Source organism: Pseudomonas sp. MF08817 (assembly GCF_059862705.1).
The window spans coordinates 1-57285 of record NZ_JCBCUY010000005.1 but is presented as its reverse complement, the minus strand read 5'-3'; the positions used below and the strand labels follow the sequence as shown (position 1 = coordinate 57285).

Sequence of the window (57285 nt, the reverse complement as noted above, 5' to 3'; positions counted from 1 at the left end):
GGCCAGGGCCACGGTCTCGGCGGTTTCGGGAATGCCCGGCAAGCCGAGGAAGCTCGCGGTCGGGCCTTCGTGGGCCAGGCCGCCGGCAGCGAGGTCGTGGTCCTGGGAGTGGAAGATCACCGTCAGGTCGAACGTGGCGGCGTATTCCAGGGCACGGCACAGGGTGCGGGTGTTGCGGAAGTTGTCCAGGCCATTGCTGAAGGCCACGCAACCGGCGTCGCGCAGGGCGATGAGCTCGGCCAATTGCTCGCCTTCCAGGCCTTTGCTCAGGGCGCCGATGGGGAACACCTTGCAATTGCCGGCCTCGCGGGCGCGGTCGAGGATCAGTTCGGCCACGGCGGAGGTGTCGAGCACCGGTTTGGTGCGCGGCGGGCAGCACAGGCTGGTGACGCCGCCGGCGGCGGCGGCGCGGGTTTCGCTGGCGATGGTGCCTTTGCGGCTGTAGCCCGGCTCGCGCAGGGCAACGCTCAGGTCCACCAGCCCCGGCGCGGCCACCAGGCCCTGGGCGTCGAGGGTTTGGCTGGGGCTGAAGTCCGCCGGGGCGGCGCCCATGGCGATGATCTTGCCGGCGTGCAGGTGCAGGTCGGTGGTTTGGTCCAGGCCACTGCTGGGGTCGATGACGCGTGCGCCGAGGATGCTGAGCTTCACTGGGCGGTCTCCTGCTCGAATTGACGCTGGGCGGTTTGCCCACTCATGGCCATCGACAGCACGGCCATGCGGATGGCAATGCCGTAGGTGACCTGGTTGAGGATCACCGAGTGGGGGCCGTCGGCCACCGCCGATTCGATCTCCACGCCACGGTTGATCGGGCCCGGGTGCATGACGATGGCATCGGGCTTGGCGCCGGCCAGGCGTGCGGTGGTCAGGCCGAACAGGCGATAGAACTCGCCTTCGCTGGGTAGCAGGCCGCCGGTCATGCGCTCGCGTTGCAGGCGCAGCATGATGACCACGTCCACGTCCTTGAGGCCTTCGGCCAGGTCGGTGTAGACCTTCACGCCGTACTGCTCGACGCCGATGGGCAGCAGGGTTTTCGGCGCGATGACGCGGATGTCCGGGCAGCCCAGGGTTTTGAGGGCGAGCATGTTCGAGCGCGCCACCCGCGAGTGCAGGATGTCGCCGACGATGGCCACCGAGAGGTTCTCGAAACCGCCCTTGTGGCGGCGGATGGTGAGCATGTCGAGCATGCCCTGGGTCGGGTGCGCGTGGCGGCCGTCGCCGCCGTTGATGATCGCCACCTGCGGGCACACGTGCTCGGCGATGAAGTGCGCGGCGCCGGAGTCGCCGTGGCGCACCACAAACATGTCGGCGGCCATGGCTTCGAGGTTGCGCAGGGTGTCGAGCAGGGTTTCGCCCTTGCTCGCCGATGAGGTGGAGACGTTCAGGGTGATGACGTCTGCCGACAGCCGTTGGGCCGCCAGCTCGAAGGTGGTGCGGGTGCGGGTGGAGTTCTCAAAGAACACGTTGCACACGGTCTTGCCGCGCAGCAACGGGACTTTTTTCACCGCCCGGGCGCCGACTTCCAGGAAGGAGTCGGCGGTGTCGAGGATTTCGGTCAACAGTTCGCGGCGCAAACCGTCGAGCGAGAGGAAGTGCTGCAACTGTCCCTGGTGGTTGAGTTGCAGCGGGCGCTGGGTGTCGAGAGGCGTCATCGCGATGGACTCTTAAAGGGCAAGATCTTGGAGTTCGAGTTGCAGCGGCGCCGGGCCGCAGAGCTTGACCCGCTCATGGGCGGCCAGGCTCAGGGTGGCGCCGACCACGTTGGGGCGGATCGGCAACTCGCCGGCGTCCAGGTCCAGCAGGCTGACCAGGGTCACGCTGGCCGGGCGGCCGTAGTCGAAGAGTTCGTTGAGGGCGGCGCGGATGGTGCGCCCGCTCATCAGCACGTCGTCGATCAGCACCAGGTGCTGGCCCTCGATCTCGAAGGGCAACTCGGAGGGCCGCACTTGCGGGTGCAGGCCGTTCTGGCTGAAGTCGTCGCGGTAGAAGGACACGTCCAGGGTGCCCAGGGGCGAATCGCTGCCCAGCTCTTGCAGCAGCGCCTGGGCCACCCACACGCCGCCGGTGCGGATGCCGATGTAGCGCGGTTCGCTGATGGCGCGGCGGGCCAGGTGGGCCTTGAGATCGACGGCCATCTGGCGGATCAGTTCGGCGGGGTTGGGCAGGCTCATGGTGGCTCCTTCAAGGGCGCGGCTCGGCCAATGATGGCAGGGTCCGGGCTGAAACGAAGAGAGGCGCGGCCCTTGGCCGCACCCCGTCAGGATTCGAACAAAGCAGTGTTTTCGTCGAGCCAGCCTTGCAGCAGCAGGGCGGCGGCGATGGCGTCGACCGGGTTATCGCGGTAACTGCCTTTTTGCCCGCCACGGGCCAGGCGTTCGCCCTTGGCCTCGAACGTGGTCAGGCGTTCGTCGTGGGTATAGAAGGGCAGGTTGAAGCGGCCGTTGAGGCGTCGGGCGAATTTCTCCGCGCGCAGGCACATGTCGCTGGGGGTGCCGTCCATGTTCAACGGCAGGCCGACGACCACGGCGTCGGGTTTCCATTCTTTTATCAGGGCCTCGACCTGGTTCCAGTCGGGGATACCGTTCTGCGCCTTGAGGGTGCACAGCGCACGGGCCTGGCCGGTAATTACTTGGCCCACGGCGACGCCGATCTGCTTGGTGCCGTAGTCAAAACCCAGGATCAGCCGCAGCGCCATCAGGCGTGCCCCGCCTGGCTGGTGAGCAGGTTGAGGTTGACCCCCAGTTGTCGGGCGGCGGCTTCCAGGCGCTGCTCGCTGCTGGTGTTGAACAGGATGTCGGCGTCGAACGGGCAGGTCAGCCAGGCGTTGGCGGCCAGCTCGGCCTCCAATTGCCCCGGCTCCCAACCGGCATAGCCCAGGGCGATCAGGCTCTTGGACGGGCCCCTGCCGTCGGCGATGGCGAACAGCACGTCCTGGGAGCTGGACAGTGCCACGCCGCCCAGTTCGATGGTGGCCTGGAAGGTTTGGCCGCTGGGGTGCAGGACGAAACCGCGGTCCTTGCTCACCGGGCCGCCGAGGAAGATCGGCACGTGCTGGCACAGGGCTGGCGGTTCGATCTCGGGGCGCAATTGTTCGAGGATGTCCGCCAGCGTGATGTCTTGCGGACGGTTGACCACCAGCCCCATGGCCCCATTGGCAGTGTGCTCGACGATGTAGGTCAAGGTATGCGCAAAGTTCGGGTCCACCATGTGGGGCATGGCGATCAGGAAGTGATGCGAGAGGTAGCTGGGGCTGACGTTTTTCATGGGCGCTAGTGTGGCGTCGGTGTGGCGAACTGACAAGCTGGGGATGTGCGGGAAAACTCTGGCGTTGTGCCATGAATCGGCCTGGGCGGCCCCGTCAATTGCTGGACAAGCGATCCCCACGCGCGAACTTCCAGGTGCGGATGATTTCCAGGCGATCGATATCTGCCAAGTCGCCGCTGAACGGGGCGAAGGGCGCGCTCAGGCGCACGATGCGTTGTGCGGCTTGATCCAGCAGGGGCTGGCCCGAGGACTCCAGCACCAGCACTTCATGCAACGAGCCATCGCGGTTGATGGCCACCATCAGCCGCAGGCTGCCGTAGATCTGCTGGCGCCGGGCTTCGTCCGGGTAGTTGAGGTTGCCGATGCGCTCGATCTTCTTGCGCCATTCGTCTTTGTACCAGGCGCCCTTGTCGCGCATGGTCGAGGCCGCGTTGATGCGGTGGATACGCGGGCGCTTGGCGTACAACTGGCGTTCGTTAGCCAGTTCGGCCTCCAGGCTGGCGATGTCGCTGGACAGTTGGGCGCTGTCGAAGCTCGGCGGCGCCTTGGGCGCTTCGGCGGTTTTCACTGCTTCGCGGGGGGTGGTGGTTTTTTTCGGCTTGGGAGCGGTGGTGGCGACGGCTGCCTTGGTGGTGGTCTGCTCGACTTCGTTTTTCTTCGAGGGTGGTGGCACCACTTTTTTCACCTCGGTGCTCTGCATCGGCGCCACTTCGGTGGTGGTGGGGATGGCTTTCTTGTCCAGCGTACCGCTGCCCTGCTGGTTGTCCTGCGCGATGAAGTCGGCCTTCTTCGGCGCGGCCTGGCTTTTGAACATCGACAGGGTGATTTCCAGCGTTTGGCTGACTTGTTTGGGCTCGACGAAGGTAAAGCCCACGCCCAGAAGCAGCGCCAGGTGAACCAGCGCGGCGACCAGCAGGGTAAATCCGAGGCGATCGGCCGGGCGCACACCGCGGTGGGTGAGTTCGGGAGGCAGCTCGGAAGGGAGGGTCATGGCAAAAAACCAACATCGCGTGTATCGAGGCTCGGCATGATAGCGCGATGTGGGTTTTTAGCTGCAAGCTTCCAGCGCCAAGCTGCAAGCTTTGGGGCGTGGGCCTTAGGCTTGTGGCTTGGCGCTGGCGGCTTGCAGCTTGCCAGCAATGGCCGCCATCAGCAGTTCGCCGATGTTGGTGCCGAAGGCATTGTCGATTTCGCGGATGCAGGTGGGGCTGGTGACGTTGATTTCGGTCAGGTGCTCGCCGATCACGTCCAGGCCCACGAACAGCAGGCCCTTTTCCCGCAGGGTCGGGCCGACCTGGGCGGCGATCCAGCGATCCTTATCGGTCAGCGGCCGTGCTTCGCCACGCCCGCCGGCCGCCAGGTTGCCGCGGGTTTCGCCGGCTGCCGGGATGCGCGCCAGGCAGTAGGGCACCGGTTCGCCGTCGATCATCAGGATGCGCTTGTCGCCATCCTTGATCGCCGGCAAATAGCCCTGGGCCATGATTTGCTGGGTGCCGTTGGCGGTCAGGGTTTCGAGAATCACCGACAGGTTCGGGTCGCCTACGCGGTGGCGGAAGATCGAGGTGCCGCCCATGCCGTCCAGCGGTTTGAGGATGACGTCGCCATGCAGTGCGGCAAATTCGCGCAGCACATCGGCGCGGCGGCTCACCACCGTGGGCGGCGTGCACTGCGGGAACTGGGTGGCGAACAGTTTTTCATTGCAGTCGCGCAGGCTTTGCGGCTTGTTGACCACCAGCACCCCGGCGCGCTCGGCCTGCTCCAGCAGGTAAGTGCTGTAGACGAATTCCATGTCGAAGGGCGGGTCCTTGCGCATCAGGATCACGTCCAGGTCGCTCAGCGGCGCGTCCGTCTCGGCCTGCAACTCGAACCAGTGCTCGGGGTTGGCGAACACCTGCAATGGCCGCATCCGCGCCCGGGCCACGCCAGCGTTCTGGTAAAGATCCTGCTGTTCCATATAGAACAGCGTCCAGCCGCGGGCCTGGGCGGCGAGCAGCATGGCCAGCGAGCTGTCCTTCTTATAGGAAATGCTGGCGATGGGGTCCATGACAATGCCGACGCGAACGCTCATGGGGGGTTTCCTCTAGCAGATTGGGGCGCACAAAAGTGGCGTCAGAGTGGCGCCCGGGGTGTTCCCGGTCAAGGAAAAACCACCCGGCGGGCGAGCCGATAGATTGACGCTGGCGACTGTGCTAAAAAGGCTCCCATGCCGTTTCGAGCCCTTGGCCATCAAGGCTTTTGAGTGACGGTGCCCGTATACGGACACAACCGATTCGCTGTGGCGATGGTACAAGCAGATATGGAACAGCACTCCAGCGCCTTGAAAGTCATGGTCATCGACGACTCCAAGACGATTCGGCGCACCGCTGAAACACTGTTGAAGAACGTGGGCTGTGAAGTCATCACCGCGGTCGATGGCTTTGATGCGCTGGCCAAGATCGTCGATCACCACCCCGGCATTATCTTCGTCGACATCATGATGCCGCGCCTGGACGGCTATCAGACCTGCGCCCTGATTAAGAACAACAGCGCCTTCAAGGCCACGCCCGTGATTATGCTGTCCTCCAAGGACGGCCTGTTCGACAAGGCCAAGGGGCGGATCGTCGGTTCCGATCAGTTTTTGACCAAGCCTTTCAGCAAGGAAGAATTGCTCAGCGCAATCAAGGCCCATGTGCCGGGGTTCGCCGCAGTAGAACAAGCACATTGACGGGCGGCCATTGGGCCGCTCGGCTTTTGGAAATGGGGAAGACCATGGCACGTATTCTGATCGTCGATGACTCGCCGACTGAAATGTACAAACTGACCGGCATGCTGGAAAAGCACGGCCACCAGGTATTGAAAGCGGAAAACGGCGCCGATGGCGTCGCCCTGGCCCGCCAGGAAAAACCCGACGCGGTGCTGATGGACATCGTCATGCCCGGCCTCAACGGCTTCCAGGCCACGCGCCAGTTGACCAAGGACGCCGACACCAGCCACATCCCGGTCATCATCATCACCACCAAGGACCAGGAAACCGACAAGGTCTGGGGCACGCGCCAGGGCGCGCGGGACTACCTGACCAAACCGGTGGACGAAGACACCCTGATAAAGACCCTGAACAAAGTCCTGGCCGGCTGACCCGCGGCCATGACCGATTCCCTCACCGCGTTTGAGCTGCTACTGGATATCGACCAACGCTGCCGCCTGCTGGCCGCCGACCTGCCGTCCCAGGAAACCCGCCAGCAGAGTTGGAGCGGGATCGGCTTTCGCATCGGCGCGCACTGGTACGTGGCGCCCATGGGCGAAGTCAGCGAGGTTTTGCACGAGCCGCGGTACACCCTGTTGCCCGGGGTCAAGACGTGGGTCAAGGGAGTGGCTAATCTGCGGGGGCGGCTGTTGCCGGTAATGGACCTGTGCGGCTTTTTCGGCCACGAACTGTCGGCCCGGCGCAAGCAGCGGCGGGTGCTGGTGGTCGAGCACCGCGATGTGTTCGCGGGGCTGATGGTCGATGAAGTTTGCGGTTTGCAGCACTTTGCCCAGGACAGCCTGGAGCCGTTGCTGATGGACGACCTGGATGGCGCCATGAGCGCGTTCGTCAAGGGGCGGTTCCCCGGGGAGCAGTCCTGGCAGGTGTTCAGCCCGTTCGCCCTGGCGCAGTCGCAAGGTTTCATGAATGTAGCCCTGTGAAGGCGGGGTTCGCTTAGGTGGGCCCGGCTCCATGGTTTAACCGATTCACTTCAAGAGCGCCTTGCGCTCACTCGCGGACAAGCCCGCTGGCCACGGTGCCTGTGGCGACAGGTGGGGACCTGATCGATGACAAAAGCAAAAACCGCCAAGCCCATGGAAGCGTCGCGCAGCCGTTCGCAGATCATCGTGCTGTTCATGGCCCTGATCGTGTTCATCGTGTTGTTGTTCGCCAACTTCGCCTACCTCAATACCCAGTCGAACTACGACAAGCAGTACATCGGCCACGCCGGTGAGCTGCGGGTGCTGTCCCAGCGCATCGCGAAGAACGCCACCGAGGCCGCCGCCGGCAAGGCTGCGGCGTTCAAGCTGCTCAGCGACGCGCGCAACGATTTTGCCCAGCGCTGGGGTTACCTGAAAAAAGGCGACCCGGCCACCGGCCTGCCCGGTGCGCCGTCGGCGGTGCGCCCGCAAATGCGCGCGGTGCAGCTCGACTGGGAGCGCCTGCTGAAAAACGCCGACGCCATCCTGTCCAGCGAACAGACCGTACTGTCGCTGCATCAGGTCGCCGCCACCCTGGCCGAAACCGTGCCGCAATTGCAGGTCGAATACGAAAAAGTCGTGGAGATCCTCCTGCAACGCGGCGCCCCGGCCGGGCAAGTGGCCATGGCCCAGCGCCAATCGTTGCTGGCCGAGCGCATACTGGGTGCAGTGAACACCGTGCTGGCGGGGGACGAAAACGCGGTGCAGGCCGCCGATGCCTTTGGCCGCGACGCCGCGCGCTTCGGCCAGGTGCTCAACGGCATGCTCCAGGGCAACACGCTGCTCAAGGTCAGCCAGGTCGAGGACCGCGACGCCCGCGCGCGGTTGGCGGAAATCGCCGAGTTGTTCCAGTTCGTCTCCGGCTCCGTGGACGAAATCCTCGAAACCTCGCCCGAGCTGTTCAAGGTCCGCGAGTCGGCGGGCAACATTTTCAACCTGTCCCAGACCCTGCTCGACGAAGCCTCGTTGCTGGCCAGCGGTTTCGAGAACCTGGCCGAGGGGCGCACCGTCAACGCGGTGGGCGGCTACGTGCTGGGCCTGCTGGCCTTGGCCTCGATCATCCTGATCGGCCTGGTGATGGTGCGCGAGACGAACCGCCAGTTGCGCGAAACGGCGCAGAAAAACGAACGCAACCAGAACGCGATCATGCGCCTGCTGGACGAAATCGCCGACCTCGCCGACGGCGACCTGACCGTGACCGCGTCGGTCACCGAGGACTTCACCGGCACCATCGCCGACTCGATCAACTATTCGGTGGACCAACTGCGCGACCTGGTGGCCACCATCAACCTCACCGCCGGCCTCGTCGCCGCCGCCGTGCAGGAAACCCAGGCCAACGCCATGCACCTGGCGCAGGCCTCGGAACACCAGGCCCAGCAGATCAGCGAGGCCTCGACCTCCATCAATGACATGGCCCGCTCCATCGACCAGGTCTCGGCCAATGCCGCCGAGTCCTCCGCAGTGGCCGAGCGCTCGGTGGAAATCGCTAACAAGGGCAACGAGGTGGTGCACAACACCATCTACGGCATGGACAACATCCGCGAACAGATCCAGGACACCGCTAAACGGATCAAGCGCTTGGGCGAGTCTTCCCAGGAAATCGGCGATATTGTCAGCTTGATCGACGATATTGCCGACCAAACCAACATACTCGCCCTCAACGCGGCGATCCAGGCCTCCATGGCCGGTGACGCCGGCCGCGGCTTTGCCGTGGTGGCCGACGAAGTGCAGCGCCTGGCCGAGCGTTCCTCGGCGGCGACCCGGCAGATCGAAACCCTGGTGCGGGCGATCCAGACCGACACCAACGAAGCGGTGATTTCCATGGAGCAGACCACCACCGAAGTGGTGCGTGGCGCCCGCTTGGCCCAGGACGCAGGCGTGGCCCTGGAAGAAATCGAAGGCGTGTCCAAGACCCTCGCGGCGCTGATCCAGAGCATTTCCAACGCGGCGCAGCAGCAAACCCTGTCGGCGGGGCAGATTTCCCTGACCATGAACGTGATCCAGCAGATCACCTCGCAAACCTCCTCCGGCTCCACCGCCACCGCCGAAAGCATTGGCAACCTGGCGAAAATGGCCAGCCAACTGCGCCGCTCGGTGTCGGGCTTTACCTTGCCCGCCGCCCCCGAGCCGGGCGTCGAGCACGCGTGAGGCCATGGTGATGGTCGACCGGCACGACTATGTGGGCCTGGAATGGGTCAAGGGTGAAATCGCCGAAACCCTCAAGCAAGCCCTGGCCGCCCTCGACAGCCTGGGCACCGAGGCCGGCGAGCACGATGCCGAGGCCCTCGAACGGTGCCTGGCAAGCGTTCATCAGGTTCACGGTTGCCTGCAGATGGTCGAGTTCTACGGCGCGGCGCTGCTGGCCGAAGAGATGGAACAACTGGCCCTGGCCGTGCAACAGGGCCGCGCCGGCCACCGCGACGAAGCCATCGGCCTGCTACGCCAGGCCCTGGTGCAGTTGCCGATCTACCTGGAGCGCGTGCAAAGCGCACGGCGCGACCTGCCCCTGGTGGTGCTGCCCCTGCTCAACGATTTGCGCAGCGCCCGGGGTGAAAGCCTGCTGTCGGAAACCAGCCTGTTCAGCCCGCAACTGCCGGTGATCCCCGCCCTGGACGCCTATGCCCTGGCCCTGCTGGAGCCGCCCGACTTGCCCGTGGTACTGCGCAAATTGCGCCAGGGGCTGCAAACCGCGTTGGCGGGGTTGCTGCGCGAGCAGGACGACGACGCCAACCTGGCGCGCTTGGCCACCGTGTTTGGCCGGCTCCAGGCCTTGTGCCGCAATGCGCCGCTGGAGCCCTTGTGGCAAGTGGCGGCAGCGCTGGTGGACGGCATGCGCACAGGCAGTATCGGCAACAGCCCGGCCCTGCGCAGCCTGTTCAAGGACGCTGACCAAGAACTCAAGCGCTTGCTCGACCAGGGTATGGCCGGGGTCAACCAGCCTGCGCCGCCGCACTTGCTCACCAGCCTGTTGTTTTATATCGCCAAAGCCGAACATCCCAGCGGACAGATGCAGACCATGAAAGAAGCCTACGGACTCGACGACGCCTTGCCTGACAGCGCCGTGGTCGATGAAGAACGCGCGCGCCTGGCCGGGCCGGACCGCGACGCCATGCGCTCGGTGCTCGCCGCCCTGTGCGAGGAGTTGGTGCGGGTCAAGGAACGCCTGGACCTGTTCGTGCGCAGCGACCGCCAGCACACCTCGGACCTGGACAGCCTCCTGGCGCCGTTGCGGCAGATCGCCGACACCCTGGCGGTGCTGGGTTTCGGCCAGCCGCGCAAAGTGATAATCGACCAATTGGCGGTGGTGCAGAGCCTGGCCCAAGGCCAGCGCGAGCCCAACGACGCAGTGTTGATGGACGTCGCCGGGGCGCTGCTGTACGTCGAAGCCACACTGGCCGGGATGGTCGGCACCGTCGAGGCGCAGCGCCGCGAGGAAAGCCACCTGCCCACCACCGACCTGACCCAGATCCACCAATTGGTCATCAAGGAAGCCCAGGCCTGCCTGCAACAGGCCAAGGACATGATCGTCGACTACATCGACGGCGAATGGGACCGCAGCCAGGTCCAGGACCTGCCCGAGCTGCTGACCCAGGTGCGCGGCGCGTTGGCGATGATCCCCCTGAGCCGGGGCGCGGGCCTGCTGGAGGCCTGCAACGGCTTTGTCCGCGAGCATCTGCTGGGCAGCCCTACGCCGCCCGATTGGGAGCAACTGGAACACCTGGCCGACGCCCTGAGCAGCATCGAGTATTACCTTGAACGCCTCGGCCAGGACCCGTTGGCCCCCGGCGAAACCGTGCTGGACGCGGCTGAAGAAAGCCTGGCGGCCCTCGGTTACCTGCCGGCCGAGCCCCATGTGCCGGTGCTGAGCCAACCCCTGAGCCCCAACGAAGCGCTGGTGATGCACGACTTGCAGGAGCTGGACGACGCCGAGGTCGCCCAGTCCCTGGCCGATGTGCTGGCCGGGCCGGTGTCGAGCCTCAACCCGCCCGCGCGGCACACCCCCGGCAGCCTGCTGCCGCCGCCCACGGGCGAAGCGCCGGTGGACGAGGAGTTGCATGAGGTGTTCCTCGAAGAAACCGATGAAGTCCTCGAAGTGCTCCATGAATTTCTCCCGCAATGGCACGCCGACCCCACCGACGCTTCGGCCCTGAGCGAGCTGCGCCGCGCCTTCCACACCCTCAAGGGCAGCGGGCGCATGGTCCGTGCCCTGGTGCTGGGCGAACTGGCCTGGGCCGTGGAAAACCTGCTCAACCGCGTGCTGGAACACAGCGTCGAACCTTCGCCGGCGCTGCATCAGTTGCTCGACGAAGTGGTCAGCCTGCTGCCGCGCCTGATCGCCGATTTCGCCGCCCAGGCCCAGCGCCAGCGCGATGAGGTCGATCAACTGGCGGCCCGCGCCCATGCCCTGGCCCGGGGCGACCAAACCACGGTCGCCGCCCCGGCGGCGCTGGACCCGCAACTGCTGGAGATTTTCCGCACCGAGGCCCAGGCCCACCTCGACAGCCTCAACCGCTTTCTCGACCAGGCCGCCGAGCACCTGCCGTTGCAGGCCAGCGACGAACTGCAACGGGCCCTGCACACCCTCAAGGGCAGCGCCTCCATGGCCGGCGTACTGCCGATGGCCGAGTTGGCCGCGCCCCTGGACCACTTGGCCCGCGAGTACAAGGCGCACCAGTTGCCCCTGGACCTGGACGAAGTGGAACTGCTGCTCGAAGCCGAAGGCCTGCTGCGCCGTGGTTTGAAGCACCTGCACCTGGACCCGTTGGCGCGCATCGAGGGGGCCGCGGCGTTGATCGAACGCACGCAAAAGCTTCTTGCCGAACGCCTGCAAGCCATCCTCAACGCCCCCAGCGGCGGCCTGCGGGTCAAGCGCGACCCGCAGCTCATCAGCAACTTCCTGGCCCAGGGCATGGACATCCTGCTCGACGCCGAAACCCTGTTGCAGCGTTGGCAGCAGCACCCCGGCGAGCGCCAGGAACTGAGCGCCCTGCTGGACGAACTGACCACCCTGGGCGAAGGCGCGCACCTGGCCGAGCTGCACCCGATGGATGAACTGTGCGAGGCCTTGCTCGACCTCTACGGCGCGGTCGAAGAAAGCAGCCTGGCGGTCAGCGAAGCGTTTTTTCGCGAGGCCGACAGCGCCCACGAAGCCCTTATCAGCATGCTCGACCAATTGGCCGCCGGGCAGGAAATCAGCCCGCAACCGGCGCGGGTCAAGGCCCTGCGCGAGTTGCTCGGGCAAAGCCTGGACCCGTCCGCCACCGGGCTGATCCGCAGCGATGCCAACCGCACCCTGAGCATCAGCGACCTGGGCACCGCCACTGCCGAACTGGCGCACACCGCGCCGGTGGACGACGAGATCGTGGCGATCTTCCTCGACGAAGCGACGGACATCCTCGAAAGCGCCGGCCAGGCCCTGCAACGCTGGCTCGACGAACCGGACAACAGCGCGCCCTTGCAATCGCTGCAACGGGACCTGCATACCCTCAAGGGCGGTGCGCGCATGGCCAACGTGGCGCCGGTGGGCGACCTGGCCCATGAACTGCAAAGCCTCTACGAAGACCTGGTGGACCGGCGCTACGCCTACAGCCAGGAGCTGGCGCTGCTGTTGCAACACAGCCATGACCTGCTGGCGTTGCTGCTGGAAGACTTGCAGCAGCACCATCCCTTGGAAGACCCAGGGTTTTTGATCGACGCCATCCGCGATTTCCGCCAGCAGGCCGCCAGCCCTGCGGCGAGTGAGACCGTGGCCGAACCGGTGGCGGACAGCGCCGGGGCCGACCCGGAACTGCTGGAAATCTTCCTCGAAGAAGGCTTTGACATCATCGACAGCTCCGGCGCCGCGTTGCTGCGTTGGCAGGCCGAGCCGCATGGCCGCCAGGAACTGGAAACCCTGCTGCGTGACCTGCACACCCTCAAGGGCGGTGCGCGGATGGTCGAAATCGGCCCGATCGGCGACCTGGCCCATGAACTGGAATTTCTCTACGAAGGCCTCTCGGCCGGGCAATTGCTGCCCTCCCAGGAACTCTTCACCCTGTTGCAAAGCTGCCACGACCGCCTCGCCCAGATGCTCGAAGCGGCCCGCGCTGCCCGCCCGGTGCTGGCCGCCGACAGCCTGATCGAAGCCATCCGCAGCTTCGCCCAATGCCCCGTGGCGCCACCCGCCGCCGAACCCGCGCCCGCCGCCGTCGAGGTTGCACCGCCCGCTCCCCAGGAAACAAGCAGCGCCGACATGGTCAAGGTTTCGGCGCAACTGCTCGACGACCTCGTCAACCTGGCCGGCGAAACCTCGATCTTCCGTGGCCGCATCGAACAGCAGGTCAACGACGCCCGCACTGCCCTGGGCGAGATGGAAACCACCCTCGAACGCATGCGCGATCAACTGCGGCGCCTGGAAACCGAAACCCAGGCGCGCACCCTCGGCCAGCAGCAAATGGAGGCCGAGCACCAGGGCTACGAAGAGTTCGACCCACTGGAAATGGACCGCCACTCCCTCTTGCAGCAACTGTCGCGGGCCTTGTCCGAGTCCGCCTCGGACCTGCTCGACCTCAAGGAAACCCTCGGCCGGCGTACCTACGACGCACAAAACCTGTTGCAGCAGCAGGGCCGGGTCAACACCGAGCTGCAAGAAGGCCTGATGGGCACGCGCATGGTGCCGTTCGAGCGCATGCTGCCGCGCCTCAAGCGCATCGTGCGCCAGGTGGCCGGCGAGTTGGGCAAGGACGTGGCCTTCGTGGTCGGCAACGCCCAGGGCGAGATGGACCGCAACGTGCTCGAACGCATGGTCGCCCCCCTGGAACACATGCTGCGCAACTCCGTCGACCATGGCCTGGAGGCCGCTGCGGTGCGCCTGGCCGCCGGCAAACCGGCCCAGGGGCGCATCACCCTGGACCTGTCCCACGAGGGCGGCGACATCGTCTTCGACATCCGCGACGACGGCGCCGGGGTGCCGCTCGAAGCGGTGCGGCGCAAGGCGATCAACCGCGGCCTGCTGGACCCCACCGCCCAAATCAGCGACCGCGAAGTGCTGCAATTCATCCTGCAACCGGGGTTTTCCACTGCCGAAAAAATCACCCAGATTTCCGGGCGTGGCGTGGGCATGGACGTGGTCCACGAAGAAGTGCGGCAACTGGGCGGCAGCATGAGCATCGACTCCACCCCGGGCCTGGGCGTGCACTTTCGCATTCGTCTGCCGTTCACCCTGTCGGTCAACCAGGCCCTGATGGTGCAGTGCGTGGAGGAGCAATACGCGATCCCGCTCAACACCATCGAAGGCATCGTGCGGGTGCTGCCCAACGAGCTGGAGGCCTGCTACCAACTCGATGCGCCGCACTATGAATACGCCGGGCAGCGCTACGAGTTGTGCTACTTGGGCGAACTGCTCGGCACCGTCGCCCGGCCGCGCTCGCTAGGGGAAAACCAGGCGCTACCGGTGCTGTTGGTGCACGTTGACGAGCGGCGCATCGCGGTGCAGGTGGACGCCATGGCCGGCAGCCGCGAAATCGTGGTCAAGAGCCTGGGGCCGCAGTTCGCCGCCGTGCAGGGGCTGTCCGGGGCGACCATCCTGGGCGATGGCCGGGTGGTGCTGATCCTCGACCTGCTGGCCCATATGCGCGCCCTACACACACGCCTGCCGCAACAGCGCAGCGGCGACGGCGCGGCGGGCGACAGCCAGGTACGCCGGCCCATGCTGGTGCTGGTGGTGGACGACTCGGTCACCGTGCGCAAAGTCACCAGCCGCTTGCTGGAACGCCACGGCATGAACGTCCTCACCGCCAAAGACGGCGTGGACGCCATGGCTCTGCTGGAAGAGCACACCCCCGACCTGATGCTGCTGGACATCGAAATGCCGCGCATGGATGGCTTTGAAGTGGCCATCGCCGTGCGCAACCATCCGCGCCTGCAACAGCTGCCGATCATCATGATTACCTCGCGCACCGGCCAGAAACACCGCGACCGCGCCATGGCCATCGGCGTCAACGACTACCTGGGCAAGCCGTACCAGGAGTCGGTCTTGCTTGAAAGCATCGGCCTGTGGAGCAAACCCCATGCGTGACCACCGCGTCAGCAGCCTTACCGGGCTGCTCCTGCCCTTGGGCGACCGCCACCTGATCCTGCCCAACGTGGCCATCGCCGAACTGATCGACTACCAGCCCGGCACCTTCGACCTCGACACCCCGCCCTGGTACTTGGGCCGCGTGACCTGGCGGGACCGGCACATCCCGCTGCTGAGTTTTGAATCGGCCTGCGGGCAGAAAACCGTCATCGGCGAACGCGCCCGCATCGTCGTCCTCAACGCCCTGGGCGGCCATGCGGGCCTTAAATTTATTGGCCTGTTGGTGCAGGGCATCCCGCGCTCCTGCAAGCTCGACAGCCAACTGAGCTACGTGGACGTGCCCCTCTGCCCCCTGGAAAAAGCCGCCGTGCAAATCGCCGACCAAGTGGCCAAAGTCCCGGACTTGCCGGGGCTTGAGGCCTTGCTGGTGGAGGCGGGGTTGGTGGGGTAGGGGCTTTGCCGGTTGATAAGTCCCAAAAAGGGACTTATCGTTCCCTTTTTGGGACTTATCGAGCATGGTCATGGAAAGTGCTTCACTCAGTGATGCCCTGTTTACTTCAACCCAGCAGAAAGTCCTGGGATTGCTCTTCACCAGCCCCGAGCGCAGCTTCTACGCCAACGAAATCGCACGTTCGGCGCAGGTGGGTAGGGGCAGTCTGATGCGCGAACTGGAGCGGTTACTGGCGGCAGGTGTGCTGACCATGACCCGCCAGGGCAATCAGACCCACTATCAGGCCAACCCTGACTGCCCCATTTATGCCGAACTGCTGGGCATTGCCCGCAAGACCTTCGGCATCGCCCAACCTTTGCGCGCAGCCCTGGCGCCATTTGCCAAGCAACTGACGTGGGCGTTCATTTACGGCTCTGTTGCCAAGAACCAGGCCAACTCATCCAGTGACATAGACCTGATGCTGATCGGCGAAGGGCTGCACTACAGTGACGTGATGGAACAGTTGATGCCACTCGAAGAGCAACTGGGCCGCCCGCTCAACCCTACGCTCTACACACCTCAAGACTGGGCCGCCAAATGGGCGGCGGGTAACAGCTTCGTAGAGCGGGTTGCACAGCAGGAGAAAATAAACCTGATAGGCAGTAACCCTTTGGAGGCCGAGGATGGGAAACCTCGAGAATCTTGAGAATCTGGTTCGCAGTGGCGGCTTGAAGGCTGAGCCGCCGGATCGTAAGGAATGTGAAGGGCTGATGCGTTCGGCCACGGATCGCTTGCGCGATGCACAGGTCAGCCAGCTCTCGTTTGCCAGCCGTTTTGACCTGGCCTACAACGCCGCGCACGCCATCGCGCTGACCGCGTTGCGCTTGTGCGGGTACCGTTCTGACAAGCGCTACCTGGTTTTCCAATGCCTGGCTCACACGATGGACGCGAGCAAGATTGCGGTGCGCCTGTTTGCGTTGTGCCATGAGCGGCGCAACCTTGCGGAGTACGAGGGGTATATGGATGAAGACCCCGCCCTGTTGGCGGAATTGTTGAGCCATGCCGAGCATTTGCGCAGGCAGGTACAGCAAGTGCTGGACCAGCTCTGATTTAAGCGTTTCCAAAGCGAGGCAGCGATGTATCACGGGGAAAGATTCAACGCCTGGAGCCATTTGCTCGGGGCGGTGGCGGCGTGTGTGGGGGCGGTGTGGTTGCTGGTGATCGCCAGCCTGGACGGCAGCCCCTGGAAGATTGTCAGCGTGGCGATCTACGGGTTCACGCTGTTGGTGCTGTACAGCGCCTCGACCGTGTACCACAGCGTGCGCGGGCGCAAGAAGGCGATCATGCAGAAGGTCGACCATTTTTCGATCTACCTGCTGATCGCCGGCAGCTACACCCCATTTTGCCTGGTGACCCTGCGCGGGCCGTGGGGTTGGACGTTGTTCGGGGTTGTCTGGGGGCTGGCGGTGATCGGCATTTTGCAGGAGATCAAGCCCCGCTCCGAGGCGCGGATTTTATCCATCGTGATTTACGCGGTGATGGGCTGGATCGTGCTGGTGGCGGTCAAACCGTTGCTGGCGGCCCTGGGCCCCAGCGGTTTCGCCTGGTTGGCCTCGGGTGGGGTGCTGTACACCGTGGGCATCATCTTCTTCGCCCTCGACAGCCGTTTGCGCCACGCCCACGGCATTTGGCATCTGTTCGTCATGGGCGGCAGCTTGCTGCATTTCGTGGCGATTCTGTTTTACGTGCTCTAACCGCCGTCCTGTTTGCCACGCACTGCCCGCGTGCTACAGGCGTGCCAGGGCTTGGCGGGCGTTGTTGCTGACGATGTGCAGCAGGCTGCCCAGGGTGTGGGCCGGGGCTTCGTGGGCGCGGGTGACGGCGTAGAGGGTGATGGGCAGCGCCGGGGCGAGGGGGCGGATGCGGGTGGTGGCGGTGGAGGCGCCGAGGGCGGTGAAGGGGTCGATCACCGCCAGCCCCGCACCCGATTCGACCATGGCCCGGGCCAGGGAATAGGTCTGCACGGCAATGCGGATACGCGGCGCCGGTTCTACCGCTTCCAGGTAGCTGTCGAGCCGTGCCGCTAACGGGTCGGCGCTGGACAAACCAATCAACGGCGCATCTGCCAGGTCCATCAATGCCAGGGGCCGGCCCGCCGTGTCGGCCGGCCAGTAGTTGGCCGGGGCCAGTACCACCAGCACGCCCTCGGCCAGGGCCTGGGCCGTGAGCCCCGGGTGATCGGGGCTTTGCAGGGTCAGGGCAACATCGATTTCACGCATCAGCAGGTTTTGCGTCAGTTCGCGGCTGTGGGCGCTGGACAATTCGCAGGCGATGTCGGGGTAATGCTGCGTCCACTGGTGGATGGCCGGCGGCAGGATCGACAGGGCCAGCGCCGGCGTAGCGCCGATACGCAGGCTGTGGCCCGGTTCGCGGCGCAGGCTTTGGGCCAGGCGCCGCACCCCTTGCAGGCTTTCGCTGACCTTGCTGACCTCGCGCTCCAACTCCAGCGCTTCGGGGGTGGCGTGAAGCTTGCCGCGCACCCGCAAAAACAGCGGGAAGCCCAGCTGCAACTCGGCGTGTTGCAGCACTTTGGTCACCGCCGGTTGAGACACGTGCAGCAACTGCGCGGCGCCGCTGACCGAGCCGGTCTGGCGGATGGCCTGGAAAATCTCGATATGTCGCAAGCGCATGGCAAGTCCATAACCTTTGTTTATGGGTTGCCCATCTTTATTCATTGTCCCGCGCCTGTCACCCGGGCCTACCCTCAACGCCTGATTTATCCACAGGGCAAGGACTGACATGGCACAGCGGGTTTGCATCATCGGGGGCGGCGTGGTCGGCCTGGCAACGGCCTATGCGCTGGTGCGCGACGGCGTCGAGGTGACGCTGGTGGAGGCGCGCCAGGACCTGGGCGGGGAAGCCAGTTTCGCCAACGGCGGCCAGTTGTCCTACCGCTATGTCGCGCCCCTGGCCGATGCCGGCGTGCCCTTGCAAGCGTTGGGCTGGATGCTGCGCGCCGACTCCCCGCTCAAGCTGCGCCCGCGCCTGGACCCGGCGCAGTGGCGCTGGATGGGCGCGTTCCTGGCGGCGTGCCGCACCTCGGTCAACCGCCAGAACGCCGCCCACCTGCTGCGCCTGGCGCTGTTGAGCCAGCGCACCTTGAGCGACTGGCGCGAAGAGGACCTGCTGGGGGATTTCCACTGGCGGCGCAACGGCAAACTGGTGACCTTCCGCGATGCCTATAGCTTCGAGCGCGCCCGCCATGCGCTGATCGAGCCACAGCAGCAATTGGTGCTGTCGGATACCGAATGCGCCAGCCTGGAGCCGGCCCTGGCCCGCCGCGAACTGGTGGGCGGCATCTATACCCCGGAGGAAGAGGTTGGCGACTGCCACGCCTTTTGCCAACAACTGCTGGCCCGGCTCCAGGCTTCGCGCAGTTGCACCTTGCGCCTGGGCCAAGCGGTCACCGGGTTGCGCCACGCCGGCGGGGTGGTGCAGGCCATCGAGCTGGGCGACGAGGTGCTGGCGGTGGAACACCTGGTGATCGCCGCCGGGCACCGTAGCCCGCTGTTGCGCCTGCCCGGCGTGCAGATGCCGCTGTACCCGCTCAAGGGCTACAGCCTGACGGTGCCGATTGGCCCGCAGCACCGCGCGCCCCAGTTGAGCATCACCGATTACGACCGCAAGATCGTCTACGCGCGGCTCGGCCAGCAATTACGGGTGGCGGCGATGGTGGATATCGTCGGCTTCGACCCGGCCCTGGACCCCAAACGCCTGGCCCTGATAAAGCGCCAGGCCCGCGAGACGTTCCCCGAGGCCGGCGATTATGAGGCCGCCATCGAGTGGGCCGGCATGCGCCCGGCCACGCCCAATGGCGTGCCGCTGATCGGCGCCACGGCGTACCGCAACCTGTGGCTCAACCTCGGCCACGGTGCGCTGGGCTTTACCCTGGCCTGTGCCAGCGGGCGTTTGCTCAGTGAATTGATCGGTGGGCGCAGGCCCGCCATCGACATGCAAGGCCTCACGCCCCGCGCGGCGTGAGCCTTGGTTCCGCGAAAAACCACAACGGAGAATAACAATGCAAAAAATCACGTTGATCGGTTGTGCCCTGGCCTTCTGCGCCCCGTTGCACGCCAACGAAGCCCCCCTGGCGGGCACCCTGGGCAAAATCGCCGGCGCCCAGAGCATCACCCTGGGCTACCGCGACGCCTCGGTGCCGTTTTCCTACGTGGGCGACCACAGCGGCCAACCCATGGGTTACTCCGTCGATCTGGCGGCCAAAGTGGTTGAACGGGTGCGCAACAAGCTGGATATGCCCAAGCTCAAGGTCAAGTACAACCTGGTTACCTCGCAAACCCGCATCCCCTTGGTGCAGAACGGCACCGTGGACCTGGAGTGCGGCTCTACCGGCGTCACCGCCGAGCGGCAGAAGCAGGTGGCGTTCTCTTACGGTTTTATCTACGTCAAAGGCCAGTTGCTCACCGCCAGAGACAGCGGCATCCAGGGCTTTGCCGACCTGCGCGGCAAGAACGTGGTGACCACGGCGGGCACCACCAACGAGCGTTACCTGAAGAACTACAACGCTGAAAACACCATGGGCATGGCGGTGATTAGCGCCAAGGACCACGGCGAAGCCTTCCAGATGCTGGAAACCGGCCGCGCCCAGGCGTTTTACATGGACGACGCGCTGCTCTACGGCGAACGGGCCAAGGCCCGCGACCCGCACAAGTGGGTGGTGGTGGGCGAGGAACAATCGCGGGAGATCTACAGCTGCATGCTGCGCAAGGACGACCCGCAGTTCCTCGCCCTGGTCAACGACACCTTGGGCGAGTTGTACCGCTCGGGGGAAATCCACGGGATCTACCAACGCTGGTTCGAGCAACCCATCCCGCCCAAGGGCCTGAACCTGGAATTCCCCATGACCCGCGAGCTCAAGGCGCTGATTGCGGCGCCGACGAGTGAGCCGGTGCAGTAGGGCTGCGGGAGAAAGCCTACGTGGCAGCGGGCTGCGAGAGCCTAGAAATCACCCCACAACTGCTGCGCCACCGCCAGGGCGACCACGGGGGCGGTTTCGGTGCGCAGCACCCGTGGGCCGAGGCGGGCGGCGTGGAAGTCGGCCTGGCGGGCCTGTGCCACTTCGCCATCGGTCAAACCGCCCTCGGGGCCGATGAGAAAGGCCAGCGAAGCGGGTTTGGCGTGGCTGAGCAACGGCTCGGCCACCGGGTGCAGCACCAGTTTCAGCGCGGCGTCGGCCTGTTTGAGCCAGTCGGCCAGCAGCAGCGGCGGGTGAATTACCGGCACCCGCGAGCGCCCGCATTGTTCGCAGGCGCTGATGGCCACCTGGCGCCAATGCAGCAGGCGCTTGTCGGCGCGTTCGTCCTTGAGGCGCACTTCGCAGCGCTCGGTGAAAATCGGCGTGATCTCATTGGCCCCAAGCTCGGTGGCCTTCTGGACTGCCCAATCCATGCGTTCGCCCCGGGACAGGCCCTGGCCCAGGTGGATGTGCAGCGGCGATTCTTCTTGCCCGGCAAAGCTCTCGGTGACCTGCACACGTACGCGCTTCTTGCCGACTTCCACCAGGCTGGCGCGAAACTCCAGGCCCGAGCCGTCGAACAACTGCAACCCGTCGCCTTCGGCCATGCGCAGCACGCGGCTGATGTAGTGCGCCTGGGCCTCGGGCAGTTCGTGCTCGCCGAGGCTCAGCGGGGTGTCGGTAAAGAAGCGGGACAGTCTCATGGGTGGGTCTCTGTAATTCATGTGGATCAGGTGAAGGCCCTGCGGGCCTTATCGCGAGCGGGCTCGCTTCCACCGGGAACGGCGCGGGCCTTTGTGGGAGCGAGACTGCTCGCGATGGCGGCCGCCCCGGCCCCACAAAAATAAAGGTGAACTCAATCAACCCGGATCACGAAACCCCGGGTGGAAGTTTTCCGGCACCGCCACGCTCACTGTGCTGCGGGTGGCGATGTCGATGCCTTCGCTGGCCACCTCGGCGAGGAAGTCGATCTGCTCGGGGGTAATCACGTAGGGCGGCAGGAAATACACCACGCTGCCCAGCGGGCGCAACAGGGCGCCGCGCTCCAGGGCGTGCTGGAACACCTTCAGGCCACGGCGTTCCTGCCACGGGTAGGCGGTTTTGCTGGCCTTGTCCTGAACCATCTCGATGGCCAGCACCATGCCGGTCTGGCGCACTTCGGCCACGTGGGGGTGGTCGGCCAGGTGCGCGGTGGAGGTGGCCATGCGCCGGGCCAGGGCCTTGTTGTTCTCGATGACGTTGTCTTGCTCGAAAATATCCAGGGTCGCCAGCGCCGCCGCACAGGCCAGCGGGTTGCCGGTGTAGCTGTGGGAATGGAGGAAGGCGCGCAGGGTCGGGTAGTCGTCGTAGAAGGCGCTGTACACCTCATCGGTGGTGACGCACGCCGCCAGTGGCAGGTAGCCGCCGGTCAGGGCCTTAGACAGGCACAGGAAATCCGGGCGGATGCCGGCCTGTTCGCAGGCGAACATTGTGCCCGTGCGGCCAAAACCCACGGCGATTTCGTCGAGGATCAGGTGCACGCCGTAGCGGTCGCAGGCCTCGCGCAGCAGCGTCAGGTACACCGGGTGGTACATGCGCATGCCGCCCGCGCCCTGGATCAACGGCTCGACGATCACCGCCGCAACGCTGGCATGGTGCTCGGCCAGGGTCTGCTCCATGGCGGCGAACATCGTGCGCGAGTGTTCTTCCCAGCTCACGCCTTCGGGGCGCAGGTAGCAGTCGGGGCTGGGCACCTTGAGGGTGTCGAGCAGCAGGGCCTTGTAGGTTTCGGTGAACAGCGGCACATCGCCCACCGACATCGCCGCCATGGTTTCGCCGTGGTAGCTGTTGGTCAGCGTGACGAAGCGCTTCTTGGTCGGCTGGCCGCGGTTGAGCCAGTAGTGAAAGCTCATTTTCAGCGCCACTTCGATGCAGGATGACCCGTTATCGGCGTAGAAGCACCGCGTCAGGCCTTCGGGCGTCATCTTCACCAGACGTTCGGACAGCTCAATCACAGGTTGGTGGCTGAACCCGGCCAGGATCACGTGTTCGAGTTGGTCGACCTGGTCCTTGATGCGCTGGTTGATGCGCGGGTTGGCGTGGCCGAACACGTTGACCCACCAGGAGCTGACCGCGTCCAGGTAGCGCTTGCCTTCGAAATCTTCCAGCCACACACCTTCACCGCGCTTGATCGGGATCAGCGGCAACTGCTCGTGGTCTTTCATCTGGGTGCACGGGTGCCACAACACCGCGAGGTCGCGCTGCATCCACTGATTATTCAGACCCATTGGGGGCTCTCCTGGAGGCGGTCCGGGACATACACGGACAAACAATCGCGCAAGCCTATGCAATGCGTGGGCGCGGGACAACCCATAGCGCGCCGGGCGCGGCGATAGACGTCGCTGGCGGGCACCTGATGCCTGACGTATCCTTCGCCGCTCTGTGAGCCGTCTGGCTTAAAAATCGGAATTTTCCTCGTTCAATACCGGAGTTCGCTGAATGTCTGCTGGTTGGCTGCGCGCCTGTGCGCTGGTGGTGATAGGGCTGTTCAGCGTGAGTGCGCTGGCCAAGGACAAGCAACCGACGGCGATTGTGATCGGCGGTGGCCTGGCGGGCCTGACGGCGGCGTACGAGCTGCAAAACAAAGGTTGGCAGGTGACCTTGCTCGAAGCGCGGCCGAACCTGGGCGGGCGCTCCGGCATGGCCACCAGCGAGTGGATCGGCAACAGCAAGACCCAACCGGTGCTGAACCAGTACGTGGACGCTTTCAAACTGGGCACCACGCCCGCGCCGGAGTTCGTGCGTACCCCGGGCTACCTGATCGACGGCACCTACTTCAGCGTCGCCGACCTGGCCACCAAGCAACCGGCCACTGCCGAGGCGCTTAAGCGCTACGAAGCCACCCTCGATGACCTGGCGCGCTCGATCACCGACCCGCTCAACCCCTCGGCCAATAGCACCCTGCATGCCCTGGACCAGATCAACGTGTCCAACTGGCTCGACCGTTTGCAACTGCCGGCCACCGCGCGGCAACTGGTCAACCAGCAGATCCGCAGCCGCTACGACGAACCGTCGCGCCTGTCGCTGCTGTATTTCGCCCAGCAAAGCCGCGTCTACCGTGGCGTGGCCGACCGCGACCAGCGCGCCTCGCGCCTGCTCGGCGGCAGCCCGGTGCTGGCCCAGGCGTTCGTCAAGCAGCTGAAAACCATCAAAACCGCCTCGCCGGTGTCGGCCATCGTCCAGGGCAAGGACGGCGTCACCGTCAAGGTCGGTAGCGTCGGCTACCAGGCCGACTACGTGGTGCTGGCCGTGCCGCTGCGGGCGCTGGCCAAGATCCAGATGACCCCGGCCCTGGACGCCGTGCATCAGGGCGCCATCAAGGGCACTAACTACGGCTGGCGCGACCAGATCATGCTCAAGTTCAAGACCCCGGTGTGGGAGAGCAAGGCGCGGATGTCCGGCGAGGTGTACAGCAACGCCGGCCTGGGCATGCTGTGGATCGAGCCTGCGCTCAAGGGCGGCGCCAACGTGGTGATTAACCTGTCCGGCGACAACGCGCGGATCATGCAGGCCTTTGGCGACAAACAGATCGCCGACCAGGTGCTGATCCGCCTGCACGCTTTTTATCCACAGGCCCGTGGCGCGTTCACTGGCTATGAAATCCGCCGCTACAGCACCGACCCGTCCACCGGCGGCGCCTACCTGGCCTTTGGCCCGGGGCAGATCAGCAAATACTGGCGCCTGTGGGAGCGGCCGATCCAGCGCGTTGCCTTTGCCGGCGAGCACACCGATGCCCTCTACCCCGGCACCCTGGAAGGCGCACTGCGCAGCGGCCAGCGCGCAGCGAGCCAGGTGCAGGACCTGGCGGCGGGCAAGTCGTTCGACCCGGTAAAAGCGGCCCCTGTGGTGGCGGCTGCGGCGGCCGGTGCGGCGACGGCCAGCAAGGGTAACTTCTTCAGCAATATGTTCGGCGGCTCGTCCGACAAGCCTGCCGAGAAGAAAGCAGAGCCGGCCAAGGCCGAGGCGAAAGCCGAAGCGGGCAAGCCCGGGTTCTTCTCGCGGATGTTCGGCGGTGGCGACAAAGCTCCGGCCAAGGCGCCAGAGCCCGCGGTTGCACCGGTGGCCCCGGCTCCAGCTCCGGTGGCTGCCCCGGCCCCGGTGGAAGCGCCCAAACCTGTGGTGCCGGCCAAAGCCGAGCCGGTGAAAAAAGCCCCGGCCAAGGCCCAACCGGCGAAAAAACCACCGGTCAAAAAAGCCCCGGCCAAACCGGCCCCCGCGAAAAAGGCCCCGGCCAAGGTCGAACCGGCGAAAAAAGCCGTCGCCAAACCGGCGGCTGAGGCCAAGGCGCAGTAACCCTTCCCAACGTTCCCATGTGCCCGCATGGGAACGTGCTCCCTTTGTAGCAAGTGGGCTCGCCCGCGCTGGGGTGCGCATGTACCCCACGGTTTTTTCGGCCGCTTTGCGCCCAAGCGAGCGAGCCCGCTGGCTACGACGGCCCGTCATAAACCCGCTGTTAATCTTGCGTTAACGAGCCCGTTTCAGACTCTTGATCGTTTTTCTCGATCATTTAAAGCCAAATTTTCCGCTTTAAGTCGATAGATAACGGGTTAACCTTGCCCGCAGTTCCCACAGGATTGGCAATCAATGCAGTTACGTAATTCTTCTTCCCGTTATGGCTGGGTCAGTATTTTCATGCACTGGGGTGTGGCGCTGGCGGTTTTCGGCCTGTTCGCCCTGGGCTTGTGGATGGTTGGCCTGGACTACTACAGCACGTGGCGCAAAGACGCGCCGGATTTGCACAAGAGCATTGGCCTGACGCTGTTCGCCGTCATGCTGCTGCGGGTGGTGTGGCGCTTTGTCAGCCCGCCACCGCCGACGTTGAGCAGCTATAGCCGCCTGACGCGGCTGGGTGCCAAGGTCGGCCATTCGTTCCTGTACCTGAGCCTGTTCGCCGTGATGATTGCCGGTTACCTGATTTCCACCGCAGACGGCGCGGGCATTGCGGTGTTTGGCCTGTTTGAAGTGCCGGCGCTGGTGTCTGGCTTGCCGGACCAGGCGGACGTGGCCGGTGTCGTGCATCTATATCTGGCCTGGGCGCTGGTGGTTTTCGCCGGTTTGCACGCCCTGGCTGCCCTCAAGCACCACTTTATCGATCGTGACGCGACCCTGGCTCGTATGCTGGGGCGCAAAGCCTGATGTTCAACCTGGACTCCAAAGGAATAGAAAATATGTTGAAGAAGACTCTCGCCGCTCTGGCAATCGGTACTGCACTGTTGTCGGCCGGTCAGGCGATGGCCGCCGACTACAAGATCGACAAGGAAGGCCAGCACGCCTTCATCGATTGGAAAATCAGCCACCTGGGCTATAGCTTCATCCACGGCACCTTCAAAGACTGGGACGGTTCGTTCTCTTGGGATGCGGCCAAGCCAGAAGCCAGCAAAATCGACGTCACCCTGAAAACCGCCAGCCTGTGGAGCAACCACGCCGAGCGTGACAAGCACATCGCCAGCAAAGACTTCCTCGATGTAAGCAAGTACCCAGAGGCCAAGTTCGTCTCCACCGCGGTGAAAACCACCGGCGAGAAAACCGCTGACGTGACTGGCGACCTGACCCTGCACGGCGTGACCAAGCCCGTGGTTATCAAGGCCACTTTCAACGGCGAAGGCAAAGACCCATGGGGCGGCCAGCGGGCCGGCTTCAACGGCAGCACCACCCTGAACCTGAACGATTTCGGCATCAAAGGCCCGGGCCCAAGTTCCCAGACCCTGGACCTGGATATCTCGCTGGAAGGCGTGCAAGTGAAGTAAGGCCCCGGCCTTGAAACGAAAAAGCCCCCGGTTGTGAGACCGGGGGCTTTTTTGTGCGGCTCAAATTCCACTGAGCGCCAGTGGAACCTGTGTGGGAGCGGGCATCAAGCAGGCACTTTGCCGATGCCTACAAAAACTCAGCGGTTGCGGGTCAGCAGCGCTGGTTTTTCGCCGCGTGGGCGGCCTGGTAGTTGATCCAATTGCTCTGGAGTCAGCGAGCGATCGCTTTTGGACTCCTTGTGGATGATTTTCGGTGCCGGGCCGCTGCGTGGGTTTTGTACGGCCGGTTCCGACAAGCGTGGCTGGTCGTCACGGGCCGGGCGGCGGTTGCGTGATTCCTCGCGGCGGGCCTGGCCGTCACGTGGGGCGCCGTTGCGCGGGCCGCTGCGTTTGGCGGGGGCGGTGCCGGTGGTGGTGCCGCTGCCATTGCGTGGGCTGCCGGGGCGTGCCGCGCCACCGCTGCGGGGGGCGGCAGCGCCGGTTGCGCTGCCCTGGGCCGGAGCACCCGGACGACGGCCGCGACCCTGGGCAGGTTTCTGCTGGGGCACGTAGTCGACGCGGTTGCCGAAGTTGTCGATGTCGTCGTCCAGGAACTCGTCCGGGGCGCGGTCGGCGGCCCGTGGTGGCTGGCTCGGCTGGCGCTGTTCGCGGGCCGGAGTGCCTTCACGGGGTTTTTGTTCGCGGGCCGGGCGTTCGCCACGGGCAGCGGCGGGTTTTTCCTTGCCGCCCTTGTCCTTGCCTTTGTCCTTGCGACCACCGCCGCCACCGCCGCCGTTCGGGCCATCGCCACGCGGGCCACGGGGGTTGCGCGGGTTACGAACGTCCGGGCGCTCGCGCACTTCCGGTTTTTCGGCTTCCACCGTGCTGGCGTCAAAACCCATCAGGTCGCCATCGGCGATTTTCTGCTTGGTCATGCGCTCGATGCTTTTGAGCAGCTTTTCTTCGTCCGGCGCGACCAGCGAGATCGCCTCGCCCGAGCGACCGGCGCGGCCGGTACGGCCGATGCGGTGCACGTAGTCTTCGTCAACGTTGGGCAGCTCGAAGTTGACCACGTGGGGCAACTGGTCGATGTCCAGGCCGCGAGCGGCGATATCGGTGGCCACCAGGATGCGCACTTCACCGGCCTTGAAGTCGGCCAGGGCTTTGGTGCGGGCGTTCTGGCTCTTGTTGCCGTGGATGGCGACGGCGCTCAGGCCGTGTTTGTCCAGGTACTCGGCCAAGCGGTTGGCGCCGTGCTTGGTGCGGGTGAAGACCAGGACCTGTTCCCAGGCGCCAGCAGTAATCAGGTGGGCCAGCAATGCACGCTTGTGGCTGGCGGGCAGGCGGAATACCCGTTGCTCGATGCGCTCGACCGTGGTGTTGGGCGGCGTGACTTCGATGCGCTCGGGGTTGTGCAGCAGCTTGCCGGCCAGGTCGGTGATGTCCTTGGAGAACGTCGCCGAGAACAGCAGGTTCTGGCGCTTGCTGGGCAGGCGCGCGAGAACTTTCTTCACGTCATGGACAAAGCCCATGTCGAGCATGCGGTCGGCTTCGTCCAGCACGAGGATTTCAACGTGGGACAAGTCAACGCTGCCCTGGCCGCACAGGTCGAGCAAACGACCGGGGCATGCCACCAGCACGTCAACACCGCGGGACATGGCCTGAACCTGCGGGTTCATGCCGACGCCGCCGAAGATGCAGGCGCTGACGAACTTGAGGTCGCGGGCATAGAGCTTGAAGCTCTCGTGCACCTGGGCGGCCAGTTCGCGGGTGGGGGTCAGGACCAGGACGCGCGGTTGGCGCGGGCCGTGACGCTGGGATTTGTCCGGGTGACCGTTGGGGAACAACCGCTCCAGGATCGGGAGGGCGAAACCGCCGGTTTTACCAGTACCTGTCTGTGCCGCAACCATGAGGTCGCGACCTTGCAACACGGCGGGAATGGCCCGCTGTTGCACCGGAGTAGGCTCGGTATAGCCCGCCGCTTCGATGGCACGGACTAAAGCCTCGGAGAGACCGAGGGAAGCAAAGGACATGAGTAATCCTGTTTTAGTTAGGGCTTGGCCCAGAGGGATAGTCTTGCCGGGTGCGAATCACGTTTAAGGGGACGAGATCCCGTCCGGTCCAGCTCGAACCTGGCGCCTCGTGCAGCGCTCGCGCGGGCTCTGTGGCTGCGCTGTAGCGGTGTTGGGAGGCGTGTTGCTAGGTCCGGTGTCCGGGCGTCAGCCTGGCGGAAAGGCCGCAGTATAACAGAGCAATCACTGCGCGCTGCTTTCCTGCTGCTCAACGGTGCCTGGCGCCCGTTGCAGGGGGATGCCCGGTTCGCTGGCCAGGATGTGCATGCTGGCGTATTTGGCGCTCAGTTCAGCGTAGGCCGGCTCTTGCTTGAAGCGCTTGAGCTCCGCGCCAAAGCGTTGCACCAGCAGGTCCATGCCGGCACTGCGGCGCACCGCGAGGAACTGGCTGTTGCTGCTCACAACCTTGGGTTGCTGGCTGATCTGGTCGTTGAGTTGCAGTTCGTTGACCACCAATTGCCCGACGCGGCGGTCGGTGATGAGCATGTCGATGCGCCCGCGCAGCAGTTTGCCGAAGTTGGCTTCGTGGCTGGGCGCCGGCTCGCGGGTGAACAGGTTGGAGGTGCTGAACTGCGTGCTGTACAGGTAGCCGGGCGAGGTGCCGATGGTCAGGCCGCGCAGGTCGTCGAGGCTGTCGAAACGGTGGGGGCGGGCGTTGGCATAGAACAGGACGAATTCCACTTCGGACAGTGGCTCGCTGGGGTATAGCAGGGTGAGTTCGCGTTCGGCGCTGTGGAAGATATCCAGGGCGCCGTCGGCCTGGCCCAGTTCCAGCATCGCCAGGCAGCGTTTCCAAGGCAGAAATTGCCACTCCACCTCGATCTCCAGGCGCTTGAACACGATGGCCGTGGTTTCGTAGTCCAGGCCAAGGGCCACGCCGTTTTCCTCGTACACGTAAGGCGCCCAGGGCTCGGTGACAATACGGATTTTCTCGCCCCGGGCGCTAAAGCTCAGGCAAGTGATGAGAAGGGCGACGAGTAACTGCGCAATCACGGGCATGCCTTGAGATTACGACGAGATATGGCAAAGAGCCAGAAAGCAGCTGCGAGCTGTAAGCGACAAGCTGCAAGAGCTTGCTGCTTACAGCTTGTAACTTGCAGCTGCCCTTACCGTGGCAGCTTGAGGTTGTTCCATACCGCCAGGCTCGGTTCGGCCTGGTTGAGGGTGTAGAAGTGCAGCCCTGGTGCGCCGCCTTGCAGCAGGCGTTCGCACATCTGGGTGATGACCTCTTCGCCGAAGGCCTGGATGCTCTTGACGTCATCGCCGTAGGCTTCCAGTTGCTTGCGCACCCAGCGTGGGATTTCTGCCCCGCAGGCGTCGGAGAAGCGCGCCAGCTTGCTGTAGTTGGTGATCGGCATGATGCCGGGCACGATCGGGATGTTCACGCCCATCGCCCGTACCCGCTCGACGAAGTAGAAGTAGCTGTCGGCGTTGAAGAAGTACTGAGTGATGGCACTGTCGGCGCCGGCGTTGGCCTTGCGCACGAAGTTGACGAGATCATCTTCGAAATTACGCGCTTGTGGGTGCATCTCCGGGTAAGCCGCCACTTCGATGTGGAAGTGATCGCCGCTTTCTTCGCGGATGAAGCTCACCAGGTCATTGGCGTAGCGCAACTCGCCGCTGGCGATGCCCATGCCTGACGGCAGGTCGCCGCGCAGGGCTACGATGCGCTTGATGCCCGCTTCCTGGTACTGGGCCAGCAGGCCACGCAGGTCGGCCTTGCTGTCGCCGACGCAGGACAGGTGCGGCGCAGCAGGGATTTTTACTTCACTTTCCAGCTGCAGCACGGTGTTGATCGTGCGGTCGCGGGTCGAACCCCCGGCACCGTAGGTGCAGGAGAAGAAGTCGGGGTTGTAGCCGGCCAGTTGACGGGCGGTGGCGAGCAGTTTTTCATGCCCGGCATCGGTCTTGGTCGGAAAGAACTCGAAGCTGTAGCGACGGTCTTGGGACATGTCGGAATCTCCAGCCAAAAGCTGCAAGCTTTAAGCGGCAAGAGGGCGGGGCGCCGGGTCTTGTGGCTTGAAGCTCACCGCTTGTAGCTGCTCAATGAGCGATGAAGTAGCAAGCCACAAGCCTCAAGCCACCAGTAAACGCATCGCCTTTACTTGCCGCTTGAAGCTTGCCGCTTGCCGCTGCTGTCAGTACCGGTAGGCGTGCGGCTTGAACGGGCCTTCGACCGTCACGCCGATGTAGTCGGCCTGGGTCTTGGTCAGTTGGGTCACGACGCCGCCGAAACCGCGGACCATTTCCAGGGCCACTTCTTCGTCGAGTTTTTTCGGCAGCACTTCAACGGTCAGGCGCTCGGCTTTCTGGGCCGGCGACAGGTCGGCGTATTTCTGGCCGAACAGGAAGATCTGCGCCAGTACCTGGTTGGCGAACGAGCCGTCCATGATGCGGCTCGGGTGGCCGGTGGCGTTGCCCAGGTTCACCAGGCGGCCTTCGGCCAGCAGGATCAGGTAGTCGTCGTTCTGCGCGTCGAAATCGCCAGGGCCGGTGCGGTGGATCTTGTGCACCTGCGGCTTCACTTCTTCCCACGCCCAGTTCTTACGCATGAAAGCGGTGTCGATTTCGTTGTCGAAGTGGCCGATGTTGCACACCACGGCGCGCTTTTTCAGGGCCTTGAGCATGTTGGAATCGCACACATTGACGTTGCCGGTGGTGGTCACGATCAGGTCGATCTTGCCCAGCAGCGCTTTGTCGATGCTCGCTTCAGTGCCGGTGTTGATCCCGTCGATGAACGGCGAAACCAGCTCGAAACCGTCCATGCAGGCTTGCATGGCGCAGATCGGGTCGACTTCCGAGACCTTGACGATCATGCCTTCCTGGCGCAGCGACTGGGCCGAGCCCTTGCCCACGTCGCCGTAGCCGATCACCAGGGCCTGCTTGCCGGACAGCAAGTGGTCGGTGCCGCGCTTGATGGCGTCGTTGAGGCTGTGACGGCAGCCGTACTTGTTGTCGTTCTTGCTCTTGGTCACCGAGTCGTTGACGTTGATGGCCGGGATTTTCAGCTCGCCCTTGGCCAGCATGTCCAGTAGGCGATGCACGCCGGTGGTGGTTTCTTCGGTCACGCCGTGGACGCGTTCGAGAACGGCCGGGTACTTCTTGTGCAGCAGCTCGGTGAGGTCACCGCCGTCGTCGAGGATCATGTTGGCGTCCCATGGCGCGCCATCCTTGAGGATGGTCTGCTCCAGGCACCATTCGTACTCTTGCTCGGTCTCGCCTTTCCAGGCGAACACCGGGATGCCGGCGGCGGCGATGGACGCGGCGGCCTGGTCCTGGGTGGAGAAGATGTTGCACGACGACCAGCGGACTTCGGCGCCCAGGGCAACCAGGGTCTCGATCAGCACGGCGGTCTGGATGGTCATGTGGATGCAGCCGAGGATCTTCGCGCCCTTGAGCGGTTGCTCGCCGGCGTATTTGCGGCGCAGGCCCATCAGGGCGGGCATTTCCGATTCGGCGATGATGGTTTCGCGACGGCCCCAGGCAGCCAGGGACATGTCGGCGACTTTGTAGTCGGTAAAATCTGCAGGCGTGTTGACAGCGCTCATGAAGAGCCTCCATTCGTTTTGAGTGCGAATGGGCGCCGTTGTGCGTTTAAGGCCGGGCCGGATCATCCTGGCCAGACAACGCCCCATCCGAGCCTGACAGGTAGAACCTGCTGCAGCGCCCCTCGGACAGGTGGCGGGAAACGGCGTTTGCCGTGTTTGAAGCGGTGGGGATTATAGCGGGGTTTGCGCGGCAAGTTGCAAGCTGCAAGCGGCAAGTAAGGGCAGGAGCGCTTTTAACTTGCAGCTTGGCGCTCAAAACTCGAAGCTGGGAGGGCAACACCCCCCCCGCAAATTGCCCACCCCCTCGGAGCCCCCCATGAATTTCCACACCCGCAAATGGGTCAAACCCGAAGACCTCAACCCCAACGGCACGCTGTTCGGCGGCAGCCTGCTGCGCTGGATCGACGAAGAAGCGGCGATCTACGCCATCGTTCAGTTGGGTAACCAGCGCGTGGTCACCAAGTACATTTCCGAGATCAACTTCGTCAGCGCCTCGCGCCAGGGTGACATCATCGAGTTGGGCATCACTGCCACCGAATTCGGCCGCACCTCCATCACCCTGACCTGTGAAGTGCGCAACAAGATCACCCGCAAAAGTATCCTCACCGTGGAAAAAATGGTCTTCGTTAACCTTGGTGAAGACGGCCTGCCCGCGCCCCACGGGCGCACCGAAATCAAATACGTGAAGGATCAGTTCAGCGCCGAAGGCATCGGCGAGTAACCGGCCACGCGATACCCCGCTACCACCGTTACCACCCCGTCGCCCGCCAGGCTTGGCGACGGGCTGACTGACCCATACCGCGTCCAGGGCCCGCACCTTTTACTAGGAGGCGATCATGGCCCTGACACCTAACGGCCCGTCCCACTACGTGCCCCTGGCGGCCCTGGCCGTGAAGATCCAGACGCTGTTCGCCGAGCGCTCGACCCTGGTCCAGGCTGTCGCCCGGGACCTGCGCCGCAGCCTGCTCGATAGCTACCCGAACCTGGACATCACCGACCAACTCCCCGTGCTGCTGACCCCGCGCTATCACTATGAGAACAAGGTCATCACGGCCCTACCGGCCGCCCACACGCCGCTGGTGGAGGTGTTGATCCAACGTTTCGTCGACGATAAACACGTCGATTTCGGTAATGGTGAGGTCATCACCGACGAGCCTGCCCGCCATCCGCCACGGGCCGGCGCCCTCAAGCCCTTCGACGCCGAAACCGCGATCAACGCCCGTGGCGCGCAGTTGCTACGCACCTGCCAGAGCGCCTTGATCGAGGATTGGACGAGCCTTTCGTACCAGGCTAAAAGCCGTTTCGAGGCCTTGGCGGGGCTGCTCAAGGACGGTTTCAGGGACGTGGCCGCACAAACCGCCACGCTGGATGTCGACCAGCAGCAGATGGTCAGTGACGTGGTGCAGGTGGCGGACAACAACCTGCGCCAATCCGGCGTGCGCGCCTACCTGGTCGACCAGTGGGGCGAGGAGGGCAGCCCCCATCTGGAGCTGCTGCGGGGCATGGTGCTGATCGCGCCCAAGGCTTCGGGCGAGCACGTGTTGCTGTTCACCCTGGGCGCGGGGGTCGAGGTGTTCGACTCCCGCGCAGCCTTGGGCGCGGCGCTGCCCAGGTGGTTGACGGGCCTGCGGCCGGGGAAAGCGATGCAATGGCGCCTGTACGAACCCGGAGCCAATATTTTCGACAGCTTTGCCCTGACCTTCCTGGCCAAGCAACTGGCCGACCTGGGGCAGCTGGCCAACTATGGCCGGCAGTTTCCCTTCTGGGGCAGTGCTGCGCTCAAGGGTGCGCATTCTTGGATCACAGGCGATTTCGACAGCCTGCAACTGGCCGATAACCACGACCTGCAACGTCTCTACAGTGCCTTACCGTCGTGGCTCAAGCAGGTCGACCGGGATTTGCGCAGCCTGTTCAGCCAACAGATGCGCCAAATGGCTGAACTGACCGCACGTGCGGGCTGGAAGTTTTTCAACGAGGGCGTGCCGACGATTCTCGATTTCACCCGTGAACGCTTGGTCGCGCAGTATCCCCAGGCCAGTGACGTCAAGCCCGATGACGTGCAGCTCACCATCCACACGGTGCGCGGCGCGTCGGCGGCGGGCGGCTTCCCGGTGAAGGTCATCACCACGCTGCTCGAAGTCGCCCTGGAGAACCTCGCGGCGCTGCCGGGCGATGCCATCAGCGTGCAGTTGCGCGACGGCAGCCCGCCGCCGGCATGGATGAACGCCCAGGCAATCAAAAAACTGGTGACCGACGCCGACATCGGCCGCACCTACCCGGAGCTGGTCAGCGCCAAGCTGCGCGACGATCAAGCCGAGGTAGCCTGGCGTAGCCAGCACTTTGCCGAGCAGTTGCGCATCGAGTTGCCCATGGTCGCCCTCCAAGCCCTGTGTCGCGGCCATGGCGGGGTGACGCGCAAGGGCTACGACTGCGTGGCGGCGGTGGTCAGGGAGACGCCGGAACAGCGTTATGTCGGCGACCAGGCCATCGTGCTGCGCCCGCTTGGCTTTCGCACGGGCGCCGATGTCAGCCCGGACAACGTGCTGAACATGTTCGTGATCGGCCCCAAGGACTTCGAGCAAGGCCCGCACCTGCTCTACCGGCCCATGAGCGAGGAGAAACTGCTGGAGTTCAGCTCGCACGAGGCGCTGTTCGAGGCCATAAAGCAACCGGGAACGTTGCAGCAGCAGGTGCTGGCTTGGATGAGCCGCGAAGCGCGCACGGTGTACCAGGGGGAAGGGTTCAACGTGCCGCACTTCAAGAGCATCGATGGCCTGGCGATGCTGTTCGACGCCATGTTCAGCAAGCCGGCGCTACTGAGCCGCGATGAGGTCTCGGGCGACTACCTCGCTCACCTCTACCACAGCCAGGTACGCGCCACCCTGGAGCTGGCGGACCGCCAATCGGTGTCCAACAGCGAGAACCTCTGGGCGCGACGCCTGGAGGGCTTGGCCCTGGGCTTGAACAGCGTGCTGTCGTTCGTCACTGGCCCCGCCGCCGTGGTGGGCTGGATGCTGGTGGCCTGGGATGTGCAAGGGCAGATCAACGCCGCCCACAACAACCCGACGCAGGACAAGAGCGCGGTGATGGCCGGGTTCTTCTTGAACATGGCGCTGGTGTTGATGCACTACTCCCGCACCGAAATCAGCAGCGCACGCCTGGAACGCGTGAAGGTAGACGAGGCGTTGACCGTGCCCGCTGCCGAAGAAGCCGCCGTGGCGCTCAAACCATTGCCTGAGGCCCGAGCCCAGAACGCCAGCCTCACGGCCACGGTGCCGATCGATTATGGCTTCGTGTTCACCTCCACCCGGTTGACCCCGGCCCAGGAGGCAGACCTCAAAAGCTTTGCCGTGCCCGCGCCGCAAGGCGCCCAACGGCTCAGCGCGGGCACGCTGGCCGGGCTCTATCAGAACGCCACTGGCCTGTACGCGAACCTGGCCGATGGCTGGTTCCCGGTCACGAGGCAGCCCGACGGGGTGCGCGTGCAAGCAACCGACGCTCGCCCAGGGCCGTGGCTCAAGCCCCAGGGCAACGGCCAGTGGGTGCTGGACCTGCGCCTGCGCCTGGCCGGCGGCAGCCTGGGCCTGCAAGGGCAGGTGAGCCAGGCCCAGATCACGCTCAAGGAGCGTTTCACCAGCCTGTACCGGGCCTTCGAGGCTCGCGAGCACCTGGAGGCGGGTTTGGTCGCCAGGGTCCTGGCGGAAAACGGCTTTGACAATCGCCTCAAACGCATCGAGATCGAGCAGGCCAAGGCGCTGGTGCAGGGCGAACAGTCGCGCGAACTGCTGGACCTCTTGGAACAGCGGCGGCGCTTCGAGGTAGTGCGCCACTATGCCAAGACCCGCAGCGCGCTGATGGCTGGGCGGGTGGACTGCCTGCGCGTCCAGGTGCGCCTGCTGGAGCAAAAACGCCATTTGATCTGCGAGCGTTTGGCGGGGGCGCCCAGCCACAGCTATTTCCTCAACCTGGGGGAGGTGGCCAAGCGCAACCCCTCGCTGGAATTTCGCACCACCCTGGGCCAAATCGTCGCCCTGCATGACGAGGCGATAACCCTTTGCCGGGAAGAGCAGCAAACCTTCGCCCTGATGCTCAAGGAGGCGGTGGCGGGCGATGTCAATGTGGCGCGCCTGGACACGCCCGAGTTCAAGGGCAAGGCCGCGATCGCGCGCTGGCAGGAAGCGTCCCTGCGCCCGCGGGTGCTGCTGTGCCTCAAGACCCAGGTCGCGCCCCATCAGCGCGAAGGCCTGGCCCTGCTGACCCAGGCCAACCTGTATTGCCGGATGAAACTGGCCACGTACCGCGAGCTGTTCGACGCCCCGGCCCTGGGCCTGGAAACCCGCGCCCGGGTATTGAACGACGTGATTGATGCCCTGGCCTGGGAACATGTGCGCTTGCACAGGCTGGAGGGCGAACTCAACGGTTTTGTCGATCAACCGGCCTTGAGTGAATACCGCGCTTTCCTCTTGGGCGTGCGCCAGGACATCGTTGGCGAAACCCTGGAGCATTACGCCCGAGCGGCCACCGCGCCGGCATCGGCCATGCAGAGTGATGAGGTGGGCGAGCACCGGTTGCTGATCCGCCATGAACGCCTGGGCTTGCTGATAGCCGTCAAGGGGGAGCGCATCGCATCCAGCAGCAGTAGCAGTAGCAGCACCGCCAGCGAGCCGGAAAACGGCAACGAGCCGGGCACGGGCCGTGAGGGTGTCGCGGAGCTGGAGGGTCACGACGGCTCGCTCACGTTTTCGCTGGATGGCTTTGTGCAGTTCATCGACCCCTATACCGGTGCGGCTTACGCCGGGTTGAGAAAAACGATCTCTGAACAAAACATCCATTGGGACTTGGTGGCCCCGACGGTGGAGCGCCCCAGCCAAGCCCTGATGCGCTACATGAATGCCTTGCGCGTGCTGCGCCGCGGCGAGGCGCGTCTGGCCGACCTGGCGAATCTGGAGAGCAACCCATTGGTCTCGGTGCAGTTGCTACAGGCCGAGGCAGAAATCATGGCCGATGAACTGCGGATTTTTTACCAACTGTTCGAGGACCGCGATGTGCTGGACGTCAGCCTGATGAACCAGATGGATGGTGTGGCACGGCAGTTGAGCGACAAGAGCCGCGAAGTGGCGCAGCGCATGATTCTGGCCCGCGACCCGACCCCTGCCGGGGTGCGCCAATTGCTGAACGAGGGCGTAGTGGAAATCAAGGAAGTGCTGGCCACCGGGCGCGAGCCGGGCGCCGGCACGCCGCCGCTGTTTCGCAGCTTCTACATCAGTAAGGTGCCGGCGGTGGGTGCGCCGCCCACGGCGGTGGAGATTCTCTGGTTCGCCCATTTTCACTATGCCCCTCAGCGCACCGACAGCCGGGGCCTGGGCTTTACCCGGGCGCATCTGAAGCGCTACGTACGCCACTCCGAAACCTTCGACCAGCAAATCCGTAACGCCCGAAACGACGAGCAAGTGCTCAACGTGCTGCGCACCACCCTCGACCATGAGGCGGCGCAGGGGTTGTTCTTCCCCCAGGAGACTTTGCCCTGATTGCACGGCACCACCGAACAGCCTGCGGCGCGGGAGGTCGTACCTGTACGCCCCCCTTCGCCCCAGGAATACCATGGCCACGCCAAACGACGGCAAGACCCCCAATCTGTCGGCCCGCGAGCAGCACGAAGTCGACAAAAACCAGCCGCCCCGCGCGGCGGTGTTGCACGAAATCATCCGCGCCCAGGGCGAGCAGGAGCTGGAGCGCAGCATCGCCGCGCTTTGGTGGTCGGCGCTGGCGGCGGGGTTGACCATGGGCCTGTCGCTGATGGCGATGGGCTTGCTCAACTCGCGCCTGCCTGACGGCGAGGGCTTCAAGGTGATCGCCAGTTTCGGCTATTGCGCGGGGTTTCTCGCGGTGATCCTGGCGCGCCAGCAACTGTTCACCGAAAACACCCTGACTGCCGTGCTGCCGGTGATGACCAAGCCGTCGCTGAACAACTTCGCCCGCCTGATCCGCCTGTGGAGCGTGGTGCTGGTGGGCAACCTGTGCGGCACCTTGCTGGTGGCCTACGTGATGCTGCACTTGCCGATCTTCGACAGCAAAACCGACCTGGCCTTCCTGGAAATCGGGCGCAAGGTCATGGAAAACCACACCGGCCAGATGTTCGCCAAGGGCATTATTTCCGGGTGGATGATCGCCACTATGGTGTGGATGATCCCGTCCATGGAGAGCGCCAAGATGTGGATCATCATCCTCATCACCTACCTGATGGCCCTGGGGGATTTCACCCACATCGTCGTCGGCTCGGCGGAGGTGTCGTACCTGGTGTTCGCCGGGGAACTGGGCTGGAAGGACTTCTGGCTGGGCTTCGCCGGGCCGACGCTGGCGGGCAACATCATTGGCGGCAGCTTCATCTTTGCCTTGCTCAGCCATGCGCAAATCCGCAGCGAAGCCACCGTGCCCAAGGCGTAGGTAGTTGAGGGGAAATGGTTTTTTTTCGGTGATGGGTAAATGATGGCCAGTTTCATGCTGTATATTGCGAACGTTTCCCATTTAGAGAAGACGGACCTTTATGCAGTTTTCAGCTTTTTCCCCGGCGCGCCTTTTCGCCGCGTTGGTCGTCCTGGCCCTGAGCCTGGGCACGGCCCACGCCCGCGATGACGGCACCGACCGCTCGGTGACCATCGAGAAAGAAACCCAGAGCAACGTGATTAATGCCGACGGCAGCTTTGTGGTCAGCGCCGAAACCGTACTGCTCATCAACGAAGAGCGAGCGATCAAGGAACAGGCGCAACGGTCGCTGAGCTACAACCGCACCCTGGAAACCCTCGACGTGGTGCAGGCGTACACGCAAAAACCCGACGGGCGCAAAGTGCCGGTGCTGGCCGAGCAGATCAAGGAGCAGCAGGAGCAGGCTTCTTCCGGCGCGCCGATGTTCCAGGACACCCGGGTCAAAGTGGTGATCTTCCCCGAAGTGGCGGTGGGCGATCGCCTGGTGTTGCAGTACAAGAAAAACCGCACCACGGCACTGTTCCCGGGCCAGTTTGAAGACCTGTCGTTCCCAGCCTTCCACCCCACCCAAGCGTTCAGCCTGATCTACGACCTGCCGGCGGATATGCCGCTGCACGCCGATGCCCGCGGCTTTACCGCGTCCACGCCTGCGGCGGCGCCGGGGCGCAAGGTCTATCGCTGGGACTATGTGCCCGCCGACAAGGCGCGCATCGAGCAGGGCGCGGTGTCGTACCTCGACTACGGCCAGTTCCTGGCGGTATCCACCTTCAGTGACTTCGCCGCGTTCGCCAAGGCCTACGACGCGCGGGCCAAGGTCGAGCAGACCGCCGAGATCCGCGAACTGGCCGCCTCCCTCACCGCCAAGCTGGATAGCCCCCGCGCCAAGGCCCTGGCCCTGAGCGACTGGGTGCGCAAGAACATCCGCTACGTTGCCGTGTACATGGGCGCTGGCGGTGTGGTGCCGCATTCGGCCAAGACCATCCTGGCCAATCGCTATGGCGACTGCAAAGACCACGTCGCTTTGCTCGAAGCCTTGCTGGCCGCGGCCGGTATCGACAGTACGCCGGCCCTGGTCAACCTGGGCAACGCCTACACCTTGGCCAAGGTGCCGACCCTGGGCGTGCTCAACCACGCCATCACCTACGTGCCGAGCCTGGACCTGTACCTGGACTCCACCGCCGAAGGCATCTCGGCAGGCTTTTTGCCGGCGCCGGTGCTGGACAAAACCGTGGTGCTGAGCAAAAGCGGCACCCTGGGCCACACCCCCGCGACCCAGGATGGCCTGGTGCAAAACACCACGGTGTTCAAGGTTACGTCCACGGGGGCGGCGGATTTCACCCACGCCTCCAACGTCAATGGCTGGGCGGCGGAACTGAACCGTTTTGGCATCAAGTCGATGAAACCGGCTGACCGCGACCTGCTGATCCAGCAAATCCTCGCCTCCTACGGCCAAAGCGCCAGCGGCAAGCTCGACGCCGGCAACCTCGAAGGCACCGCCAACAGCTACGAAATCAAGATGGCCGGGCGCACCGAAAACCTGGTCACCCTGCCCGGGCCCATCGGCGTGCCGACCCTGAGCAGCTTTGCCGGCGGCATCGCGCAGAACGTGTTTGGTTTCATCATGGAACCCGAGCGTACCCAGGCTTTCGGTTGCATTGGCGGGGTGACCGAGGAGCAGGCGCGTTTTGAGTTCCCCAAGGAAGTCAGCGTCCTCGCCGCGCCAAAACCGGTGAGCCTGCGCACCGCCAGTTTCGACTACAGCGCCACCTACACCCGTGAGGCCAACGCCGTGGTGGTCAAGCGCCGCTTCGCCTTCACCCACCCCAGTGCGGTGTGCAGCGCCGAGGACTTCAAAGCCATGAAGCCGACGGTGGACGCGATGGTCAACGACCTCAAGAGCCAGATCATCGTCCAGACGCTGTAGGGCGATTTGCTGGTTGAGGTAGGCCTGCGAACAGCCCTTGTGGGAGCGAGCCTGCTCGCGATAGCGCCGTGTCAGTCACCCGATATCGACGGGCAGGCTCGTTCCCACAGAAGGTTTTGGCTCGGCAGTCAGCCGGCCGCCGCCACCCGCTCGGCGCCGCGCTGGCGGTAGATAAAGTACAACGCCGCCAGCACGGTCAAGCCGCTGACCAGGGCGCCGGTCCACGGCAGGTCGGCCAGGTCGGCGCCGCTGGCCACCACCAGGCCGCCAATCCAGGCACCCGCCGCATTGCCCAGGTTGAAGGCGCTTTGGTTCAGGGTCGAGCCCAGGTTTGGGGCTTCGTGGGCCTGGTCGATGATGAGCAGTTGCAGGATCGGGCACAGGGCGAAGGCAAAAATCCCCCACAGCACCAGGGTGATGGCCGCCGGGATCAGCGATTGGCTGGTCTGGGTGAAGGCCGCCAATACCAGCACCACCGCCAGCGCCATGCCCACCAGAGACGGCAGCAAGCGGCTGTCGGCCAGGCGCCCGCCGAGCATGCTGCCCGCCGTCAGGCCGACGCCGAACAACAGCAGCATGACGGTCACGCCGTGGGGGCTGACGCCGGTGATGTCTTGCAGGATCGGCGCGATGTAGGTGAACACGCTGAACAGGCTGGTGGACGCCAGCACGCTCATGCCCAACGCCAGCAGCACGTTGACCTTGCCCAGCACCTTGAACTCAGTGGCCAGGTTGGCTTTGTCCAGAGTGATGGCACGGGGTAGCCAGCGCCATTGGGCGAGGGCGGCGATCACGCCGATTACCGCCACCGCCCAAAACGTCGAGCGCCACCCGGCGTACTGGCCCAGCGCCGTGCCCAGCGGCACGCCGAGCACATTGGCCAGGGTCAGGCCAGTGAACATCAGGGCAATCGCCTGGGCTCGCTTGTTCGGCGCCACCAGGCCTGCGGCCACCACCGAGCCAATGCCGAAAAACGCCCCGTGGCACAGCGCCGTGACCACCCGCGCGGCCATCAGCGTGGCGTAGTTCGGCGCCAGGGCGCAGAGGATATTGCCCAGGATGAACATCAGGGTCATGCCCAGGAGCGTGGCTTTGCGCGGCATGTTGGCGGTGCCGATGGCCAGGATCGGCGCGCCGAACACCACGCCCAGGGCGTAGCCGGTAATCAGCAGGCCCGCATCGGGGATGCTCACCCCCAGGTCGCGGGCGACGTCGGGCAGCAGGCCCATGATGACGAATTCAGTCGTACCGATGCCGAAAGCGGCAACGGCCAGTGCAAGCAAAGCAAGTGGCATGCGCAAGGTCTCTGTCTGTAGTCTTGACGCTTTAATCAGGCATACGCCGGCCAGCTCCGGTTCGCGCGGGGCGCGGCGGTGGCGGGCCTTTATTGGAATGGGTGTGTGCGCAACTGAGTGGGGCGTGGCGGTGGCCAGTATAAACAGGGCTGCTGAAACGTGGTGAAACGATTCTGCAAAACCGGACAAGGAGCACACCGTGCTGGCAACCACCCTGGTATTGGTCGCCGCGCTGCTGCATGCAGCCTGGAACACCCTGATTAAATTCAGCGCCGAACGCTTGCTGGTGATCGCCTGCATGGACAGCGTGGCTATGCTGTTCGTGGCGCTTATGTTCGCCTTCGGCGCCGTGGACTGGCCGCCGGCCGAACTGTGGCCGTGGATCTTCGCCTCGGCGGCCCTTGAGCTGCTGTATCGCTATTTGCTGATCCAGGCCTACCGCGTCGGCGACCTGGGGCTGGTCTACCCGCTGATGCGCGGTTTGTCGCCCCTGGTGGTGCTGGCCCTGACCCTGTTCTTTGCTGGCGAAGTGCTGACAACCCAGCAGATCATCGGCATCCTCCTGATCCCCCTCGGCATGCTCTGCCTGCTGTGGCAGGGCGGTGGCGGGGAGCGCTTGCCCTGGTCGATGCTGCCGGTGGTGGCGCTGATCGGCCTGTGCATCGGTGGCTACACCTACATCGACGGCCAGGCGTTGCGCCGCTGGTCCCACCCGCTCGATTACCTGGTGTGGGTGACACTGCTCAGTGCCTGGCCCTATCCGGTGCTGGCGCTGGTGGCCAAGCGGGCGGCGTTCACCCTGTTTTGGCGCGAGCAATGGCGGCTGGGTTTGAGCGTGGGGTTCTGCGTGCTGTTGAGCTATGCCCTGGTGTTGTGGGCGATGCAGCTAGGCTCGATTGCCGAGGCGGCGGCGCTGAGGGAAATCAGTGTGATTCTGGTGGTGCTGTTCGGTATGCGCTACCTCAAAGAACCTTTCGGCCGGCCGCGGCTCTTAGCGTGTGGGCTGGTGTTGATTGGCCTGTTGGTGATGAAGCTCTAAACCGGATCTAAACAAAAACTAAACAAGGGTATGTGTGATGACTGTGGCTTTTTGGTGTGTGCTGATTGCGATTTTCCTGCCCTACCTGGGTACGGCCGTGGCCAAGGTCAGCGGCAAGTATGGCCTGCGGGACAACCATGACCCCCGGGCCTTCATGGGCAAGGCGCAAGGGCTGGGCAAACGCGCCCACAACGCCGAACTCAACAGCTTTGAAATCACCCCGGCCTTCGCCGCCGCCGTGATAATCGCCCACCTCGCCGGCAACGCCGACCTGGTGACGATCAACGTGCTGGCGGTGCTGTTCATCACCACGCGCCTGCTGTTCCTGATCTGCTACCTGGCCGACTGGGCGACCCTGCGCTCGCTGATGTGGTTCGTGAACATGGGGCTGGTGGCGAGTTTCTTTTTCGTCTCGATGTGAGGCGGGCGGGTAAGCGGAGCGCAGCCCGGCCCGCTCCCCCACAAGCCTGCTCTCACAAAACCTCAAGGCTTTTGCGGCACATCCGGTAACGCGAGGCCCTTGGGCCAGAGCATCCAGATCTGCCCTTGCTGCTTCATGTCGCCGGCCAGGTGCCCGGCGGCGTCGCCTGTGCCCCAGAACAGGTCGGCGCGCACTTCGCCGGTGATGGCGCCACCGGTGTCCTGGGCCGCGACCGGGCGTACCAGCGCGGTGCCGTCGGGGCGGGTGGTGGACAGCCACAACAGGCTGCCCAGCGGGATCACCTTACGGTCCACTGCCACGCTGTAGCCGGAGGTCAGCGGTACGTTCAACGAGCCGCGCGGGCCCTCGTTGCTGTCCGGGTTGCGGTTGAAGAACACATAACTGGGGTTGCTCGCCAGCAGCTCGGGGATGCGCGTTGGGTTGGCCTTGGCCCAGGCACTGATGGTGCCCATGGTGACCTCCTCCTTTTTCAACTCGCCCTGTTCCACCAGCCAACGGCCGATGGGCCGGTACGGGTGGCCGTTCTGGTCGGCGTAGCCGATGCGCAGTTGCCGGCCATCTTCGAGTTGCACCCGGCCCGAGCCCTGGATTTGCAGGAATTGCAGGTCCATCGGGTCGGTCAGCCAGGCGATCACCGGCGCTTTCACACCCTTGGCCTCGATGCTGGCGGAGTCGTCGTAGGGCTTGAGCACCCGCCCTTCGAGCCGGCCGCGCAGGCGTTTGCCCTTGAGTTCGGGGTAGAGGCTGTCCAGCGCGACCACGATCATGTCCTCGGGCACGCCGTAAACGGGCACGTGGGCGCTGTCGGTGCGGGTCAGGCTGCCGGGGTAGACCGGTTCGTAGTAGCCGGTAATCAGGCCTTTGTCGCTGCCCTCGCCGGAGCGCAGGCCATAGACCTGCAAATGCTCCTTGAGGAAGGCGCGGATGGCCGCCGGGGTCTGGGGCAGGTCGGCGGCCGCCAGGCAGGTGCCGCCCCACACCGGGTCGGCCTTGAGGCGGGTGCAAGCACTGCGCCAGGCACCGAAGCCGGCCAGCAGGTCGTTATCGGCCACGGCGGGCAGGGCATCCCAGGAGGCACTAGCGTAGGTGGCGAGGGCGTGGGGTTCGGGTTGGGTGCTGTCGCCGCCGTTGCAGCCGGCCAGCAGCGCCGCCAGCAGGGGCAGCGTCCAGGCCAGGCGACGGCGGTTGAATCTTGGGTTCATGCACGATGTCCTTGGTGGGTTGGGCACAGGCATCAGGCCTGCGGGCAACCCTCATTGTTAATAGGGCTATTGGTCTTTGCGGGCGAGGCGAGGATACTGGCCGCCGTTTTCCGTGACCTGAAGCCACCATGACTCTTAAACGAATTTCCGTTGTATTGCTGGCCTGCCTGGCCCTGGCCGCCTGTGGCGGTGTCGATCCGAACTCGCCTTTGGGCCAGCGCAAGGCCATCTTCAAGCAGATGCTCAAGACCGGCGAAGACCTGGGCGGCATGCTACGTGGGCGCATTCCTTTTGACGGCCAGCGGTTTGCCGACGGCGCGGTGAAACTCGACGCCTTGGCCCACGAGCCGTGGAAGCACTTCCCGCAGGTGCGTGAGCAAGACCACACCAGTGCCACGGACGATGTCTGGAAAAAACAGGCGCGCTTCCAGGAAATCGCCCGCGAACTGGAAGCGGCCACCGGCCAATTGGTGATCGCCAGCAAGATCCAGCCCTACAAGGTCAGCAACCTGGCACCGGCGGTGCAACGGGTCGAAGACGCGTGCAGCGCGTGCCATAAGGAATTCCGCGATCATTGAGTGCTGCCCGTAGCAAGTGGGCAAGCCCGCTTGCTACGGGGCGGCGGTTTATTTATCCAGCTCTTCCACCGCTTCTTGCAGTTCCTTACGTGACTTGGCCAGTTTGTCCTTGAGCTTGTTGATCTTCTCCGGGTCGCCCTTCTTCATCGCCTTGTCCAGGTCGCCCTGACGGCGACTGACTTCGTGCTTGGCTTCCAGCACTTTGTTTTCCCGTTCCTTTTTCAGCGAGGCGTCGGTGCAGTGGGCGGTCACTTCGCTCAGGGCTTTTTCCAGGCCGGCGAGCTGGTCGCTGTTGCCGTGGGCCTTGGCGTGTTCGATCTGGGTGGCGATGGACTGGCGCTTGGCGGCGCAGCCCGTGAGTTCCTGGGCGGGTTCAGCGGCCAGCAGCGGGGTGGACAGGCTGCAAAGCGTGATAAGGGCGAGCGGTGCAAGAAATTTCATAAAAGCTCCGTACAAAAAATAGTCTGGTCGTCTGCCAATGGCGATTGGAGCCGGTTGGCGGATGCGGGTTCAATCCGGCGTCTAGAAGCCTTCAACGCCGGCCATACGTAAATGTTCGGCCAGGGCCAGGACCTGCGGGTCGCGAAAAAAAGCGCTCAGTTGCGCCGCGCGCCCCGGGCCGATGCCCGGCTCGGCCTGCCACTGTTCGGCCTCGCGGCTGGCCAGGGCCTGCCATTGCCGGGGCAGGTTGGCGCCAGCGGTCGGCGGCATGCCCAAAGCCTTGAGCCAGCGTTCGAACGGGCGTTGCCGGGCACTGTGGAAACTGTTGAGCAGGCGCGTGCTGCTACGTGCGCCGAAGCCGGCAATGTTAGCAAGCTCTTGGGCGTCGAGGGTCAACCAATCGAGCAGGTGGCCGATTCGCCCGGCCGCCAGCAATTTCTCCCAAGTCCCCGGGCCGACATGCGCCAGGCCCAAGCCTTGTTTGCCACTGAGCCAGGTCAAACGAGCCAGGAACTGGCTTTCGCACCCCGCGCTAGGTTGCCAGCAGCTGAGGGCGTGGAAGGCCTGCGGGTCGGGCACCGGCAGGGCTAGCCGTTGCGGGTTGCGCCACAGCACGTTGTCCAGGCGCGGGATGGTCAGCCCCGCCAGGCTGATGGCCACATGGTCGCCGGGGCGGATGTCCAGGGCTTGCCAGCGCGCGAGGGAGCCGGCGCTGACCCGTTTGATCTGGCGGTCGTCGAGCAGCACCGGGGTCAGTTCCAGCACCGGGGTGATGCGCCCGGTGCGCCCGACCTTGAAGTTGACCTTACGCACTTCGGCCAGGGCCTGGGCGAAGGGGTATTTCCAGGCCACGCTCCAGAACGGGCTGCTGGCCTGCCAGCGCTCGGCGGGCGGGCGCCGGCTCTGGCGCAGCACCACGCCATCGCTGGCGAAGGGCAAGGCTGTGCGATACCAATGCTCGCGCCATTGCCGGGCCTGGGCAAAATCCTTGATGGGTTGGCTGTATTCGACGCTATCGGTGAAACCCAGTTGCGCCAGGCCGGCCAAGCGCTCGGGCAGGGTGGCGGGGCCTTGGGGCCAGTCCCAGACAAACAGGCCGATACCGCTGGCCTCGTCGGCGCCCAGGGTTTTGCGCGCCATCAACCCGGCCACGCGGCCGCGGGCGTTGCGGCTGCCGGCCTTGGCCTGCACGTGTGCGTCGAGGCGCCAGTAGAGTTCGCCTTGCAGCAGCAGGTCTATGTCCTTGGGCAGTTGCCGGGGGATGGCCGCAACCTGCAAGGCGTTGGCGGTCCAGTCCTGGCCGGTGTTGCCGTCGCCACGGCTGATGGCCTGCTGGAGCAGGCCCTGGCGGTAGATCAGGGTGACCGCCACGCCATCGACCTTGGGTTGCACCCAGACGTCATCGCGCGGGTGCAACCAGGCGCGCACGGCTTCGGCGTCGTTGAGCTTGTCCAGCCCGGTATGGGCGATGGGGTGCGCCACCGGGCCGCCCGCCGTGCGCAGTGGGTGGGTGGGAATGTCGGCGGGGGCGGGGAAGCAGCGACGCCATTGGTCGAGGCGGATGCGGCTCTGGTCGTAGAGTTCGTCGGCTACCAGCGCCTGGCCCTGGCGGTGGTAGCTGTCGTCCCAGTGGGCGATTTGCGTTTGCAGGGCGCCGATCTGTTCCCGGGCCTGTTGGGGCGTCCAGGACGGGCAGTCGGCAAGGGCTGGCAGGCAAAAAAAGGCGAGCGCCAGGCTGGCGCAAAACCGCAGGGGGCGAGGCATGGTGAGCATCCTTGCTCGGCTTGGGGGAGCCTGAAGCCTAGACCCGTCGCCCACAAAAAAGCCCCGCACGGAGCGGGGCTTTTTTTGCAGCGTATGTCGGCTTACTTCAGCAGGCCGCCGAGGGCGCTAACGCCGCTCTTGTCAGCTTTGGCCTGGGTTTCTTGCGTGACGCCGTCAACCTTCTGGTTGGCTTCTGCGGTCTTGTCGCCGACCACTTTGCAGCCTTTGTTGGCTTGCTCCAGGGCAGCCTTGTAACCGGCGGCCTTAAGGGTGTTGCCGCTGGCTTCGGCTTCGTCGAACTTGGCTTGCAGTTCGGCGGTTTTCTCTTTGCAGTTGCCGTCGGCAACGCCGATGTGGCCGGTCACTTTCGAGGTCAGCGAGCCCAGGTCCACGGCTTGTGCAGGCAGGGAGAACAGCGCGAACAGGGCAGCAGCAGGAGCGAGCAAGGAAATACGCATGAAAAACCTCAATGTTCGATCGCGCGCGCACAAATGATCTCGGATAAGCGCGTCGCAATATCCAAATGGAATAAGGATCCGAGTTGGCGCGGATTCTATTGGGCCATCATTGGGCCTGCAAGTGAGACATGTCGTTTAGCCATTAAAAAACCCCGCGCGGCATGCCGGGCGGGGTTTTCGGTGCAGCGAAACGGCGTTTACAGGCCGGCGGCGGTGCGCAGGTCGTTGGCGCGGTCGGTTTTTTCCCAGGTGAAGGTGGTGAAGGTGTCTTCGCCCACGGTCTTTTGCTCCGGGGTGCGGCCGAAGTGGCCGTAGGCCGCGGTCGCCTGGTACATCGGGTGCAGCAGGTCGAGCATCTTGGTGATCGCGTAGGGGCGCAGGTCGAACACTTCGCGCACCAGTTTGATGATCTTGTCATCGCTGATCTTGCCGGTGCCGAAGGTGTTCAGCGAGATCGAGGTCGGTTGCGCCACGCCAATGGCGTAGGACACCTGGATCTCACAGCGCTCGGCCAGGCCGGCGGCGACGATGTTCTTGGCCACGTAGCGACCGGCGTAGGCTGCCGAGCGGTCTACCTTGGATGGGTCTTTGCCGGAGAACGCGCCGCCGCCGTGGCGGGCCATGCCGCCGTAGGTGTCGACGATGATCTTGCGCCCGGTCAGGCCGCAGTCGCCCACCGGGCCGCCGATGATGAACTGGCCGGTAGGGTTGATGTGGAACTGGGTGTCTTTGTGCAGCAGTTCGGCTGGCAGCACGTGCTTGACGATCAGTTCCATCACGCCTTCGCGCAGGTCTTTGTAGGAAACTTCCGGGTTGTGCTGGGTCGACAGCACCACCGCGTCAATGCCCACCACCTTGCCGCCTTCATAGCGGCAGGTGACCTGGGATTTGGCATCCGGGCGCAACCACGGCAGCAGGCCGGATTTGCGGGCTTCGGCCTGGCGCTGCACCAACTGGTGGGAGAAGGTGATGGGTGCGGGCATCAGCACGTCGGTTTCGTTGCTGGCGTAGCCGAACATCAGGCCCTGGTCGCCCGCGCCCTGGTCTTCCGGCTTGGCGCGGTCAACACCCTGGTTGATGTCGGGGGACTGCTTGCCAATGATGTTCATCACGCCGCAGGTCGCGCCGTCGAAGCCGACGTCGGAGCTGGTGTAGCCGATGTCGGTGATGACATCGCGCACGATCTGCTCCAGATCAACCCAAGCCGAGGTAGTGACTTCGCCGGCGATGATCGCAACGCCCGTTTTCACCAGAGTCTCGCACGCCACACGGGCGAACTTGTCTTCAGCAATGATGGCGTCCAGCACCGCATCAGAAATCTGGTCGGCGATTTTGTCCGGATGCCCTTCAGACACGGACTCGGAGGTGAAAAGGGAGTATTCGCTCATCTCGATGGTTTCCTACTGTTTACCGATGGTGAGTGTCGCCAGCCGGCCGCTGAAAATGGCGGACCTGGATCTGGAAACCATTACGTAAGCCTACATAGAGGCTGTCCCCGGGAACGAGTCCCGCAGCGGTGGCCCAATGGGCCAGATCGTCCTGTTCAAACCCCAACCAAAGATCACCGCAGGCCTCCCTGGCCCAACTTTGGTTGTGACTGCATAACTCTGTCACCAGCAGGCTACCGCCCGGTTGCAGCAGATCGGCCATGCGCTTGAGGGCATCGGCGGGCGCGGCGAAATGGTGTAGCACCATGTTCAGCACCACGCAATCGGCTTGCAGGGCGACGCCGTTCAAGGCGTCGGCCAGTTGCAGGCGCACATTGCCCAACGCCTGGCGCTGGCACACCTGGCGCGCCAGTTCGAGCATCGCCGGGCTGTTCTCCAGTGCGGTGACCTGGCTGAAACGCTGCGCCAGCTCCGGCAGGAAACCGCCGTCGCCGGGGCCGACTTCAATGGCCGTGGCGCCTTCACTGAAGCTCAACTTGTCCAGCAGCGCCAGCACGCTTTCCCGGTACTGGGGCAAGCCGGCGATCAAGTCTTGCTGGGCCCGAAACTTCTCCGCAACCCGTGAGAAAAAATCCTGGCTGGCGGCGGCCCGTTGCCCGTGGACCTGGCCTATCCGCGAGCGCACTTCGGCGGGCAGGGTCAGGTTGTCCACTTCATCGAGCAACGCCGCGTGCAACTTACCCCCCAGCAATTCGGTGTGGGGCAGGGCGCGGCGATAAAAAATCGCATTGCCCTCGCGCCGTGTTGCCACCAGGTCGGCTTGGGCCAGCACCTTCAAGTGGTGGCTCATGCCGGACTGGCCGATGGCGAAGATCTGCGCCAGTTCCAGCACGCCAAACGAGTCGTTGGCCAGCGCGCGCAAAACATTGAGCCGCAACGGATCGCCGCCAGCCTTGCACAAGGCTGCCAGCTCATCGCAATCGTCATGACGAATTGAAGGCACGCGTAAATTCATAAGGCCGGCAGTCTAGTGACGGGCCTGTCGCCCCGCAAGGTCAATATCAAAAAGTTTTGATATTGCTCGATAAATGGCACTCCGGCAGTGCTGGCGGGTTCTACTCAAAGGGTGCGCAATGGTTTCAGCAGGCCCGGGGGCGGTTATCCACAGGAAAAAGTCGCCCCAGCGACTATCTGTGATTGCCCCAGAGCCGCCCCGTGAGGGAAAATGCTCGCCTTTTTTCCGTTTCGTTTTATTCAAACCCCCAGGAGATCAGCGATGCCCAGCCGTCGTGAGCGTGCCAACGCCATTCGTGCCCTCAGCATGGATGCCGTGCAAAAAGCCAACAGCGGCCATCCGGGTGCCCCTATGGGTATGGCGGATATCGCCGAAGTACTTTGGCGTGACTTCCTCAAGCACAACCCGAGCAACCCCTCGTTCGCCGACCGTGACCGCTTCGTGCTGTCCAACGGCCATGGCTCGATGTTGATCTACTCGCTGCTGCACCTGACCGGCTACGACCTGTCGATCGACGACCTCAAGAGCTTCCGCCAACTGCACAGCCGCACCCCGGGCCACCCGGAATTCGGCTACACCCCAGGCGTCGAGACCACCACCGGCCCACTGGGCCAAGGCCTGGCCAACGCCGTGGGCTTTGCCCTGGCGGAAAAAGTGCTGGCGGCGCAGTTCAACCGCCCCGGCCACAACGTTGTCGACCACCACACCTACGTGTTCCTGGGCGATGGCTGCATGATGGAAGGCATTTCCCACGAAGTCAGCTCCCTGGCCGGTACCCTGGGCCTGGGCAAACTGATCGCGTTCTACGATGACAACGGCATCTCCATCGACGGCGAAGTCGAAGGCTGGTTCACCGACGACACCGCCAAGCGTTTCGAGGCCTACAACTGGCAAGTGATCCGCAATGTCGACGGCCACGACCCGGAAGAAATCAAGACCGCCATCGAAACCGCCCGCAAGAGCGAGCAGCCAACGCTGATCTGCTGCAAGACCACCATCGGCTTCGGCTCGCCGAACAAGCAAGGCAAGGAAGACTGCCACGGCGCCCCACTGGGTGACGCGGAAATCGCCCTGACCCGTGAAGCCCTGAAATGGACCCACGGCCCGTTCGAGATCCCGGCCGACATCTACGCCGAGTGGAACGCCAAGGAAGCCGGCCTGGCCGTTGAAGCCGAGTGGGACCAGCGTTTCGCCGCCTACAGCGCCGAGTTCCCGGAGCTGGCCAACGAACTGGTGCGCCGCATGGCGGGCGACCTGCCGGCCGATTTCGCCGAAAAGGCCTCGGCCTACATCGCCGAAGTGGCCGCCAAGGGCGAAACCATTGCCAGCCGCAAGGCCAGCCAGAACACCCTGAACGCCTTTGGCCCGCTGTTACCTGAGTTCCTCGGCGGCTCGGCCGACCTGGCCGGCTCCAACCTGACCCTGTGGAAAGGCTGCAAAGGCGTTTCGGCGCAAGATGCCAGCGGCAACTACATGTACTACGGTGTGCGCGAGTTCGGCATGAGCGCCATCATGAACGGCGTCGCCTTGCACGGTGGCCTGGTGCCTTACGGCGCGACCTTCCTGATGTTCATGGAATACGCACGCAACGCGGTGCGCATGGCCGCACTGATGAAGCAGCGGGTGATCCACGTCTACACCCACGACTCCATCGGCCTGGGCGAAGACGGCCCGACGCACCAGCCCATCGAGCAACTGGCCAGCCTGCGCTGCACGCCGAACCTCGACACCTGGCGCCCTGCCGACGCCGTGGAATCGGCGGTGGCCTGGAAGTCGGCCATCGAGCGCAAGGACGGCCCGAGCGCGCTGATCTTCTCGCGCCAGAACCTGCAGCACCAAACCCGCGACGCCGGCCAGATCGCCGACATCGCCCGCGGTGGCTATGTATTGAAGGACTGCGCGGGCGAGCCTGAGCTGATCCTGATCGCTACCGGTTCCGAAGTGGGCCTGGCAGTGCAGGCGTTCGACAAACTGACCGAGCAGGGCCGCAAGGTGCGCGTGGTGTCGATGCCGTGCACCAGCGTGTACGACGCCCAGGACGCCGGCTACAAGCAAGGCGTGCTGCCGTTGCAGGTCAGTGCGCGGATCGCCATCGAAGCGGCCCATGCCGACTACTGGTACAAGTACGTGGGTCTGGAAGGCCGCGTGATCGGCATGACCACCTATGGCGAGTCGGCTCCGGCTCCAGCCTTGTTCGAGGAGTTCGGTTTTACCCTGGAAAATATCCTGGGTCAGGCTGAAGAGCTGCTGGAAGACTGAGCCAGGTTCTGTACTGCCTGTTCTGACGCCATCGCGGGCGAGCCCGCTCCCACAGGGATATGCACCGCCCGCCCCTGTGGGAGCGGGCTCGCCCGCGATAGCGTTGGTCAACACAACGCAACGCTGACTGACTTACATCGGTAATCGAGAACCCCATGCTCCCACCGCGTCCCTACAAAGTTGCACTCAACGGCTATGGCCGCATTGGGCGTTGCGTCTTGCGTGCGTTGTTCGAGCGTGGGGCGGCGGCCGGGTTTGAAATTGTCGCGATCAACGACTTGGCCGACATGGCCAGCATCGAATACCTGACACGCTTCGACTCCACCCACGGGCGTTTTCCCGGTGAGGTAAAGGTCGACGGCGATTGTCTGCACATTAATGGCACCTGCGTGAAAGTCCTGCGCAGTGCCACCCCCGAAGGCATCGATTGGAAGGCCCTGGGCGTCGATCTGGTGCTCGAGTGCTCCGGTGCCTACAACACCCGTGCCGACGGCGAGCGCTTTTTGGCCGCCGGTGCGCCACGGGTGCTGTTCTCCCAGCCGATGGCCAGCGAGGCGGATGTCGACGCCACCATCGTCTACGGCGTCAACCAGGATTGCCTGACCGGCGCCGAGCTGCTGGTGTCCAACGCCTCCTGCACCACCAACTGCGGCGTGCCGCTGTTGCGCCTGCTGGACCAGGCCATCGGCCTGGAGTACGTGTCGATCACCACCATCCACTCGGCGATGAACGACCAACCGGTGATCGACGCCTATCACCACGAAGACCTGCGCCGCACCCGGTCGGCGTTTCAGTCGGTGATCCCGGTGTCCACGGGCCTGGCGCGCGGTATCGAACGCCTGTTGCCGGAACTTGCCGGGCGAATCCAGGCCAAAGCCGTGCGGGTGCCGACGGTGAATGTGTCGTGCCTGGATATCACTCTGCAAACCGTCAGCGACACCGATGCCGGCGAGGTCAACCGTATCCTGCGCGAGGCTGCCACCGTGGGCCCGCTCAAGGGCTTGCTGGCGTACACCGAGCTGCCCCATGCCAGTTGTGATTTCAACCATGACCCCCATTCGGCCATTGTCGATGCCAGCCAGACCCGCGTTTCCGGCCCCAGGCTGGTGAACATCCTGGCCTGGTTCGATAACGAATGGGGTTTTGCCAACCGCATGCTGGACGTTGCAGAGCACTACCTGCACGTCGCTTCCAAACCACCTCAACAGTAATTCAGGAACTGCCCCCCATGACCGTGTTGAAGATGACCGACCTCGATCTGCAAGGTAAGCGCGTACTGATCCGCGAAGACCTCAACGTCCCCGTCAAGGACGGTGTTGTCACCAGCGATGCGCGAATCCTGGCCTCGCTGCCGACCATCAAGCTGGCCCTGGAAAAAGGCGCGGCCGTGATGGTCTGCTCCCACCTGGGTCGCCCGAGCGAAGGTGAGTTCAGCGCCGAAAACAGCCTCAAGCCTGTGGCCGATTACCTGAGCCGCGCCTTGGGCCGTGACGTGCCGTTGGTGGCCGATTACCTGGGCGGCGTCGACGTGAAAGCGGGCGACATCGTGCTGTTCGAGAACGTGCGCTTTAACAAAGGCGAGAAAAAGAACAGCGATGAACTGGCCCAGCAATATGCCGCCCTGTGCGACGTGTTCGTGATGGACGCCTTCGGCACCGCGCACCGTGCCGAGGGTTCGACCCATGGCGTGGCCAAGTTCGCCAAAGTTGCCGCTGCTGGCCCGTTGCTGGCCGCCGAACTGGAAGCCTTGGGTAAAGCCCTGGGCGCCCCGGCCCAGCCGATGGCGGCGATCGTCGCAGGCTCCAAGGTGTCGACCAAGCTCGACGTACTCAACAGCCTGAGCCAGATCTGTAACCAGTTGATCGTCGGCGGCGGCATCGCCAACACCTTCCTGGCCGCGGCCGGGCACCCGGTGGGTAAGTCGCTGTACGAGCCGGACCTGCTGGACACCGCCCGCGCCATCGCCGCCAAGGTCAGCGTGCCGCTGCCGGTGGACGTGGTGGTAGCCAAGGAATTCGCCGAGAGCGCCGTGGCCACCGTCAAGCTGATCGCTGACGTCGCCGAAGACGACATGATCCTGGACATTGGCCCGCAAACCGCGGCCAACTTCGCCGAACTGCTGAAATCCTCCCAGACCATCCTGTGGAACGGCCCGGTCGGCGTGTTCGAGTTCGACCAATTCGGCAACGGCACCAAGGTGCTGGCCCAGGCCATCGCCGACAGCGCCGCGTTCTCAATTGCCGGCGGTGGCGACACCCTGGCGGCCATCGACAAATATGGCGTGGCCGAGCAAATCTCCTACATTTCTACCGGTGGCGGCGCATTCCTCGAATTCGTCGAGGGCAAAGTGCTGCCCGCCGTTGAAGTCCTGGAAAGCCGGGCCAAGGCATAAGGCCTCCGGTGCCCCGGCAAAGGAGTGTTCACATGGTCAAGACATGCGCATTGTTGCTCGCCCTGGGGCTGCTGGCCGGTTGCGCCGGCGCCCAGCAGGCCAAGCGTGAGGAGGCGCAAGCCACCGAGCCCGAAAGCCATTGCTACCAGGCCGATTGGCAAGCCGAGACGGCACCGGTGATTAACAAGCGAGCCGGGACCCAGGCGCTGGACAAATACGACACGCCGGCCAAGGCCAAGGAACGGGGCTGCCCATGACGGGTCAGAACCTCCACGCATCACGAGGAACACCGATGAAAGGTTTTATCGCCCTGGCGGCACTGGCGTTGCTCGCCGGTTGTTCCAGCCTCGGCCTGGGCACAGCGCCAGCGCCGGACAACTGGACCACCTGGACCTGCGACAGCCAGGCCCAAGTGCAGTGGCGCTACACCGACAGCAGCCGCGAGCAGGTAGATGTACGCCTGGGCGGCGACGACCAGGTGCAGCGCCTCAAGCTCGAAGCCAGTGGCTCCGGCGCGCTCTACAGCAACGACAGGCTGGCGTTTCATCAAAAAGGTGACGAGGGCCTGGTTTACTGGGTTGCCACCGACGACTTGATCGGCCGCGGCTGTAAAGCGCCGTAAAACGCTTGTGGCCATACCCTGCGGGAGCGGGCAAGCCCGCTCCCGCAGAAGTTATGCACAGCCGTTGAGCATTTCGCACCACCCCATTCGCAGGTCCGGCCTTACCCCCGATCTGCAATCACTTGAATAGCAGCCGCCGCTCCGGCAGGCTTGCACGATTAACGACCCTCGACCGGGAGATACACGAACAATGGCACTTATCAGCATGCGCCAGATGCTGGACCACGCAGCCGAATTCGGCTACGGCGTTCCAGCCTTCAACGTCAACAACCTTGAGCAGATGCGCGCCATCATGGAAGCCGCTGACAAGACTGACTCCCCGGTGATCGTCCAGGCTTCGGCCGGTGCCCGTAAATACGCCGGCGCACCGTTCCTGCGTCACCTGATCCTCGCCGCCATCGAAGAGTTCCCGCACATCCCGGTGTGCATGCACCAGGACCACGGCACCAGCCCTGACGTCTGCCAGCGCTCCATCCAACTGGGCTTCAGCTCGGTGATGATGGACGGCTCCCTGGGCGAAGACGGCAAGACCCCGACCGACTACGACTACAACGTGCGCGTCACCCAGCAAACCGTCGCCCTGGCCCACGCCTGCGGCGTTTCGGTCGAAGGCGAACTGGGTTGCCTGGGCTCGCTGGAAACCGGCATGGCCGGCGAAGAAGACGGCATCGGCGCCGAAGGCGTGCTCGATCACAGCCAGATGCTCACCGACCCGGAAGAAGCCGCTGACTTCGTCAAACGTACCCAGGTCGATGCCCTAGCCATCGCCATCGGCACCAGCCACGGCGCGTACAAGTTCACCAAACCACCGACCGGCGACGTCCTGGCCATCGACCGTATCAAGGAAATCCACAAGCGCATCCCCAACACCCACTTGGTGATGCACGGCTCGTCCTCGGTGCCGCAAGAGTGGCTGGCGATCATCAACGAGTACGGCGGCGACATCAAAGAAACCTACGGCGTACCGGTTGAAGAAATCGTTGAAGGCATCAAACACGGCGTGCGCAAAGTCAACATCGACACCGACCTGCGCTTGGCTTCCACCGGCGCCATGCGTCGCCTGATGGCCACTCATCCGAGCGAGTTCGACCCACGCAAATTCTTCGGCGCCACCGTGACTGCCATGCGTGATGTCTGTATCGCCCGCTACGAAGCGTTCGGCACTGCGGGTAATGCCTCGAAGATCAAGCCGATCTCTCTGGAAGCCATGTACCAGCGGTATTTGAAAGGTGAGTTGAACGCCAAGGTTAACTAAACTTTGCGTATTTATAAAAACCCGCCGCGAGGCGGGTTTTTATTTTCTAGCAAGGGTTAGGCTGCACCAAGGTTATGGTAATGATATTGCAAGTGGTCGTGCCGTTTTGTGCGCCTTCCACACTGCCGGTAAACCGCTCAAGTCCGTCAGCATCAAGTAAGGCGTCGTGGGCGTCGCTTAAGAAACTGCTCAGGCTCTTTGGCGGATTCTTGGCATCAAGTTCGACCGTTATCTTAAGGTTTTTTGTTTCAATCTCTTCGGTGGTTTTGGGGTATGTTTTCGACGCTTCGCGATTCCATATCTTTAATGCTCTTTATGTTTGCCTCTGTGTTCGGCTTGTTGGATGCGTCCAATCAGTAAAAATACATATCTGGATAGCTGCTGATTTATCTTTGAACCAGATCACAGAGGCTAGGCTGCCCCGCTAAGACTAAATGGAGGGGCTTCTCGGCTTCCTTGCTCCCCATTGAAACTAGCATATGGTTGTGCGCAGTTGACCTGTCATATTTACCGGTTTTTTATAGAGTTTTAGACGGGTTGTTATTCCAGTTTTGACAGTATGGCAGCGCTCAGCCATGTAGGTTATAAGCAAGTTTTGTGGATGAAGAGTAGAGCTCTATAAGCCGGATTGGGTCTTTGGGGGTTGCCGGACTCTTGCGTTGAATTGTCATCGCGGATGGAGTTAAAGGGTATGTTGGTTATGTGCTAACAATATTAAAAATGTTGTTTTTCGGTCCTGAATTCAACACATAAGTGCAACGCTCACCCCTGCATAAACTTCGTACGGCGTCTTCCAGCCCAGGCGTTTTCGCGGGCGTAAATTGATCTTCGTTACCACGCGACTGACCGCCTCGACGGTCAG

General features: G+C 64.1%; 48 protein-coding genes, 1 pseudogene and 1 riboswitch (1 of these 50 only partly in view). Of the genes and pseudogenes, 27 read left to right on the top strand and 22 right to left on the bottom strand.

What is annotated here, in order from left to right; genetic code table 11:
- The 7 genes from AC19YR_RS04645 to gshB all read right to left on the bottom strand — a co-directional run.
- A protein-coding gene (locus AC19YR_RS04645) for a dihydroorotase (RefSeq protein WP_095109091.1) crosses the window boundary here: on the bottom strand, window positions 1-648 show its 5' portion. 624 nt of this gene lie to the left of the window's left edge; the window shows 648 of its 1272 coding nt (coding positions 1-648); the start codon lies at window positions 646-648; its stop codon lies beyond the left edge, outside the window.
- On the bottom strand, window positions 645-1649 hold the full coding sequence (locus AC19YR_RS04640) for an aspartate carbamoyltransferase catalytic subunit (RefSeq protein WP_095109090.1): 1005 nt from the start codon (window positions 1647-1649) through the stop codon (window positions 645-647). The genes AC19YR_RS04645 and AC19YR_RS04640 overlap by 4 nt, the downstream gene beginning before the upstream one ends.
- A 12-nt stretch (window positions 1650-1661) precedes the next feature.
- Window positions 1662-2168 (bottom strand): bifunctional pyr operon transcriptional regulator/uracil phosphoribosyltransferase PyrR, encoded by a 507-nt coding sequence (gene pyrR / locus AC19YR_RS04635; RefSeq protein ID WP_095109089.1) that lies wholly within the window; start codon window positions 2166-2168, stop codon window positions 1662-1664.
- An 86-nt stretch (window positions 2169-2254) separates the two neighbouring features.
- Complete coding sequence (gene ruvX, locus AC19YR_RS04630) at window positions 2255-2692, bottom strand: Holliday junction resolvase RuvX (RefSeq protein WP_095109088.1); 438 nt, start codon at window positions 2690-2692, stop codon at window positions 2255-2257.
- Window positions 2692-3261: a YqgE/AlgH family protein gene (locus tag AC19YR_RS04625; RefSeq protein WP_500597357.1), complete on the bottom strand. Its 570-nt coding sequence runs from the start codon at window positions 3259-3261 to the stop codon at window positions 2692-2694. Before AC19YR_RS04625 ends, ruvX begins: the two co-directional genes overlap by 1 nt.
- Window positions 3262-3355: 94 nt before the next feature.
- Window positions 3356-4252 carry an energy transducer TonB gene (locus AC19YR_RS04620; RefSeq protein WP_095109086.1) on the bottom strand — a complete coding sequence of 299 codons (897 nt, stop codon included), beginning with the start codon at window positions 4250-4252 and terminating at the stop codon, window positions 3356-3358.
- A gap of 105 nt (window positions 4253-4357) precedes the next feature.
- Entirely contained in the window at window positions 4358-5329 is a 972-nt protein-coding gene (gene gshB, locus AC19YR_RS04615) for a glutathione synthase (RefSeq protein WP_500597356.1), read from the bottom strand.
- A 228-nt stretch (window positions 5330-5557) separates the two neighbouring features.
- On the opposite strand from gshB, the gene pilG reads away from it, so the two are divergent.
- From pilG to trhA, 9 genes are all read left to right on the top strand, one after another.
- The gene (gene pilG / locus AC19YR_RS04610; protein ID WP_095109084.1) at window positions 5558-5965 is read left to right on the top strand and encodes a twitching motility response regulator PilG; all 408 of its coding nucleotides are present in this window, start codon (window positions 5558-5560) and stop codon (window positions 5963-5965) included.
- A 44-nt stretch (window positions 5966-6009) separates the two neighbouring features.
- Window positions 6010-6375 (top strand): twitching motility response regulator PilH, encoded by a 366-nt coding sequence (gene pilH, locus AC19YR_RS04605; RefSeq protein WP_095109083.1) that lies wholly within the window; start codon window positions 6010-6012, stop codon window positions 6373-6375.
- A 9-nt stretch (window positions 6376-6384) separates the two neighbouring features.
- A complete protein-coding gene (locus AC19YR_RS04600; RefSeq protein WP_095109082.1) occupies window positions 6385-6924 on the top strand; it encodes a chemotaxis protein CheW in 540 nt (179 codons plus the stop codon).
- Window positions 6925-7050: 126 nt separating this feature from the next.
- Window positions 7051-9111, top strand: coding sequence for a methyl-accepting chemotaxis protein (locus tag AC19YR_RS04595; protein WP_095109081.1), 2061 nt, complete (start codon window positions 7051-7053; stop codon window positions 9109-9111).
- A 10-nt stretch (window positions 9112-9121) separates the two neighbouring features.
- On the top strand, window positions 9122-15019 hold the full coding sequence (locus AC19YR_RS04590; RefSeq protein WP_500597431.1) for an Hpt domain-containing protein: 5898 nt from the start codon (window positions 9122-9124) through the stop codon (window positions 15017-15019).
- Window positions 15012-15470, top strand: coding sequence for a chemotaxis protein CheW (locus AC19YR_RS04585; RefSeq protein WP_095109080.1), 459 nt, complete (start codon window positions 15012-15014; stop codon window positions 15468-15470). Before AC19YR_RS04590 ends, AC19YR_RS04585 begins: the two co-directional genes overlap by 8 nt.
- 70 nt (window positions 15471-15540) lie before the next feature.
- Window positions 15541-16155: a transcriptional regulator gene (locus AC19YR_RS04580; protein ID WP_500597429.1), complete on the top strand. Its 615-nt coding sequence runs from the start codon at window positions 15541-15543 to the stop codon at window positions 16153-16155.
- A complete protein-coding gene (locus AC19YR_RS04575; protein ID WP_500597355.1) occupies window positions 16133-16558 on the top strand; it encodes a hypothetical protein in 426 nt (141 codons plus the stop codon). The genes AC19YR_RS04580 and AC19YR_RS04575 overlap by 23 nt, the downstream gene beginning before the upstream one ends.
- 27 nt (window positions 16559-16585) lie before the next feature.
- The gene (gene trhA, locus AC19YR_RS04570; protein ID WP_500597353.1) at window positions 16586-17203 is read left to right on the top strand and encodes a PAQR family membrane homeostasis protein TrhA; all 618 of its coding nucleotides are present in this window, start codon (window positions 16586-16588) and stop codon (window positions 17201-17203) included.
- A 33-nt stretch (window positions 17204-17236) separates the two neighbouring features.
- Here the strand turns inward: trhA and AC19YR_RS04565 are convergent, their stop codons facing one another.
- Entirely contained in the window at window positions 17237-18139 is a 903-nt protein-coding gene (locus AC19YR_RS04565; protein ID WP_095109076.1) for a LysR substrate-binding domain-containing protein, read from the bottom strand.
- A gap of 109 nt (window positions 18140-18248) precedes the next feature.
- On the opposite strand from AC19YR_RS04565, the gene AC19YR_RS04560 reads away from it, so the two are divergent.
- Both AC19YR_RS04560 and AC19YR_RS04555 read left to right on the top strand, forming a co-directional pair.
- Window positions 18249-19490, top strand: a complete 1242-nt coding sequence (locus AC19YR_RS04560; protein ID WP_095109075.1) for a D-amino acid dehydrogenase — start codon at window positions 18249-18251, stop codon at window positions 19488-19490.
- Window positions 19491-19527: 37 nt separating this feature from the next.
- Complete coding sequence (locus AC19YR_RS04555; protein ID WP_095109074.1) at window positions 19528-20424, top strand: transporter substrate-binding domain-containing protein; 897 nt, start codon at window positions 19528-19530, stop codon at window positions 20422-20424.
- 41 nt (window positions 20425-20465) lie between these two features.
- Here AC19YR_RS04555 and AC19YR_RS04550 read toward each other — a convergent pair whose 3' ends face one another.
- Both AC19YR_RS04550 and AC19YR_RS04545 read right to left on the bottom strand, forming a co-directional pair.
- The gene (locus AC19YR_RS04550) at window positions 20466-21185 is read right to left on the bottom strand and encodes a 16S rRNA (uracil(1498)-N(3))-methyltransferase (RefSeq protein WP_500597350.1); all 720 of its coding nucleotides are present in this window, start codon (window positions 21183-21185) and stop codon (window positions 20466-20468) included.
- 156 nt (window positions 21186-21341) lie between these two features.
- Window positions 21342-22748: an adenosylmethionine--8-amino-7-oxononanoate transaminase gene (locus AC19YR_RS04545; RefSeq protein WP_500597348.1), complete on the bottom strand. Its 1407-nt coding sequence runs from the start codon at window positions 22746-22748 to the stop codon at window positions 21342-21344.
- A gap of 211 nt (window positions 22749-22959) precedes the next feature.
- On the opposite strand from AC19YR_RS04545, the gene AC19YR_RS04540 reads away from it, so the two are divergent.
- The 3 genes from AC19YR_RS04540 (at window position 22960) to AC19YR_RS04530 (ending at window position 26267) form a co-directional block, all read left to right on the top strand.
- On the top strand, window positions 22960-24813 hold the full coding sequence (locus AC19YR_RS04540; protein WP_095109071.1) for a flavin monoamine oxidase family protein: 1854 nt from the start codon (window positions 22960-22962) through the stop codon (window positions 24811-24813).
- A gap of 291 nt (window positions 24814-25104) precedes the next feature.
- The gene (locus AC19YR_RS04535; RefSeq protein ID WP_095109070.1) at window positions 25105-25656 is read left to right on the top strand and encodes a cytochrome b; all 552 of its coding nucleotides are present in this window, start codon (window positions 25105-25107) and stop codon (window positions 25654-25656) included.
- Window positions 25657-25688: 32 nt separating this feature from the next.
- Window positions 25689-26267, top strand: coding sequence for a YceI family protein (locus AC19YR_RS04530; RefSeq protein ID WP_095109069.1), 579 nt, complete (start codon window positions 25689-25691; stop codon window positions 26265-26267).
- 137 nt (window positions 26268-26404) lie between these two features.
- Here AC19YR_RS04530 and rhlE2 read toward each other — a convergent pair whose 3' ends face one another.
- The 4 genes from rhlE2 to ahcY form a co-directional block, all read right to left on the bottom strand.
- The gene (rhlE2, locus tag AC19YR_RS04525) at window positions 26405-28279 is read right to left on the bottom strand and encodes an RNA helicase RhlE2 (RefSeq protein ID WP_095109068.1); all 1875 of its coding nucleotides are present in this window, start codon (window positions 28277-28279) and stop codon (window positions 26405-26407) included.
- Window positions 28280-28501: 222 nt separating this feature from the next.
- Window positions 28502-29317, bottom strand: a complete 816-nt coding sequence (locus AC19YR_RS04520) for a substrate-binding periplasmic protein (protein ID WP_095109067.1) — start codon at window positions 29315-29317, stop codon at window positions 28502-28504.
- 107 nt (window positions 29318-29424) lie between these two features.
- Entirely contained in the window at window positions 29425-30270 is an 846-nt protein-coding gene (gene metF, locus AC19YR_RS04515; RefSeq protein WP_095109066.1) for a methylenetetrahydrofolate reductase [NAD(P)H], read from the bottom strand.
- 186 nt (window positions 30271-30456) lie between these two features.
- Window positions 30457-31866, bottom strand: coding sequence for an adenosylhomocysteinase (gene ahcY / locus AC19YR_RS04510; RefSeq protein ID WP_095109065.1), 1410 nt, complete (start codon window positions 31864-31866; stop codon window positions 30457-30459).
- 23 nt (window positions 31867-31889) lie between these two features.
- Window positions 31890-31996: riboswitch (S-adenosyl-L-homocysteine riboswitch) on the bottom strand.
- 186 nt (window positions 31997-32182) lie between these two features.
- Here ahcY and AC19YR_RS04505 point away from each other — a divergent pair.
- From AC19YR_RS04505 to AC19YR_RS04490, 4 genes are all read left to right on the top strand, one after another.
- Window positions 32183-32587, top strand: coding sequence for an acyl-CoA thioesterase (locus tag AC19YR_RS04505; RefSeq protein ID WP_095109064.1), 405 nt, complete (start codon window positions 32183-32185; stop codon window positions 32585-32587).
- Window positions 32588-32702: 115 nt separating this feature from the next.
- Window positions 32703-37394, top strand: coding sequence for a dermonecrotic toxin domain-containing protein (locus AC19YR_RS04500; RefSeq protein ID WP_500597345.1), 4692 nt, complete (start codon window positions 32703-32705; stop codon window positions 37392-37394).
- Window positions 37395-37467: 73 nt separating this feature from the next.
- Entirely contained in the window at window positions 37468-38310 is an 843-nt protein-coding gene (locus tag AC19YR_RS04495; protein ID WP_095109062.1) for a formate/nitrite transporter family protein, read from the top strand.
- A 100-nt stretch (window positions 38311-38410) separates the two neighbouring features.
- Window positions 38411-40273 (top strand): DUF3857 domain-containing transglutaminase family protein, encoded by a 1863-nt coding sequence (locus AC19YR_RS04490; protein ID WP_095109061.1) that lies wholly within the window; start codon window positions 38411-38413, stop codon window positions 40271-40273.
- Window positions 40274-40401: 128 nt separating this feature from the next.
- Here AC19YR_RS04490 and AC19YR_RS04485 read toward each other — a convergent pair whose 3' ends face one another.
- Window positions 40402-41568 (bottom strand): MFS transporter, encoded by a 1167-nt coding sequence (locus AC19YR_RS04485; RefSeq protein WP_095109060.1) that lies wholly within the window; start codon window positions 41566-41568, stop codon window positions 40402-40404.
- 199 nt (window positions 41569-41767) lie between these two features.
- On the opposite strand from AC19YR_RS04485, the gene AC19YR_RS04480 reads away from it, so the two are divergent.
- The gene (locus AC19YR_RS04480) at window positions 41768-42607 is read left to right on the top strand and encodes an EamA family transporter (protein ID WP_095109059.1); all 840 of its coding nucleotides are present in this window, start codon (window positions 41768-41770) and stop codon (window positions 42605-42607) included.
- Window positions 42608-42644: 37 nt separating this feature from the next.
- Window positions 42645-43028 (top strand): MAPEG family protein, encoded by a 384-nt coding sequence (locus AC19YR_RS04475; RefSeq protein WP_095109058.1) that lies wholly within the window; start codon window positions 42645-42647, stop codon window positions 43026-43028.
- A 62-nt stretch (window positions 43029-43090) separates the two neighbouring features.
- Here AC19YR_RS04475 and mltA read toward each other — a convergent pair whose 3' ends face one another.
- Window positions 43091-44251 (bottom strand): murein transglycosylase A, encoded by a 1161-nt coding sequence (gene mltA / locus AC19YR_RS04470; RefSeq protein WP_095109057.1) that lies wholly within the window; start codon window positions 44249-44251, stop codon window positions 43091-43093.
- A gap of 128 nt (window positions 44252-44379) precedes the next feature.
- Between mltA and AC19YR_RS04465 the strand changes: the two genes are divergently transcribed.
- Window positions 44380-44829, top strand: coding sequence for a c-type cytochrome (locus AC19YR_RS04465; protein ID WP_095109056.1), 450 nt, complete (start codon window positions 44380-44382; stop codon window positions 44827-44829).
- A gap of 48 nt (window positions 44830-44877) precedes the next feature.
- On the opposite strand, the gene AC19YR_RS04460 is transcribed toward AC19YR_RS04465, so the two are convergent.
- From AC19YR_RS04460 to AC19YR_RS04440, 5 genes are all read right to left on the bottom strand, one after another.
- A complete protein-coding gene (locus AC19YR_RS04460) occupies window positions 44878-45270 on the bottom strand; it encodes a DUF1090 domain-containing protein (RefSeq protein WP_095109055.1) in 393 nt (130 codons plus the stop codon).
- A gap of 81 nt (window positions 45271-45351) precedes the next feature.
- Window positions 45352-47034: an NAD-dependent DNA ligase LigB gene (gene ligB / locus AC19YR_RS04455; protein WP_095109054.1), complete on the bottom strand. Its 1683-nt coding sequence runs from the start codon at window positions 47032-47034 to the stop codon at window positions 45352-45354.
- A gap of 101 nt (window positions 47035-47135) precedes the next feature.
- Window positions 47136-47492, bottom strand: a complete 357-nt coding sequence (locus AC19YR_RS04450) for a DUF1090 family protein (protein WP_095109053.1) — start codon at window positions 47490-47492, stop codon at window positions 47136-47138.
- Window positions 47493-47689: 197 nt separating this feature from the next.
- Complete coding sequence (gene metK, locus AC19YR_RS04445; RefSeq protein ID WP_095109052.1) at window positions 47690-48880, bottom strand: methionine adenosyltransferase; 1191 nt, start codon at window positions 48878-48880, stop codon at window positions 47690-47692.
- A gap of 19 nt (window positions 48881-48899) precedes the next feature.
- The gene (locus AC19YR_RS04440; RefSeq protein ID WP_095109051.1) at window positions 48900-49895 is read right to left on the bottom strand and encodes an ArsR/SmtB family transcription factor; all 996 of its coding nucleotides are present in this window, start codon (window positions 49893-49895) and stop codon (window positions 48900-48902) included.
- Between the two features lie 261 nt (window positions 49896-50156).
- Here AC19YR_RS04440 and tkt point away from each other — a divergent pair, with 261 nt between their 5' ends.
- The 6 genes from tkt to fba all read left to right on the top strand — a co-directional run bounded on the left by tkt (window position 50157) and on the right by fba (window position 56423).
- Window positions 50157-52154: a transketolase gene (gene tkt / locus AC19YR_RS04435; protein ID WP_095109050.1), complete on the top strand. Its 1998-nt coding sequence runs from the start codon at window positions 50157-50159 to the stop codon at window positions 52152-52154.
- A gap of 155 nt (window positions 52155-52309) precedes the next feature.
- Window positions 52310-53365, top strand: a complete 1056-nt coding sequence (epd, locus tag AC19YR_RS04430) for an erythrose-4-phosphate dehydrogenase (protein WP_095109049.1) — start codon at window positions 52310-52312, stop codon at window positions 53363-53365.
- Window positions 53366-53382: 17 nt separating this feature from the next.
- Entirely contained in the window at window positions 53383-54546 is a 1164-nt protein-coding gene (locus AC19YR_RS04425; RefSeq protein ID WP_095109048.1) for a phosphoglycerate kinase, read from the top strand.
- Between the two features lie 32 nt (window positions 54547-54578).
- Window positions 54579-54803, top strand: coding sequence for a hypothetical protein (locus AC19YR_RS04420; protein ID WP_095109047.1), 225 nt, complete (start codon window positions 54579-54581; stop codon window positions 54801-54803).
- Between the two features lie 35 nt (window positions 54804-54838).
- On the top strand, window positions 54839-55168 hold the full coding sequence (locus AC19YR_RS04415; RefSeq protein ID WP_095109046.1) for an MliC family protein: 330 nt from the start codon (window positions 54839-54841) through the stop codon (window positions 55166-55168).
- A gap of 190 nt (window positions 55169-55358) precedes the next feature.
- Complete coding sequence (gene fba / locus AC19YR_RS04410; protein WP_095109045.1) at window positions 55359-56423, top strand: class II fructose-bisphosphate aldolase; 1065 nt, start codon at window positions 55359-55361, stop codon at window positions 56421-56423.
- Between the two features lie 742 nt (window positions 56424-57165).
- On the opposite strand, the pseudogene AC19YR_RS04405 reads toward fba, so the two are convergent.
- A pseudogene (locus AC19YR_RS04405) lies at window positions 57166-57285 on the bottom strand (IS30 family transposase); the annotation flags it as partial.

Bases quoted from the DNA above. Each gene is read 5' to 3' on its own strand.
- AC19YR_RS04560 (WP_095109075.1), top strand. From the start codon at position 18,249: ATGGCACAGCGGGTTTGCATCATCGGGGGCGGCGTGGTCGGCCTGGCA.
- AC19YR_RS04585 (WP_095109080.1), top strand. From the start codon at position 15,012: ATGCGTGACCACCGCGTCAGCAGCCTTACCGGGCTGCTCCTGCCCTTG.
- AC19YR_RS04505 (WP_095109064.1), top strand. From the start codon at position 32,183: ATGAATTTCCACACCCGCAAATGGGTCAAACCCGAAGACCTCAACCCC.
- AC19YR_RS04415 (WP_095109046.1), top strand. From the start codon at position 54,839: ATGAAAGGTTTTATCGCCCTGGCGGCACTGGCGTTGCTCGCCGGTTGT.
- AC19YR_RS04575 (WP_500597355.1), top strand. From the start codon at position 16,133: ATGGGAAACCTCGAGAATCTTGAGAATCTGGTTCGCAGTGGCGGCTTG.
- AC19YR_RS04540 (WP_095109071.1), top strand. From the start codon at position 22,960: ATGTCTGCTGGTTGGCTGCGCGCCTGTGCGCTGGTGGTGATAGGGCTG.
- AC19YR_RS04420 (WP_095109047.1), top strand. From the start codon at position 54,579: ATGGTCAAGACATGCGCATTGTTGCTCGCCCTGGGGCTGCTGGCCGGT.
- ahcY (WP_095109065.1), bottom strand. From the start codon at position 31,866: ATGAGCGCTGTCAACACGCCTGCAGATTTTACCGACTACAAAGTCGCC.
- AC19YR_RS04530 (WP_095109069.1), top strand. From the start codon at position 25,689: ATGTTGAAGAAGACTCTCGCCGCTCTGGCAATCGGTACTGCACTGTTG.
- ruvX (WP_095109088.1), bottom strand. From the start codon at position 2,692: ATGGCGCTGCGGCTGATCCTGGGTTTTGACTACGGCACCAAGCAGATC.
- mltA (WP_095109057.1), bottom strand. From the start codon at position 44,251: ATGAACCCAAGATTCAACCGCCGTCGCCTGGCCTGGACGCTGCCCCTG.
- AC19YR_RS04475 (WP_095109058.1), top strand. From the start codon at position 42,645: ATGACTGTGGCTTTTTGGTGTGTGCTGATTGCGATTTTCCTGCCCTAC.
- AC19YR_RS04565 (WP_095109076.1), bottom strand. From the start codon at position 18,139: ATGCGCTTGCGACATATCGAGATTTTCCAGGCCATCCGCCAGACCGGC.
- AC19YR_RS04595 (WP_095109081.1), top strand. From the start codon at position 7,051: ATGACAAAAGCAAAAACCGCCAAGCCCATGGAAGCGTCGCGCAGCCGT.
- ligB (WP_095109054.1), bottom strand. From the start codon at position 47,034: ATGCCTCGCCCCCTGCGGTTTTGCGCCAGCCTGGCGCTCGCCTTTTTT.
- gshB (WP_500597356.1), bottom strand. From the start codon at position 5,329: ATGAGCGTTCGCGTCGGCATTGTCATGGACCCCATCGCCAGCATTTCC.
- AC19YR_RS04450 (WP_095109053.1), bottom strand. From the start codon at position 47,492: ATGCGTATTTCCTTGCTCGCTCCTGCTGCTGCCCTGTTCGCGCTGTTC.
- AC19YR_RS04500 (WP_500597345.1), top strand. From the start codon at position 32,703: ATGGCCCTGACACCTAACGGCCCGTCCCACTACGTGCCCCTGGCGGCC.
- fba (WP_095109045.1), top strand. From the start codon at position 55,359: ATGGCACTTATCAGCATGCGCCAGATGCTGGACCACGCAGCCGAATTC.
- pyrR (WP_095109089.1), bottom strand. From the start codon at position 2,168: ATGAGCCTGCCCAACCCCGCCGAACTGATCCGCCAGATGGCCGTCGAT.
- rhlE2 (WP_095109068.1), bottom strand. From the start codon at position 28,279: ATGTCCTTTGCTTCCCTCGGTCTCTCCGAGGCTTTAGTCCGTGCCATC.
- tkt (WP_095109050.1), top strand. From the start codon at position 50,157: ATGCCCAGCCGTCGTGAGCGTGCCAACGCCATTCGTGCCCTCAGCATG.
- AC19YR_RS04535 (WP_095109070.1), top strand. From the start codon at position 25,105: ATGCAGTTACGTAATTCTTCTTCCCGTTATGGCTGGGTCAGTATTTTC.
- AC19YR_RS04495 (WP_095109062.1), top strand. From the start codon at position 37,468: ATGGCCACGCCAAACGACGGCAAGACCCCCAATCTGTCGGCCCGCGAG.
- epd (WP_095109049.1), top strand. From the start codon at position 52,310: ATGCTCCCACCGCGTCCCTACAAAGTTGCACTCAACGGCTATGGCCGC.
- AC19YR_RS04485 (WP_095109060.1), bottom strand. From the start codon at position 41,568: ATGCCACTTGCTTTGCTTGCACTGGCCGTTGCCGCTTTCGGCATCGGT.
- AC19YR_RS04490 (WP_095109061.1), top strand. From the start codon at position 38,411: ATGCAGTTTTCAGCTTTTTCCCCGGCGCGCCTTTTCGCCGCGTTGGTC.
- AC19YR_RS04550 (WP_500597350.1), bottom strand. From the start codon at position 21,185: ATGAGACTGTCCCGCTTCTTTACCGACACCCCGCTGAGCCTCGGCGAG.
- AC19YR_RS04555 (WP_095109074.1), top strand. From the start codon at position 19,528: ATGCAAAAAATCACGTTGATCGGTTGTGCCCTGGCCTTCTGCGCCCCG.
- trhA (WP_500597353.1), top strand. From the start codon at position 16,586: ATGTATCACGGGGAAAGATTCAACGCCTGGAGCCATTTGCTCGGGGCG.
- AC19YR_RS04460 (WP_095109055.1), bottom strand. From the start codon at position 45,270: ATGAAATTTCTTGCACCGCTCGCCCTTATCACGCTTTGCAGCCTGTCC.
- AC19YR_RS04590 (WP_500597431.1), top strand. From the start codon at position 9,122: ATGGTCGACCGGCACGACTATGTGGGCCTGGAATGGGTCAAGGGTGAA.
- metF (WP_095109066.1), bottom strand. From the start codon at position 30,270: ATGTCCCAAGACCGTCGCTACAGCTTCGAGTTCTTTCCGACCAAGACC.
- pilH (WP_095109083.1), top strand. From the start codon at position 6,010: ATGGCACGTATTCTGATCGTCGATGACTCGCCGACTGAAATGTACAAA.
- pilG (WP_095109084.1), top strand. From the start codon at position 5,558: ATGGAACAGCACTCCAGCGCCTTGAAAGTCATGGTCATCGACGACTCC.
- AC19YR_RS04545 (WP_500597348.1), bottom strand. From the start codon at position 22,748: ATGGGTCTGAATAATCAGTGGATGCAGCGCGACCTCGCGGTGTTGTGG.
- AC19YR_RS04620 (WP_095109086.1), bottom strand. From the start codon at position 4,252: ATGACCCTCCCTTCCGAGCTGCCTCCCGAACTCACCCACCGCGGTGTG.
- AC19YR_RS04580 (WP_500597429.1), top strand. From the start codon at position 15,541: ATGGAAAGTGCTTCACTCAGTGATGCCCTGTTTACTTCAACCCAGCAG.
- AC19YR_RS04625 (WP_500597357.1), bottom strand. From the start codon at position 3,261: ATGAAAAACGTCAGCCCCAGCTACCTCTCGCATCACTTCCTGATCGCC.
- AC19YR_RS04520 (WP_095109067.1), bottom strand. From the start codon at position 29,317: ATGCCCGTGATTGCGCAGTTACTCGTCGCCCTTCTCATCACTTGCCTG.
- AC19YR_RS04600 (WP_095109082.1), top strand. From the start codon at position 6,385: ATGACCGATTCCCTCACCGCGTTTGAGCTGCTACTGGATATCGACCAA.
- AC19YR_RS04425 (WP_095109048.1), top strand. From the start codon at position 53,383: ATGACCGTGTTGAAGATGACCGACCTCGATCTGCAAGGTAAGCGCGTA.
- AC19YR_RS04465 (WP_095109056.1), top strand. From the start codon at position 44,380: ATGACTCTTAAACGAATTTCCGTTGTATTGCTGGCCTGCCTGGCCCTG.
- metK (WP_095109052.1), bottom strand. From the start codon at position 48,880: ATGAGCGAATACTCCCTTTTCACCTCCGAGTCCGTGTCTGAAGGGCAT.
- AC19YR_RS04640 (WP_095109090.1), bottom strand. From the start codon at position 1,649: ATGACGCCTCTCGACACCCAGCGCCCGCTGCAACTCAACCACCAGGGA.
- AC19YR_RS04440 (WP_095109051.1), bottom strand. From the start codon at position 49,895: ATGAATTTACGCGTGCCTTCAATTCGTCATGACGATTGCGATGAGCTG.